The following is a 55969-nucleotide window of genomic DNA, read 5'->3' as shown; positions in this document are numbered from 1 at the left end:
AACGGCCGGCCCGCCAGCCAGGACCCCACCCCGGTCAGGGCCGCAACCACGACGCCAAGACCGATCAGGGTGTGGTATTCGATCCGCTGGCGTTCCTGCGTCCAGGCAAAGCCCGATGCCATGTACTGCATCAGCAGCGCGATCGCGATCACCAGGCCCGCAACAAACCCGCCGCCCGGCTGGTTATGACCGCGCAGGAAGAAGTAGAGCCCCACCATGATGGCGATGGGCATCAGCACGCGGGTGACGACAACCATCATCAGCGGGTGACGGTCGCGCGACCGGTCCTGCGAATAATCCGTGTTCTTCAGACGCCGCCCCGCCGGACCTTCCAGCAAGGCATGCATCATCGCATAGATCACCAGGCCGGCGATCCCCAGAACGATGATCTCGCCAAAGGTATCGTACCCCCGGAAATCCACCAGGATGACGTTGACCACGTTGGTCCCGCCGCCGCCCTCATAGCTGTTGGCAAGGTGGTAGTCGGAAATTGTCTCGATATCGCGCATCATGAAGGCATAGGCCAGCGCGGCCACCCCGCCCCCGGCCCCCAGCGCAATGGCGCCGTCCCGCAGCTTCAGCCCCATGGGGCTTTCGTGCGGGGTGACCTTGGGCATGAAATGCAGCGCCAGCAGCAGCAGCATGATGGTGACCGTCTCGACCGAGATCTGCGTCAGCGCCAGGTCAGGCGCCGACAAAAAGGCAAAGCCGGCGGAAATCGACAGCCCGATGATCCCGATCAGGACCAGCGCGCGGAACCGGTGGTGATGCATGGTCACGACCGACAGGGTGGCAACGATCAACATGATCCAGCCCACCACCACGATCGGCGCCACAGGCAGCAACCCGCGGGTCGGGGCGGACAGCCCGCTGGAGGAATAGGCGATCCAGCCCGCACCCACCGAGGTCACCGTAAAGATGGCCAGGTAGCGGCTGATCGCGCCATTGTGGCTCAGCTCGGTGATGGCACGGGTCGCGGCGACGATGGCCGCGACCAGCCGGTCAAAGATGGCCTTGGCCTCGGGCCTTGGTGCGGCGTTCCACAGCCGCTCGAACAGGCGGTGCTGCGACAGCAGGATTGCCCCGCCGATCACCGCGACGATCGACATCCACAGCGCCGGTGTGACCCCGTGCCAGATTTTCAGATGCGGGTGCAGGTCAGCCCCGGTCACGGCATTGGCCGCCGCCGTCACCACGCCTTCGGCGAGGAAGGGCGCAACCCCGATGACCACCACCAGCACCGCAAGCAAGGCAGGCGCGGCCCACATGCCAAAGGGCGGATCATGCGGCTTGCTCGGGTAATCGTCGCGCACCGGACCAAGGAAGACATGAAAGATGAAGCGCAGCGAATAGGCCACCGACAGCAGCGCGCCGATGGTTGCCAGCACCGGCACCGCATAGGGGCTGTTGATCCAGTTGGTGTGCGACGCTTCCTCAAGCATCATTTCCTTGGACAGGAAACCGTTGAACAGCGGAATACCCGCCATCGACAAGGCCGCGACCGTGCCGATCAGGAAGGTGATCGGCATCAGGTGGCGAAGCCCGCCCAGCCGCTTGATGTCGCGGGTATGGGTTTCGTGATCCACGATCCCGGCGGTCATGAACAGCGCCGCCTTGAAGGTCAGGTGGTTGATGATGTGAAACACCGCCGCCACGGCAGCGGCCTGGGTGCCAAAGCCCAGAAGCATCGTCAAAAGTCCCAGGTGGCTGACCGTCGAAAAGGCCAGCAGCGCCTTGAGGTCATCCTTGAACAGCGCGATGCAGGCGCCCAGCACCATGGTCACCAGCCCGGTGGTCGCGACGATGTAGAACCAGGCGTCGGTGCCGGCCAGCGCCGGCCACATCCGCGCCATCAGGAACACCCCGGCCTTCACCATGGTCGCCGAATGCAGATAGGCCGAAACCGGTGTCGGCGCGGCCATGGCATGCGGCAGCCAGAAATGGAACGGGAACTGCGCCGACTTGGTGAAGGCCCCCAGCAGGATCAGGATCAGCGCCGGCAGATACCATTCGGACGCGCGGATCAGATCACCCGCCTGCAGGATGTCGGTCAGGTTGTAGCTGCCCACGATGTTGCCCAGGATCAGCATGCCGCCAATCATGGCAAGCCCGCCTGCCCCGGTCACCGCCAGCGCCATGCGCGCGCCCTGACGCCCCTCGGGCAGGTGTTTCCAATAGCCGATCAGCAGGAAGGAGGACAGCGAAGTCAGTTCCCAGAAAATCAACAAAAGCAGGATGTTGTCCGACAGGACAATGCCCAGCATCGCGCCCTGGAACAGCAGAAGATAAGTATAGAACTGCCCCATCGGATCGTCGCCCGACAGGTAAAACCGTGCGTAAAGCGTGATCAGCAGGCCAACGCCCAGGATCATCCCTGCGAACAGCAGGCCCAGCCCGTCCAGAAAGAACGAGGCAGACAGCCCAAGCTGCGGCAACCATGCGATTTCGGCCTGCACGATCTCGCCGCGCAGCACGCCCGGCGCCAGGACGACAAGCATCGTGAGCGCAAGAAAGGTCGGCACGGCCGTCGATATGGCACTGACCGTGCGCCCTGCCCGTATCATCAACCCCGGCAACAGCGCTCCGACAAAGGGCAGCACTGCGATCAATAGAAGGAGCGTTCCCTGGTGGCTCATGGTATGGCCTTGTCTTTTTTCGTTGTCCCACGCCTACGTAGCGGCAGAAGCAGGCCAGTTCAACCAAGCGCGTGTCACGCGCCGTTGAAAACATGCCCATGCGACACGGGAAAACCCGGCGAAGAACACCGCTAACGGCCTGCGCGGCGCGAAAATGCGGCGGCAGACGCAGGCCTGACCGCAAAAGTCCTGCCGGCCGTCCTTTGCGCCTGATCCTTGGATGACCTGCGCGCCTCTCGCCCTGCCGTGATGTTTCGACAGTCGGGCATCCTTCCACATTTCAAGGAATGCGCTTGAAGTCGCATACGAACAGCGCGGGGATTGGTCTCTGTTCCGCCTCTGTGAATGTTATTGAGCCCGAAAGAATTGTGGGGGTGTCCGCGTACCGTGTTGGACTATCGTTTCAACCGGATACCCATGCGTTCACCGAAGTTGGCCAGCCGCTTGCGCGATCATGTCCCGCGCATGGCGCGCCCTCGCCGACAAGCGGCGACCGCGGCGCATCACAAGCCACAGCTCGTGCCAACGGCGTTTGGGAAGCGGGAAGACAGAGAGGCTCGCCTTGTCGGCGAAAGCTTCCACACCGCTTCTGGGGAGAAGCGTGTAGCCGATCCCCTTGGCCACGGGGGCAGGAATCTGACCGATCTGGTTGACCGAACCGCGCAGGCTAAGCCGATCGGCACCGGGGTAGTCGTCCGGAAAATTCAGCCTCAGCAAGTCATCGGCATAGCCGTAGCCGTCGGGGTGCGCGATGAAGCCACGAGCCTCGAGATCGGCGAAAGCCATTGGCGTGTCGGCTGTGTCCGCCGGCAGGACAAGACACAGCTCTTCGCGTCCGATGTGTCTGGCCTCCAGCCGCACGTGGTTAGGGTCCGCCGCCAGCACGCCCAGGTCGAAACGACCTTCCAGCAGCCCTGCCAGGATCTCGGCCTGCGGCGCGGCCTGAAGATGAACACTCAGATCGGGCGCGGCGCGCATCCAGGGCAGCAGGATCGGATAAAGCAGCATCGCAAAGCTGCCCGAACATGCGATGTGAACCGGCCCCGCGTCCCGGTCGTCTGCCTCGATGGCGTCGCGCAGGCGTTTCTCCTCGGCGCGGCGCGACAGACCCAGCTCAAAAACCGCTTCGCCCGCCGGGGTCAGGGTGAAACTCTTGCCTTGCCGACTGACCAGCCCCTGCCCGACCTGCTGTTCGAGTTTCCTGAGATGCTGGCTCACACCCGGTTGGGTCATGTTCAGCCGCGCTGCGGCTTGGGTGAAATGCCCGGTTTCGCAAAGCGTGGTAAAGGTTTCGAGCCAGGTGGCGTTGAGCATTGGATGATAACACTGCATTTGGATTCATATGCATATTGATAATTTCACAAAACAGCATGCGCAATCCATATCGGCATCAAAGCAAAGCCATCGGAGATATGAGATGACCCAGACCCCCCGCACCTTTTCCCACATCGGGCTGTCCGTTCCGGACCTTGAAGCCGCTGTGAAATTCTACGCCGACGTGCTCGGATTCTACGTCGTGATGGCGCCGTCCGAGGCCGTCGAGGACGACAGCGCCATTGGCGTGATGTGCACGGATGTCTTTGGTCCGGGATGGGGGTCGCTTCGGATCGCGCACCTGTCAACCGCAGACGGTATCGGCATCGAGATCTTCGAGTTCCCCGGCAACTACGCGCCCGACGACAATCTTGAGCACAAGCGCCACGGCACCTTTCACTTTGCGGTGCAGGACCCGGATGTCGAAGGTCTGGCCCAACGCATCGTCGAAGCCGGCGGGCGGCAGCGGATGCCGGTGCGCGAATACTTCCCGGGGTCCAAGCCCTATCGGATGGTCTACGTCGAAGACCCCTTCGGCATCGTCTTCGAGCTTTACAGCCACAGCTACGAGCTGACCTATTCTGCTGGTGCCTACGAATGATGTCCCGCGCCGGCGCCGTGTGTCACGGGGCCGGCAAAAACTGCGTTGGTGGGCGACCCGGCCTGACTGTCAGGTCTTCCAAAAGCTGATCGGGTGGCTCTCCCTGACGGCCGCAGCGAATAAGATACCCATCGTGCGGGTACCAAGCTGGGTTTGTCGCAAAGTTTCGGGGTGATGAGGTCAGCCCTCACACCGTGAGACCACCCGCTGGGATTTTCGATCCTAGACGGCGCTGATGATGTGACCGCCCACCGACGGCATCAATGTGCCAAGGTGGGTCTTCGATGATCCCCAAAGGAGTCAAATTTTTGCCAGAATAGGGCGTGAAACGGGGTCATGTGGTTTCGAGGTTTGCCTATGCGCGCTTTTGCTTCTGTTTATCTGATGGTCGCAGGCCTGGCATTGGCTATTCTGTTCGTTCTGCAGGTTCCCGGTCTGCTGGCGTTTTTTCTGGCCATCACCATGGGACTTGGCATTTTCCTTGTCCCGCCGGTACTCTTCCTGTCCTTTTGGATCGTCGCATTCGCCCCCGCCGCGCTGGGAGCCTGGTTCAATTGGCGGATTGGGGCCGGCATCGCAGCTGTGACTTTGGCGTTGGCAGTGTCCTTTCCCAGTTGGGTGCCTGATCCTACCCATCAAGGCACGCCATTGCTGAACCCGCCCTTTTCCGCGACAGGCCCGGTTCAGGTGCGCTCAATAGAAGTCGTGTCCCCGCGCAGCACACACGAGGTTCAGGGCATCGTCGGACCCGCGGTAGAGGCGCTCAAGCGCAACACCGATCTTGAATGGCTTCGCATTGACGGCAAGGTGTATGAGCGCAGGCAAGGCGTCCTTCATGAGGCGCGCCCCAATCAGGAAAACGTCGCGCGCGTTGCGGACGTCATCGTCAGGGTCGCGCACAGCCGACATGCCGCGGTCTGGGGGAATTGGTCGCTCTCTCCCTGGCGGGTCGAGAATGTCTCGGGCTATGTGATCCATGACCTACGGACGAACACGCCGCTGGCGCGCAATCTTTCACTCAAGCTCGAGCGCGCAATTCGCCCCCTCATGCTGCAGATTGACGGCGTGCGCATGGACACCACGACTGATGTAAAGATCGAATTTGTCCGCGCGCCTTATGGCGAGGTGGCCCAAGACCCTGAACAGACATTGGAAAACGATCTTGGAACGCTTGGGCTTTGGCGTGACGCTGCGAACACCGGGCTAGAGCCCGACAACCCCACCGACAGCCCAGCCAAATCGGTGGACGCCGTGCTGGAAGAGATGCTGAAAGACCCGGAGCTGGCGCAGCACAAGGGGCACCGCAGTCGCGGTCCTGACGATTTCGAAGGGCAGGTGATTGAGACCTTCAACACGCAATTGGGATCGCGTCTGGAGATTGCAGACCGGATTGATCTGATCGCGCGGCTGGAGCGTTCAAAAATCCGGAGACTGGACCGGACGTTGATCATTGAGATCGCCGAGGAAACCCCGGCGCTGATGCAACGCATGGTCGATCAATACTACACCGATCTGGCCGAAGACGCCTCCGTCTATCCCATCCTTGACCGTGGTGTTCGCGATGAGTTCTATGTTCCGTTGGCCCGTGCGATAGGCGCTGATCGCAGGCGCTTTGTTCTGGCCCTTGACGCTGCTGAAAGGGACCAGCGCGAATTTCTGATCGAGAATATCTTTCATTTCGGGGTCGAAGATCCCTTTACGATCCTGCGCGCGCTCTTTTCGCCAAGCCCGCCCGGCGACCCACTGGAAGAGCGGTTTGCCGAAGGCTACCAATACATCTGGAAAGAGGAGTGGCGGAAGGCGGAAATTCTCGACTACGTGCAGGGCGGCGGGGAAGTCGACAAATCCGCCATGCAGGAAGCAGCGGACCAGAGCCTGCGCCTGCTCTTGCCGCGCGAAGATGTGCCACGCGATGTTTTGATCGGCTTTGTCGAGGATTGGGTGCTCACCCGCCGCGCGCCCATCCTGCATGACTATGAAGTTCTGCTTGAGGTGCTGTCCCGGCTGCAAGAAATCGGCGCGCAGGAGTTGCACGCAAACCTGCTTGTCTATTTCGCCGACCTGATCGCATTCCGGCCACATTGGATGGACCCGCCAACATAGGACACCTGGACGTGTAACGAAGGCCGCGCTTGTGGCCAAAACCGCTCAGCAGCGCTTTTTCCCAACGTGCTTCGGCCCAGCGTTCACCGCAATCAAGGTCCGCGCATGGATCGCGGCCGCTCGGTGCAACAGCGCATACTCCAAGCCGGGCTCCCCTTGGGAAAACGGCTACGTCGTGCGCCGCGCGACGGCGAGGTCTTCTATTCGCTCAGAAAGGCCCAGCTTCTGATTGAACGATGGCGCCGCCATTACATTACCGTGCGGCCCCACAGCGCTCCGGATTATCGACCGCCAGCATCTGAGGCAACTATCCCGATGGGCTACAGGCCAATCATGCACCATCTTTCAAACCGGACCGCCCAAGCGGGGCAGACCACGCGATGCCACGCCGGTAAATTGCAAAGACGCGCGGCGCTTCGCTGCGCATCCACGCCATGTCGCCCGAGATCAGGGACTGCATCACAAGCCCCTGGATCGTGCCGATGAACAACGTGGCTGCGGCTTCGGTGTCCAGTTCTGGATGCAGCTCGCCCCGCGCCTTTCCGGCTTCAATCAGATGGCGCACCCGCGCCGCGTATTGCTGCATCATCTGGCTTGCCAGCCGTTTTGCGGGCGTTGCTTTCGCCCCTTGCAATTCACCGTACAGCATACGCGGTGCGCCGGGATGGTCCGCAACAAAGCAGACATGGGCAAGAAACATCGCCTGTAGTGCCTCCAGCGGCGAACCGATCCCCTCAGCGGCTTTTTCGATCCGCGACATGAGCCGTTCGGCGACCCATGTCATCACGGATTGCCAGATCGCCTCCTTGTTGGGGAAATGACGAAACAGCGCGCCCTGGGTCAGGTTCATGTGCTTTGCAATCGCGGCGGTCGTGATCTCGCTGGGGTTGGTCTGCGCCGCAAGCGCAACCACTGCCTCGACGGTCACGTCGCGCCGTTCATCTGCCGGAAGGTTCTTTTGCCGGACGGCTTTGGTCATGGGTTCAACTCCATATTGGTCTTGCCGGTCAGCAGGCATGGCCTCCTCTTGCCGCCAGTTGGTGAATTTTCACCATGACGCCCAGCATGACTTGAAAAAAGATAGTAAGCAATTACTATCTTGTGAGCTGGTTGAATCCGATGCACTGTGCAGCAGGGCACTTGCCTTTTGCAAAGAACCGCCCCGTTCCAGTTTTGGAAGGCCTACCTGATGGAACAAAAAGCCAAAAATTCGGTGGTGGCGCAAAGCAAGGCCCATGACGCGAATACTGGGGGAAAGATGGCGATACCTCGTGACCCCGGCAAGGCGCCAATCGCCACCAACGACAGCCGGGCTCTTGCTGTGCAAGCAGTGGCATCACCGCATGTCGATACCGCTCCTCAAACTGGCCAACCTGGCGCTGCCGACTCGATTGTCCATGAAACGCTTGATCACGCGATGCATGCGTCCATTGCCCGGTTCACACACGGGCTGTCGCCTGCCGCGCTGATGGGCGCGTGGTTCGACTGGGCCATTCACATTGCCGCCGCACCGGGAAAGCGCATGCAACTTGCGGAAAAGGCCGCTGACAAGGCTCGCCGTCTAAGCCGGTTCGCGATCGAATGCTCGGTTTCGACCGACACGGACCAGCCCTGCATCGAACCGTTGCCGCAGGACAAACGCTTTGCCGACAGCGCATGGCAGATGCAGCCGTTCAATATTCTCTATCAGGGTTTTCTGCTTCAGCAGCAGTGGTGGCACAATGCAGTCACAGGCGTTCCCGGGGTCACGGCCGAGCATGAGCGGCAACTGCAGTTTCTGACCCGTCAGGTGCTTGACACGGTTTCACCCTCGAATTTCCTGCTCACCAATCCCGAGATCTTGCGCAAGACACGTGAAGACGCAGGCATGAACCTGGTGAAGGGCGCGCAGTATTTCCTGAAAGACCTGCAAATGGCGATGACCGACTCGCCCCCCGATGGCACCGAGGATTATCAGCCGGGTCGGGACGTCGCCGTGACCAAGGGCAAGGTGATCTACCGCAACCGCCTGATCGAGCTTATTCAATACGCCCCCCTTACCCGGACGGTTCACCCGCAGCCGATCCTGATCGTCCCGGCCTGGATCATGAAATACTATATCCTGGATCTTTCACCGCAGAACTCGCTGGTGAAATACCTGATGGGTCAGGGTTACACGGTCTTCATGATTTCATGGAAGAACCCTGATGCAGACGACCGCGATCTGACGATGGACGATTACCGCCAGCTGGGCGTGATGGCAGCGCTCAACGCGATCCAGGCGATCGTTCCCGGTCAAAAGATCCATGCCACCGGATATTGTCTTGGCGGCACGTTGCTAAGCATTGCTGCCGCGGCGCTGGCGCGGGGCGAGGACGACCCGTTTGCTTCGCTGACACTTCTGGCAAGCCAGACCGACTTTACCGAACCCGGCGAATTGCAACTGTTCATCAACGAAAGCCAGCTTTCCTTTCTGGACAGCATCATGTGGAAACAGGGTTATCTTGATACCACGCAGATGGCCGGGGCGTTCCAGATGCTGCGGTCCAATGACCTGCTGTGGTCACGGGTGACCGGCAGTTATCTGAAAGGCGAGCAACCTTTCATGAATGACCTGATCGCATGGAATGCCGATGGCACGAGGATGCCCTATGCCATGCATTCGGAATATCTGCGCAAACTTTACCTCAACAATGATCTGGCCGAAGGGCGCTTTGAAGTCGACGGCCGTCCTGTGGCGCTGTCTGATATCCGCGCACCGATCTTTGCCGTCGGCACAGAGAAAGACCACGTCGCGCCCTGGCCCTCGGCGTTCAAGATCAAGGCACTGACCGATACAGAGGTGACCTTTGCGTTGACCAGTGGCGGGCATAACGCCGGCATCGTCAGCGAACCCGGCCACCCGCACAGAACCTATCAAATCGGAACAAAAGGCCCGATGGAGCGGTACGTCGACCCTCAGACCTGGGCAGCAGAGACTGACAAGCAGCAAGGATCATGGTGGGAGGCATGGGTCGCCTGGCTTGACGGGCATTCGAGTGCTCTGACGCCGCCGCCAGCAATGGGCGCGCCCAAAGCGGGCTACACGGCCATAGCCGACGCACCGGGGGCGTATGTGTTCCAAAAGTAGGATACCGGCACTTGCCGGCGCGGCGCATCAAGGAACAAGGAACAAGGAACAAGGAACAAGGAACAAGGAACAAGGAACAAGGAACAAGGAACAAGGAAGATGATCGCCGATAGAAATACCAGCCTTCTGATCGCGGCCTTGGTGGCGCTCGTTTTCGGGGCGCTGACCATCGTTTCGGGTGGCCGCGCCCTGTTTGGGGGCGCCGAGGCCAGTGCGGCAGTGGGCAATGCTGTGTCGTTCGTGCTGTGGTTCAACTTTCTCGCCGGGGGTTTCTATGTCGTGGCCGGCATCGGGCTGTACCTGCGGCATCGCCCGGCGGTCTGGATCTCGATTGCCATTCTGGCAAGCACGGTCTTGGTGTCGCTCGCCTTCGGCCTACACGTCCTGCAAGGCGGCGCTTTTGAAATGCGCACCGTCGGCGCGATGGTCCTGCGAACAGGCGTCTGGGCGGCCATATCCATTGTGGCCTGGAAACACATCGGCGGGCGCGCAAGGCCTGAAGAGGGCAATCCTTAACTTTTCTGCTCACGGCAAGCAAACCCGGGGTTTCGGGTGAGCCGCGGAGGGCCTGTGATGCACAGATTGTGTTACACTCTGTGTCACACCAACATCCCGGCGTGACACAGCCACGATCCGGTACAGGCTAAGCGCCTGAATTCACTTTAATTTCTAGTGAAACTGGCTGGGGTGGTAGGATTCGAACCTACGGTACACGGTACCAAAAACCGCTGCCTTACCACTTGGCTACACCCCAACCGTGGCGCGGTATGTACGATGGTGATTGGCGGGGATCAAGCCCCTAATACAGGAAAAATTGTCATTCTCCGGCGAGGGCCGAATTTGATTTAACATCAAGGGCATGCACGGCCGGATCATAAAAGGTGAATTGCGCGCGCCCCGCCCGCTTGGACGCGTAAAGTGCCTGGTCGGCCTGTTCCAGGACCAGTTCGGGGTCAGCAAGCGCGCCCGGGTTGATCGTGATTCCGATGCTGGCTGACACGCGGCAGGTGCGACCGTCGTGAAACACCGGTTGTTCGATCTTGGCGATCATCCGTGCCGCCAACCCGCCTAGCCGGTCTTGGCTGATCAGATCGGGAAAGATCAGGACGAATTCATCGCCGCCGACCCGGGCGGCCGTGTCGTCCTTGCGGGTTTCCTCCTGCATGATCTCGGCCACCTTGCGTAGCACCAGATCGCCCGCCGCATGGCCATGCGTGTCATTGACCTGCTTGAAAAAATCGAGATCCATGTGGATCAGCGAAAAGGGCTGGCCGCTGCGACACAGCTTTTCCAGCGTTCGGTCCATGGCGCGCCGGTTGCGCAACCCGGTCAGCCCATCGGTATAGGCGCGCTCCTCGGCCTCGGTCTTGGCGCCCTGCAGGCGCGTGTTCAGATGCAACGAGGCATTCAGCGCTGCGGTCTTTGCTTCGACCAGGTACAGCATTTCGATTGCCAGGTCGGTTGTCGCGAAATCCGTGCTGGTCAGCGCATAGTCGCGCACCGCATCGACCACCGAAATGCCAAAAGACATGTTGATGACCGCGCCGCCGCTGCCATCTGCGACCAGCATCCCCTTCAACTGCGTGCGCTTACGGTTGCGCAATCGCAGATGCAACTTGCCGCCCTGCGTGGCCAAAAGCTGTTGCATCGTCGTGACCGACCTTGGGCGATGCACCTCGAACAGGTCGAAGAAGGCCGCGCCATCCAGATCCGGGATATTCAGTTTGTACAGCGTGGCCCCGGCCTGACGGATGGTGCCGCTGGCATCAAGCAGCACGTGCATCGGGCATAGCTGACGCAGAACATCCGCCGAAACGGTCATGCCGTGCCCCCTGCAGTCGTGGCGCGGCCGCCCAGTTCAAAGTCGCGGCCCTTGGCGAATTCCGTTTCGACCACCGTGATTTCGATCTGTTTCAGATCCCCGTCCAATCCCTTGTGATCCAGCAACACCAGCGTGCCATAATCGTCTGCCATTGCGCGCAGAACCCCAATCATCACAAGCCCAAAGGATGGCATGTCGCCGGCAAGTTCGAGCACAAAGTGGTTGGCCCCGATATCCTCCAATTCCATTTCCGGCAGGGACAGGTTCGGCACTGCCAGGCGGGCCCGCCCCGGCAATTCGTCCAGCGAATGCAGAAAATCAATGAAATTGACGCCGCCAAACCGCAAAAGCCGCCGCAACCCTTCGCGATTGGGATGCGAGACAAGGTAAGTGCCGATATCTTCCAGGAACTGACTGCAGGGTTTGCCTAGAATACGCTCGGACGCCTTGACCAGGCCTTTCAGGTCTTTCCGTTCGTAACTCAGCATGGCCTCGAAATCGGCCGAGTCCAGCTTGGCCTCGGCGGCGATTTCCTCCCAGGTGTGTTGCCCGTATGTATCCTGGACAAAAACCTGGAGCGTTTTGAAGATAAGGCCATGCATATGGAAACGACGTCCCTTTACTTAAGGTCGTCTTATCCCAGCAGTCTTAACAGTGGCGTAACATATACAATTGCGACGAATTTCACTGATTGTGCCGCCGCTGCCCCGCGCCGCCTAGTCGGTCATGGGTCTTCCGCGCAACCGCAGGAACAGGCTTTGTTCATCGTCATTGCGGAAAAACGGCACCGAATCCGGTGGCCCGGCCTCGTGCAGGCGGGCGGCTACCTCGGCCAGGACCACCTCGGTGATGAAGGGCAGATCAAAGCTGCGGACCTCGGCCAGCGGAATCCACTGCAGGTGCGACAGCTCGTCGGTGGCGGCGTCGAAATCGTCCGGATCAGAGGCCAGCGCCTCGGCATCGACCAGGAAGAACCGCGCATCAAAGCGGCGCGGCCGGCCCGGGGGCGTCACCGCGCGGAACACGAATTGCAGCGCCTCGGCCGAAGGTCGGTGGCCAGTGCCGGCAAAGCTAAGCCAGTCGTCCGGAACCGCCGTCGGCCAGGGACCGGGGGCGCCAAGGATCTGGCCGGTTTCTTCCCAAAGCTCGCGCACCGCGGCGGCGGCCAGCGCCTGTGCGATGTCCGGCGGGCTTTGTTCGGTCAGGCGCTGCGCGCACAGCTGCGGCAGCGGGCGGACCAGCGGCACCTTGGCATCCGCCGGATCGACGGCACCGCCGGGAAACACGTACTTGTTGGGCATGAAGGCGGCCTTGGCCCCGCGCTGCCCCATCAGCACGCTGGGACGCGCCCCGCGATCACGCACCACGATCACCGTCGAGGCGTTCCGAATGGCGGTCTTGTCAGGCACTTGTGTCGTCGCGGCGCTCATGCCACCCCCATCGTCATCAGGCAGGGGGCGCAAATCCATGCATGCCGCGCGCCCATTGGAAGGCCACGATCACCCCTTTCAGTCGGGGCAATAGATAAAGCGACAACCCGACACATCCAACCGCAAAGATCGTGAAAAGGATCAGCGGTTCGGGGCGGAAGGTTTCGAACACGATCAAAAGCAGCGGCGCCATCAAATGCCCGACCAGCAGGATCGTCAGATAGGCCGGGCCATCGTCGGCGCGGTGATGATGCAGGTCCTCGCGGCAGACCGGGCAGTGATCGCGCACCTTCAGGTATCCCGACAACATCGGACCCGAGCCGCACTTGGGGCAGCGTCTGCGCCAGCCCTTCCAGACGGCAGGCCAGGTTTCGCGTTCAGAGGGGGACTTTTGGTCGGTCATAGGAGCCTCATGGATCGAAGTCCTCAGCATGCGGGCGCCAAGAAATGAAATGAAGTGTCCAAAATGTCCTTGCGTCCGGATGTCGCAAATCACGCAGCCGTGATCCGGTTTGCCGAAAAAATCCGCCAATCAGCGACGGAACCCGCCACCTGCGCCGTGAAAGCCTGCAGAGACGCCCGACACAGGGTGGATCGTCAACCCGCAAAGATGCGAGCAGACAGGAGTTACGACATGACGAAGGCAAGCTATTGGATCACCGGCGCACTGGTTCTGACCATGGGCACCGCAGGGATCGCCCATGCACGGGGTTATGCGTCGGATGGGCAGCAAGGCGCCGGCATGCAGCAGATGTTCGAGAAATTCGACACTGACAGCGATGGCAAGATCACCCAGGCCGAAATCGACGCTGCCAAGGCCGCCCGCTTTGCCGCGGCGGACAGTGACGGCGACGGTTTCCTCTCCGCCGAGGAAATGACCGCCTATGCCGACCAGATGCGCGCCGAGCGCGAAACCCAGCGCCGCGCCGCCCGGACCGAAGCGATGGTCAAATCGCTGGACAAGGACGGCGACGGCAAGCTGAGCGCCGAGGAAGCCACCGCAGGCGGCCCCGGCCAGATGATGCTGCAGCGTCTGGATGCAGACAAGGATGGCGCAGTCAGCCTTGAGGAACTGCTAGAGGCGCGTGGCATGATGGGCAAACGCGGCGACCGCGACGGACGCGGTGGCGGCAAATACGCCCGCGGACACGATCATGGTGCTGAGCGAGGCCATGACCGTGGGGGCAACGGTGATCGCGCGCCCTGGTGGATGCGCTGATCGCGGTTGATCCCGGCCCGGGCCGTCCGGGTCAATGACCCCGCGCCGTTCCGGCCCCAAACGGTCGGAACGGCGCGACAACGGCCCGGGACCAGAACTTGCACCCCGCCGTCAGGCGGGGTAGCGCGGGGAAATGGACACGATGCCCTATGACGCCCTGAGCGATCGCAGCGACGAAGAGCTGCTGGCGGCCTATGCCGAAGGCAATGCCATGGCGGCGCGTGCGCTGACCGAACGTCTGGGCCCGCGCGTCTTTGCCCATGCCTACCGCATGCTCAAAGGCGACCGCGCCGAGGCCGAGGATGTCGCGCAAGAAGTGCTGCTGAAACTGTGGCGCGTGGCGCCCGGCTGGCGCAACGGAGAAGCAAAGGTCACCACCTGGCTGTACCGGGTGACGGCCAACCTGTGCATCGACCGGATGCGCAAGAACCGCAGCGGCCCCGACCTGGACGCGATCCCCGAACCGGTGGATCAGGCGCCCTCGGCCGCTGAGGGGATGCAGGCCCGCGCCCGCGCGCTGGCCCTGCAAGAGGCGCTTGACCAACTGCCCGACCGGCAGCGTCAGGCGGTGATCCTGCGCCACATCGAGGGGCTGGCAAACCCCGAGATCGGGCAGATCATGGACATCGGCCCGCGCGCGGTGGAAAGTCTGACAGCGCGGGGCAAAAAGGCACTGGAGGCGCTTCTGTCGGGGCGTCGGGCCGAACTGGGGTTTGAAGACGATGACTGAGCGCAAGCACGACAAACCGATGACCGGCCCCGACCTTGGGCTGGATGCCTATTTCGATGCGGCACGGGCCGACACGCCCCTGCCCTCGGGCGATTTCATGGCGCGGATCGAGGCCCAGGCGCTGGCCGCCATGCCCGCCCCCGTCCCTGCCGCCCGGACAGCGCGCGGCCCGGGGCTGTTCGCACAACTCAAACAGGCGCTTGGCGGCTGGCCCGCGATGGCGGGACTGGCGGCGGCCTGCGCCGCGGGCCTCTGGCTGGGCATCAGCCCGCCGGCGGGCGTTTCGTCCTTCATCGGCACCGATGCGGCCGAATTGGACACGCTGGGCGTCGATCCCTTGTCGGGGTTCGACCTGGCGATGATGGAAGGCTAGGACATGGCAGACAAAGACAGCCCGACACCCCCCCGCATGCGCCCCTGGCTGCGCGTGCTTCTGTTCGCCTCGCTGGCGCTGAACCTGGCGATTGCCGGGATGGCCGCAGGCGTGGTGCTGCGCGGCGGCTCTCCGCATGATCGCCACGAAAGCCGTGATTTCGTGACGCCCTACACCCGCGCCTTTGACGAACGCCAGCGCGACGACCTGCGCCGCGCCCTGCGCGACGGCTATCTGACCCGCAAGGACAAGGACGGCGCGCGCGACGACCTGACGCTGGACTACCGCGCCGCGCTTGACGTGCTGCGATCGGAACCCTTTGACGCGGCGGCGATGGCGGCGATCCTGGAACGCCAGGGCGCCCGCACCGCGGACCGCCAGGCCATGGGCCAACAGGTCCTGAGCACCTATCTGGCCGCCCTCTCACCGCAAGAGCGCGAGGCCTACGCCCAGCGCCTGGCCCAAGAGATCACCCGCCTCGAAGCCCGCCGCGAGCGCTGGAAACGCGACAGCTCTCGCTGATGCTGGACTGCGGATGGCAAAGGGCAGGCAAGCGCGCGCCGTTCGCGGCGCTTAGCGGCCGTTGGCGGTGCGCCCGGTTTCCTTGATGCTGGGGGCAAGCGCCCTGGGGCGTTCGGCGCGCGGCCGCAGCGGGTGCACGGTATCGCCCATGACCACGGTGTTGCGGCCCTTGTCCTTGGCCGCATACAGCGCCCGGTCCGCCGCTTCGATCAGCGCCGCCGGCTCGTCGCCCTGACCGGCCTTGCCGATGGCGACCCCGATGCTCAGCGTCACCTTGATCGTCTCACCATTGGGCAGGGCCAGCGGGCTTTGCTCCATCAGGCGGCACAGCCGCTCGGCCGTCATGCGGGCGCGTTCCCGGGTGGCGTCAGGCATGGCCACCAGGAACTCTTCTCCGCCAAAGCGCGCCACCAGGTCCGCCGCCCGAAGGTTGTCGATCAGCCGTTTCGACACCGCCTGCAACACCGCGTCCCCGGCCGCATGGCCATGGGTGTCGTTCACCGACTTGAAGTGGTCGAGGTCCAGCAGCAGCAAGGCATAGTCGCGCCCCTGGGTTTCGGCCCGTTCGGCCAGCCGGTTCAGATGCGGCAGGGCATAACGCCGGTTGTAAAGCCCGGTCAGCGGATCGCAGACCGCCGCCCGCAGCCCATCCTGCATGTTGGCGCGCAGCCGGTCATTCGTGCGTTTGCGCGAAATCTGCTTTTTCAGGCGCAGCGCCAGTTCCTCGGGGTCGGGGCCGGCGCCCAGCAGGTCGTTGGCGCCCATGTCCAGCGCGCTGGCGGCCTCTTGCCGCTGATCGGGCTGGGCGACATAGATCAGCGCCGCATGCCGCATCTCGCGGTTTGATCGCAGCTGCGGCAGCAGCGAAAGCCCCGCCCCCTGCGCGCCATCGCCTTCCAGGATCACCACGACATCGGGCGGCACCTTCTTGAAACGCAGCGCCTCGTCCGGGGGGGTCAGCTCGATCTGGTCCGTCATGCGGTGGCGCAATTCGGCCTGCAAGGACCGCGCCACCGGCATCTTGCCTGTCGGCACCAGCCGGATCAGCGCCGGCGTTTCGAATTCACTCACCTGTTCGGCCAGCCCCAGCGCGCGGCGGGTATCGTCGCGCAGTTGCAACTCCGCCTCTGCGTCGCGGGCCCGCAAAAGCGAGCGCAGCCGCGCCAGCATCACCAGATCATCCAGCGGCTTGGACAAAACGTCATCCGCCCCCGCCGCAAGCGAGGCAAGCCGCTCGTCAGCGCTGGCGTCATCGTGCAGCAGGACAACCGGCAGACGCGGATCGCCCGCCGCAAGCCGCAGCTTGGCAATCAACGCGCGGCCCGTGGTGTCGGGCAGATCGGCGGCGACAATGACCATGTCGGGCCGCGACCTGCGGAACATACTGAGTGCAGCACGACCGCTGGCCGCCTGCGACACCTCGTAAAAGGCCGCAGACAGCTTGACGCGTAGAATGATGCGGTTTGTGGGCACCGCATCGACTACCAAAATCCGTCCTGTCATCCTGATCACCCTACGCAAGGCACATGACTGCGCTTGCACTTTATTGCCTTCTCAGATTTGATTGAGATTGGTTAAGAAACCCTTTCGGAAATCCTTTGAAATGACACTATCTCGTGAAACCGCCGAAACCATCGGCCTTCAGGCCGTGGCCTGGCTGGCGTCGAACGACGAAATCCTGCCCGTGTTCCTGGGCGCGACCGGCGCCTCCGAAGGCGACTTTCGCGAGAACCTGCAAGATCCGGCCTTTCAGGGTTCGATCCTGGATTTCCTGTTGATGGACGACAAATGGATCATCGAATTCTGCGACACCGCAGGGCTGGCCTATGACGCACCAATGCGGGCGCGCGCCGCGCTTCCGGGCGGCGGGCAGGTGCATTGGACATGACGACGCCGATCACCGCGCTGCTGTTCGACAAGGACGGCACGCTGTTTCACTTTGGCGAGACATGGAACCTTTGGGCGCTGGCGATGATCGACCGGTTTTCCGCAGGCCAGCCTGACCGCCGCGCCGCCATCGCCGCCAGCGCGGGCTTTGATCTGACCACGAACAGCTTTCACCCCAAAAGCCCGGTAATCGCAGGCACCAGCCGCGACGCGGCGCTGGCCTTTGCCCCCGCCCTGCCCGAATACGACCTGCCCACGATCGAGTCGATCCTGTCCGAGGGCGCCGCCAATGCGCCGCTGGCCCCCACCGTGCCGCTGGCCCCGTTCCTTGGCGATCTCAGGGCGCGCGGCTATGGCCTTGGCGTGATGACCAATGACACGGAATTCGCCGCCCGCAGTCACCTGACATCGGCTGGCGTTCTGGACAGCTTTGATTTCATCGCGGGGTTTGACAGCGGCTTTGGCGCCAAACCCGACCCTCGGCCGCTTTTGGCCTTTGCCGATGCCATCGGCCAGGCCCCCGCCAGCATCGCCATGATCGGTGACAGCACGCATGACCTGTCGGCGGGCCGCGCCGCCGGGATGCGCTGTGTCGGGGTGCTGACCGGCCCGGCCCTGCGCGCCGATCTGGCCCCCTTTGCCGACGTGGTCCTGCCCGACATCGGCCACCTTCCTGGCTGGCTGGCCAGCCTGTCGCCCGAAAACGACTGATCCCGTCGCTATCGGGCAGGCACGCCCCCTGCCCTCGGTGTGTTCATGGGGAAAGCCGCCTTTGGAGGACACCATGAGCGATTCAGACGCAATGACCAAACGCCGCCGCGGCGGCGGCCGCGCCGGACATGCGACGCGCCGTGGCACCGCCGCCATCGAACAAATGCCCTGGCGCCTGCCGGTCAACCACGACCGCCCCACCGAACCGCTGACCCCCGAAGGGGTGGAACGGATGCACAATGCCACCATGCGCATCCTCGAAGAGATCGGCATCGAATTCCTCAACCCCGAAGCGGTCGAGATCCTGCGCAAGGCTGGCTGCACCGTAAACGGCGAAAACGTCCGCATGGGGCGCGACATGGTGATGGAATATGTCGGCATGGCCCCGGCCAGCTTTACCATTACCCCGCGCAACCCCGACCGCACCATCACCATCGGTGACCGCCATATCCTATTCGGCAACGTGTCCTCGCCGCCGAACTACTATGACATGGAGGTCGGCACCAAGGTGTCCGGCACGCGCGAGATGTGCCGCAACCTGCTCAAGCTGACGCAGTATTTCAACTGCATCCACTTTGCCGGCGGCTATCCGGTTGAACCGGTGGACCTGCACGCCAGCACCCGCCACCTTGACGTGCTGTTCGACAAGCTGACCCTGACCGACAAGGTCATGCACGCCTATTCGCTGGGCCCCGAACGGGTCGAGGACGTGATGGAAATGGTGCGCATCGCGGGCGGTCTGACCCACGATGAGTTCGACGCCAAACCGCATATGTACACCAACATCAACTCGACCTCGCCGCTCAAACACGACTGGCCGATGCTGGACGGCTGGATGCGCATGGCGCGGCGCGGTCAGGGGCTTGTCGTCACCCCCTTCACGCTGGCCGGGGCCATGGCCCCCGTGACCATGGCGGGCGCCGTCGCGCAATCGCTGGCCGAAGGACTGTGCGCCATCGTCCTTGCCCAGATCATCAAGCCCGGCGTTCCTTGCGTAATCGGCACCTTTACCTCGAACGTCGACATGAAATCCGGCGCGCCCGCCTTTGGCACCCCCGAATACATGCGCGCCACGCAGATGACCGGCCAGATGGCGCGCTACTACGGATTGCCCATGCGCTCGTCCGGGGTCTGCGCCGCCAACGTCCCCGACGGGCAGGCGATGTGGGAAACCGAACATTCGCTTTGGGCCGCAATCCAGTCGGGCACCCACATGGTCTATCACGCGGCGGGCTGGCTCGAAGGTGGGCTGGTCGCAAGCCCCGAAAAATTCATCATGGATTGCGAGGTGCTCCAGCAACTGCAGCGCTATATGGAGCCCGAGATCTGGGACACCTCCGACGACGCGCTGGCGCTCGACACCATCGCCGAGGTCGGCCCCAACGGCCATTTCTTTGGCACCCAGCACACCCAGGACCGCTATACCAAGGCCTTCTACCAGCCTTTCCTGTCCGACTGGAAAAACTTCGAGGCCTGGGAATCCGCCGGGGCCGTCTGGACGCCCGAGCGCGCGCACATGCTGTACAAACGCATCCTCGACGATTTCGAAGACCCACCCATGGATGCGGCCATTCGCGAGGAACTCAGCGATTTCGTCGAACGCCGCCGATCCGAAGGCGGCGCCCCCACGGATTTTTAGGTCGCGAAAGTCCCAACTTTCGCGACCGGTGGGCAAGGGTGTCTTTTGCAAAGCAAAAGATCACCAGCCCACACAGATGTCATTCCAGGCACCCAGAATCCCAATACGGCAGCCCACACAGATGTCATTCCAGGAACCTAAACCCGAAAGCCCCAACTTTCGCGACCAGCACCCCCGCCGCCGCCTACGCCAAACCGCGCCAGACAACCCAGACCACCACGCCGACCACGATCAAGACCTTGACCGCGATCCCCGCCACCAGCCCGATCGCCCGTGTCTTGCGTGCCTCGCGCAGGGCGTCGCCCTCCAGATACCGCAGCGCGCGGGCACAGGCTCCGTCCACCCGCGCCGCATCGATGGTCGGCGCGATCCGGGGATGCCCCGACAGATGCGCCGCCTGCGCCACCTCTTGCAAATCGCGGCGCACGGCGCGCGGCAAACGCCCCCGCGCCCGGCGTGCGCGCAAGGCCAGACCGCCACGCTTCAACCCCAACTCGCGGGACAAGAGCTGTTCAAGACGGGCCACCTGACGGGCCAAAAGGCGCTGAATTTGCATGGCGTTAACCCTAGCGGCCTTGCCTGCCCGCGCTCAAGCGCGCATCCCGCCCCAGATCGTTGCCATACCGGAAACAATCGCCCCGCGCGGGGGCTGGCCCTGCCGCGATCAAAGGCTTAAATACACCCCATGCTGAACACCCTGATCCACGGCGCACCCACCGCCAACCCGCCCCTGATGATCGTCCACGGCCTCTATGGCTCGGGGCGCAACTGGGGTGTCATCGCCAAACGCCTGTCGGACGAACGGCAGGTGCTGGCCCCGGACATGCGCAACCACGGCGACAGCTTCTGGTCCGACGATCACGGCTATCGCGATATGGCGGGCGATCTGGCGCAGGTGATCGAAGCCCAGGGCGGGCGCGCGGATGTGGTCGGCCACTCGATGGGCGGCAAGGCGTCGATGGTGCTGGCCCTGACCCGGCCCGATCTGGTGTGCCGCCTTGTGGTCGCCGATATCGCCCCCGTCGCCTATACCCACAGCCAGATCCAGTTCATCGAGGCCATGCGCGCCGTCGATCTGTCCTCGGTCGACAAACGCTCGGACGCGACGGACCAACTGGCGCGGCACGTGCCTGACAAGACGTTGCAAAGCTTTTTCACCCAATCGCTGGACCTGAAAGAACGGCGCTGGAAACTGAACCTTGACGGGCTTGCGGCGGAAATGCCGAAAATCCTGTCCTTCCCGGAGATCGACGGTCAGTTCAACGGGCCTGCGCTGTTCCTGTCCGGCGGCACCAGCGACTATGTCCTGCCCGAACACCGCGCCCGCATCCGGGCGCTGTTCCCCAAGGCGCGCTTTGCCAAGCTGCCCGGCGCGGGCCATTGGCTGCATGCCGAAAAGCCCCGCGATTTCGAGGCTTCGGTCCGCGCCTTCCTGAACATGGGCGGCTGAGCCGACGGGCGGTTTGGGGGCTCTGCCCCCTCTGGCCTGCGGCCATTCACCCCCGGGATATTTTTCGCAATTGGAAACAGCAAAGGCCCGGGCTGATTTCAGGTTTTTGAAATCTGCATGCGGGTGTTTTCAAATCGTGGCTCCGGCCCCTTGATCCGGGCGCGCCTCTCGTCAACCTGACAAGGGACGCAAGGGTCGGATACCGGGTTCATGGGGTTGTCACTCTTCCAGCAGGCGCAGGTCGCCCTGAAGCCACGGCAGCAGTTGCAGCGCCGGGGCAAGGACCAGTTCGGCGATCAGCATCCGCGCCGTACGCGCCACATCGCGCGGCACCTGGTCGGCCCAATCGGTCGAGGCCTGAACGGAAATGGTGCGGGCAAAGGGTTTGAAGGGCAGCGGATGCACCTCCATCTGGGGATGAAAGCGGACCGCGCGCATGTAGCCCAGCGGCGTGGTGATCGTCCAGCCGACCCGGCGCGCCACCAGCGTCATCAAGGACAGATGCGCCCCGATTTCAAAGCGTTCCGGGAAGGACAGCTTGTTGCGGGCAAGATGCGTTTCGACCTGGCGGCCGATCAGCTGTTCGCGGTCATGGCGCAGCAGCGGCAGCCCCCGCATGACCGCATCCAGCCCGCCATGGTCGGCCACCGCCCCCTTTGGACAGACAAAGACAAAGGGATCGCGCACGATCGGGTATTCGGCAATGCCTTCGCTGACCTCGCCGGTCGAGGCGGCGATCGCCAGGTGCAGGCGGCGGGCGCGCATTTCCTCGGAGATTTCGTGGCTGGGCGCGGTGATCAGCTTGAACCGACAGCGCGTCATGCTTTCGGCCAGGATGGTCACCAGCCGCGGCGTCAGATCGTTGTCGAAATCGTCGATAACCCCCAGGTTCAGGGTGCTGAGGTGGGTCAGGTCCATCACCGTCAGTTCGTTCTGCGCCAGCCGCAGGTGCGACAGCACCGCGCGGGTGCGTTCCAGGAACGAACGCCCCGCCGGGGTCAGCTGCATCGGGCGGCGCGCATGATCGACCAGGTCGGTGCCCAGCGCGGTTTCAAGGTTGCGCATCTGCTGGCTGACGGCGGGCTGGCTAAGGCCCGTGACCTCGGCCGCCCGGGCGACCGATCCGCTTGCGGCCAGCGCCTCGAACACCTCGAGCCCGCGCAGGGTGACCCCCTTCATCAGCATCTTGCGGCCCCTTCCCACAACTCCACCTTCAGCTTTTCCGAAACTGAGCGTCTTTCGTCAAGGATATCCCCATGCCCCGCTTTCTGAAGACCGCCCCCGGGTTGCCCCCCGCCGCCGAGGCCGACATCCAGGACACCGTCCAGATCATGCTGGCCCGCCTGAAGGCTGGCGGCGATGCGGCCGCGCTGGACTATGCCCAGCGGCTGGACGGCTGGCAGGGCGAGGTCGTGGTCAGCCCGGCGCAGATCGAACAGGCCCGCGCCCAGGTGGCGCAGCCGCTGCGCGCGGCGCTGGAATACGCCCATGACAACATCCGCGCCTTTGCCCTGGCGCAGCGCGCCTCTCTGACCGAGTTCGAGACCGAACTGCGCCCCGGCCTGATCGCCGGGCAAAAGGTGATCCCGGTGTCTTCGGCCGGCTGCTATGTGCCGGGCGGGCGCTATGCGCATATCGCCTCGGCCCTGATGACGATCACCACCGCCAAGGCCGCCGGGGTGCCCCATATCACCGCCGTCGCCCCGCCGCGCGGCGATGGCATCGACGCCGCCACCCTGTACGCCATGCACCTGGCCGGCGCCGACCTGATCCTGAACCTTGGCGGGGTGCAGGGCATCGCCGCCATGGCCTTCGGCCTGTTCGGCGCCCCCGCCGCCGACATCCTGTGCGGCCCCGGCAACGCCTATGTGGCCGAGGCCAAGCGCCAGCTGTTCGGCCCCACCGGCATCGACATGTTCGCAGGCCCCACCGACATCGCCATCCTTGCCGACGCCGGGGCAGACCCGGCGCTGGTCGCGCTTGACCTCGCCGGGCAGGCCGAACACGGCCCCACCTCGCCCTGCTGGCTGATCACCGATGACGAAGCCCTGGGCCGCGAGGTCCTGCGCCTGATGCCCGCCACCCTGGCCAGCCTGCCCAAAGGCAACCGCGACACCGCCCGCGAGGCATGGGACGCCATGGGCGAGGTCATCCTATGCGCCACGCGCGAGGAAATGGCCCGCGAATCCGACCGCCTGGCCCCCGAACACCTGCACGTGCAGGCCGATGACCTGCCCTGGTGGCAAAACCGGCTGACCGCCTATGGCTCGCTGTTTCTGGGCGCCGACACCACCGTCGCCTTCGGAGACAAGGCATCCGGCCCGAACCACGTTCTGCCAACCTCGGGGGCGGCGCGCTATACCGGCGGGCTGTCGGTGCACAAGTTCCTGAAAACCGTCACCTGGCAGCGCGTGACCGATCAGGCCCTGCCTGACCTCGCCCGCGCCACGGCGGTGATTTCCCATGCCGAAGGGATGCACGGCCACGCCATGACCGCCGAGGCCCGCATGACGCCGCCAGCCCCCTTTCCGCGTGCGGTGGGCGACTGACCCTGCGTCACAGCCCGGTGCAAGAGGCCTCGGCCCGGGCGGCAAAGGCCTTGTAGCGCTTCCAGAAGGCTTCGTTTGACGGGTTGTCGGACTGGCGGGTTTCCTGCGCCTGGTGCGGATCGGAAAAGAACTTTGCCGCCTTGCGCTGATCGTTCGACGACAGGTCGCGGTTCGCAACCCCTTGAATACAGCCGCAAAGCCGGGAATTGGCCGCCTTGCGCCCCGAGGTCAGACAGGCCCGCGAAACCGGCCCCGTCGCAAAATTGACCGAGGCCGCGCGCGTCACCGTCCCGCCGCCATAGTTGCGCTTGTTGCGATCCCCGCCGCCACAGGCGGCTACGGCCAGAACGGCCACCAACATCAATCCGGCTGTCTTCATCACACCTGTCTCACTTGCTTGGACCGCGCGGGTTATCCCGTCTGTTCGGCCAACTGCCCTCAGGGGGCATCATGTCCGATTTACGGCGCAGGTTCAATTGAGGATTTCCTGAAAGGGGCCCGTCACCAAAGGTGCAACACCCCAACAAGCGATCAAAACGCCCCGGTTATCAATTCAATCAGGCTCTGCAGCGTCTGCACGATCCGCGTCCCCTTGTACCCGCTGCTGGCGTCGATGCGTTTGATCACGTCAGCCGAACGCACGATGATCCGCATCTGCGCCACGCGGCCAAAGAACCGCCGGATCGCCCCGCCCTGAACCTCGCCCGAACCATGGGCGATGGTCGTGGCATCCAGTTCCAGTTCCCGCCCCAACTTCTTGTCGCTGATGGCGATCAACTCGGTCGCCTTCTCGACGATCATCTGTTTCTGGTCCGCTTCGGCGACCCGCAGCCTGTGCTTGATCCGCGCCTCCCAAGCCTTGGCAACTTCGGGATGGTGGGCGCGCAAATCCGTCACGGCGCGATCCAGCACCTGCACGAGGGCGGTCAGCTTGCCGTCTTCTTGATAGCTGCCGTCCTCGACACCTTGCACAAGATCGCAGCGCGCAATCTCTAGGTTCTGTTCGATGGCGTTCGCGTCTTCGCGGCAGTGTTCCAGGGTGTAGTCTATGTAAAGGCAGGCGGTCGAACTTGCGTTGACCCCACAATTGCTGGTCGTCGCCACTTGAATGGCGAACTCCACCTGTTTCAGCGTCGTTTCCACCAGTTTTTCAGCATTGAACGGTTCGGGCTGCGAAACAAAGACACCCTGCGCCTCGTCAAACTCCAGTCGATCCGCCTGCGGCAACTGATCCGCCAGCCACTCCGCCTCAACCCGCGCAATCTCTCGCGCCACCGCTTCGGCATCACCGCTTTCCCAAACCTTCGGGTCGATCAAGGCAACCCGGCGTTGCAACTCCCAATCCAGCGGCTGGCCCGTGACCATGCCGTCATACCAGCGGCGGAAGAAATCGAAATGCGGGTCGGTGTCGAGAAGGCAGTTTCCAAAGGCATCCGGGGCCATCCCCTTCGGCCATCCCTGATCGTGCCAAAGGGGTTGCCTCACCATTTCAGCAACTTCAAATTCCGAGTCTGAATGCGCCGCGTGCCAAGTAGCATTGGTTTCGTCGGAGATTGAAAGACTCAGTATGGCAGGCGCAGGAACAGCCGTAGCGATAGCTGATGCATCAGAAGCAGTACTGGCACCGGCACCGGCAATTGCTTTTGATGCCGCTTGGACGGCCCGAACGCGCCCGCTTGGGGCGGCCGATGCAACCCTGGCCAACGCTGCGCCGGCGGCTTGGGCAGCAGCCCTGATTTGAGGTTCAGGCTGCACAGCCGCGACACCTGCAACAAGCATTGCCCAGCCCGATATCAGGCCAAATGGAACCGGTGCCGGTTCAGAAATCGAAGAAAGCCCCGAAAATCGCGTACCTATCGACGAGGGCCATTCACGCAAGGCAGTGCGCGTCAGGATGGCGACAACAACTTCTTGGGTTTGATGCGACAACCATTCTCGAAAGCCCTTGTCGAAATGAAACTCCACCCTGCCCCTCACGCCAAAGCTACTCTACCGTACCCTACCCCAGCCGCCCCCCGGCACAAGCAAAACGCGCAAACCCCCAAAAGAACCGCGCCCACAGCCCCCCCTGCCGCACTGCGCCCACTTGACCAAATCCCATTTCCACCGCATATCGCAGTCTATGAGCACACCCCTGTCCCACATCCGCAATTTCTCGATCGTTGCCCATATCGACCACGGGAAATCCACCCTGGCCGACCGGCTGATCCAGTCCACCAACACCGTGTCCGAACGCGACATGAAGGCCCAGCTGCTGGACGCCATGGATATCGAGCGTGAACGCGGCATCACCATCAAGGCCAACACCGTCCGGATCGAGTATATCGCCAAGGATGGCGAGCTTTATGTGCTCAACCTGATCGACACCCCCGGACACGTGGATTTTGCCTACGAAGTCTCCCGCTCCATGCGCGCGGTCGAAGGCTCGCTTCTGGTGGTCGATGCGTCCCAAGGGGTCGAGGCGCAGACCCTCGCCAACGTCTATACCGCCATCGAGGCCGATCACGAGATTGTCCCCGTCCTGAACAAGGTCGACCTGCCCGCCGCCGACCCCGCCCGCGTGGCCGAACAGATCGAGGACGTCATCGGCATCGACGCCTCCAACGCCTGCCTGATCTCGGCCAAGACCGGCCTTGGCATCCCCGACGTGCTCGAGGCGATCGTCACCCGCTTGCCGCCGCCCCGCTCGGGCGACCCCGACGCCCCGCTCAAGGCGATGCTGGTCGACAGCTGGTACGACAGCTATCTTGGCGTGGTCGTGCTGATCCGCGTGATGGACGGCACCATCCGCAAGGGCGACAACATCAAGATGATGCGCACGGGTGGCAAATACGGCGTCGACAAGCTCGGCGTCTTCCGCCCCGCCATGCAGGACGTCAAGGAACTCGGCCCCGGCGAAATCGGCTTTTTCACCGGCTCGATCAAACAGGTCCGCGACACCAAGGTCGGCGACACCATCACGACCGAGAAAAAGGGCTGCGAAACGCCCCTGCCCGGCTTCAAACCCTCGCAGCCCGTGGTTTTCTGCGGCCTCTTCCCGGTCGATTCCAACGAATTCGAAGACCTGCGCGACGCGATAGAAAAGTTGGCCCTCAACGACGCCTCCTTCAGCTTTGAAATGGAAACCTCCGCCGCGCTCGGCTTTGGCTTCCGCTGCGGTTTCCTGGGCCTGCTGCACCTCGAGGTGATCCGCGACCGGATCGAACGCGAATACAACATCGAGTTGATCACCACTGCGCCCTCGGTGATCTATCACGTCTTCATGCGCGACGGGTCCCAGATCGACCTGCACAACCCCGCCGACATGCCCGACCCCTCGACCATCGACCACATCGAGGAACCGCGCATCAAGGCGACGATCATGGTGCCCGACGACTACCTTGGCGACGTGCTCAAGCTTTGCCAGGACCGCCGCGGCATCCAGCTTGACCTGACCTATGTCGGGGGCCGCGCCATGGTGGTCTATGACCTGCCCCTGAACGAGGTGGTCTTTGACTTCTACGACCGGCTGAAATCCATCTCCAAAGGCTACGCCTCCTTCGACTACCAGCTCGAAGGCTACCGCGAAGACAACCTTGTGAAGATGTCGGTGCTGGTGAACGACGAACCGGTCGACGCCCTGTCGATGATGGTTCACCGCGACCGCGCCGAAACCCGTGGCCGCGCCATGTGCGAAAAGCTCAAGGACCTGATCCCGCGCCACATGTTCAAGATCCCGATCCAGGCCGCCATCGGAGGCAAGGTCATCGCCCGCGAAACCCTGTCCGCCCTGCGCAAGGACGTGACCGCCAAATGTTACGGCGGCGACGCGACGCGGAAAAAGAAGCTGCTTGAAAAGCAGAAGGCCGGGAAGAAGAAGATGCGCCAGTTCGGCAAGGTGGACATCCCGCAGGAAGCCTTCATCTCAGCGTTGAAGATGGACAGCTAAGTACGGTTTCAGCTATCGACACACAACGTTCGCACGATTAAACTCAGCGAAGGCACATCGCCAAAACCTGAGATTATTGCATATGCCTAAACCATCTCTAATTAGTCATATCTTAAGAAACAGAATTAAAGCACACGAATTAATCCCCACTCGCCACCTTACAATTCATGACAGCGAGCTACTTGGGAGATTTCCAGACTCACTCAAAAGGGGCTGGGCAGCTCGTAGATTTAATCACCGTGATTTTCCAACCGCCATGGCCCTCGCCGAGTACATGTCACATCTCGGCACGGAAGACACCGAAGGTTTCTCTCAAGCAGTTTCAACCCTTTCGGACGAAGCCTGGAAATTCGCCCTGCAATTCAGCCCATATCAAAAAATTGAAACCATTTTGGATAACTTGGAGGGCCTTTTCGATGCCCTGAGAGAAGAGTTTATAAACCTTTCAAGCTATCACTCAGGCATGTCGGCTGCGTTGGATATCCAGGCCGACTCCAACACTTCATACGAACGCGAGTACAAAAAAACAGCGTCGAGTCTCATTACGTTCTCCGCGCTCTACGCCACATACGTTGATTTGTGTTTCAGAATACGAGACCTATGCAAGCTAAAAAATAGCAAGCCCTATTCCCGCGCAATACAAAAGGCAATTAAAGACTTTTCTGAACCAATGGGATTCATGAAAGACCTTAGAAATTTCTTACTACACTACAGCATTCCAAAATTCTCCCACTCAGTTCAACTTGATGGAGCCAAGCGTGAATATTTGCTTATTAACTCAGCTGATATCGCTTGCTCTGGCTTTAAATGGAAGGCCGACACAAGAAACTATCTGTATAGAAACAAAAAAATAGACGTTATATCCCTTTGCGAGAAAGTAGTTAAAGGAGTACGAAGGTCAATAGACTTTCACAGGAAAGTTTCAGAGAGAGTCTTGAAAAAGGAAAAAAATGCGCATGACTTTTACAAATACCAGCGCAAACGCCACGAATTTTTCTCGCAATCCGTTACAGATTTCGGCGCGTTAATCAAGCGACCGACGCCACTACACCGCCGACTACTAGAGGCGGAGTTTGTTGCCAATGTATTGAATAGCAGCTTAACTGACGAAGAGGCCTCAGACCTACTGAAAAACTATCCAAATCGTTTCAAAATCTTGCCGCAACCCGTTCTCGCCGAATTAAATCTGGAACTCGAGAATTTGATAAAGTCCCGAAAACTCATCCCAGATTCTGGCATGTATTTCTCGGGAAAGTAGTTCGTCAATTAAAAATCAATTGAGGCGCTTCTACCCATCCACAGCTACAGCACCAATCACCTGGCTACCGGGGCGCCTTCCGTCCATGTTTCTTAACGTCCCCCGGACGTATCATCCGACTTCGTCGGAATCGTCGCTCACCCCGAACCGCAGCGCAGGTCTTTGATCCCGCACCGTGATCAGCACCGGGTCGTCCATCCAGGGGTAGCGCCCCTATGCCACCATGCGCGCCTTGCGCTCGGTCGCCAGCGCGCCGCCCACCTGTTTGCCCGCCGCCAGCCGCGCGCGTTCCTCATAGGCCTGCACTGTCTTGGCGGCGCGGAACTTGTGGTACTCTTTCTCGATCTGTTGAACGCGGGCCGTTTCGTTGATGCCCAGCACCGCCTCCAGCACCTTCAATTCGTGGAACGGGATCAGCGCCGCCGCGTGTTTGCCGTGGCGGGTCAGCCAGATGTGGCCGCTTTCGCCCGGCGGCATTGACCCCGGACCTTCGTCCCTCACCCAAAAAAAGGAGCGGCCCCTATTTCTTGGTCGTCGCCGCTTTGCCCAGATCAACCTGGGCCCCTTTTTTCAGACCATTGTCCAAGGTGATCCCCTTGTCGGTGGGTTTGACGGTGCCCTTGCTGGGTGTGCTCTTATCGGTCATTTGAAATCCTCCGGGTTCAATTCCACAACCCTAACGAGATTTCCGGAAGCCAGCAAGGGATTTGGCAAGCGCCAGCTACCCTTCTGCCCCACGCGCCGCCTCTGGATGCTCTGTCAGAAAGTGGTGTAGCACGCCGTACAGCTCTTTTGCGCGGGGCACGTCATCCTTGCGCAGCGCGGCGCGGATGTCTTCGCAGATCATCTGCTGGACCTTCGCGGGGCCGTGGTGTTCGTGCATCATGTAGTCAGCCAGGCAGGCGGCATCGAGATCGGGAATCCCCTCGTGTTCCGCCACCGCTTCGATTTCCTCGCGGCTCAGGCAGGTCATGCCCTGAACGTCTTCCAATGTGATCATGGTTCTTCCTCCTTTTCTCCTCGTCCTGCGGGCAGTCTGCCGCAGAACCGGCGCGCGCGCCTTAATCCGTGTCATGTCGCCCGCATTGATCCGACACGAAAAAACCGCGCCCGGGGGAACCGGGCGCGGTGTGTGATCGTGTCACTCCGGATCGCCGGAGGCTGGATTACTTCAGATCAAAGCGGTCCAGTTCCATGACCTTGACCCAGGCGGCAACGAAATCCTTGACGAATTTCCCGGCCGCGTCGTCCTGGGCATAAACCTCGGCCTGCGCCCGCAGTTGCGAGTTCGAGCCAAAGACCAGATCGCAGCGCGTGCCCGACCACTTGACCTCACCGGACTTGCGGTCACGACCTTCATAGACGCCGTCCCCCTTGGGTTTCCATTCCGTCGCCATGTCGATCATGTTGCGGAAGAAATCGTTGGTCAGCTGGCCCGGACGGTCCGTCAGCACACCATGCTGGCTGCCGCCGTGGTTGGCACCCAGAACCCGCAGGCCGCCGACCAGAACGGTCATTTCCGGCGCGCTCAGCGTCAGCAGTTGCGCGCGGTCCAGCATCATTTCTTCTGCCGCGACCGAGAACTCCTGGCTAAGATAGTTGCGGAACCCGTCGGCCTTGGGCTCCAGCGGCTCAAAGCTTTCGGCGTCGGTCAACTCTTGCGTGGTGTCGTTGCGACCCGGTGTAAAGGGCACCTCGATCGCGTGACCGGCATCTGCCGCTGCCTTTTCGACAGCCGCGCAGCCGCCCAGCACGATCAGATCGGCCATCGACACTTTCTTGCCGCCCGAGGCCGACGCGTTGAAGTCAGCCTGCACGCCTTCCAGCGTCGACAGCACCGATGCCAGCGCGTCGGGTTCGTTGACGGCCCAGCCGCTTTGCGGGGCAAGACGGATGCGCGCACCATTGGCACCGCCGCGACGGTCCGACCCACGGAAGGTCGAGGCCGAGGCCCAGGCGGTTTTCACCAACTCGGACACCGACAGACCCGACGCAAGGATCTTGTCCTTGAGCGCGGCAATGTCGGCCGCGTCGATCAGCGGGTGATCGACGGCGGGGATCGGGTCCTGCCAGATCAGATCCTCGGCGGGGACTTCCTTGCCCAGGTAGCAGACCTTGGGGCCCATGTCGCGGTGGGTCAGCTTGAACCAGGCGCGGGCAAAGGCTTCGGCGAATTCCTCGGGGTTTTCGTGGAACCGCTTGGAGATCGGACCATAAATCGGGTCCATGCGCATCGCCATGTCGGCGGTGGTCATCATCGGCGTGACCTTCTGGCCCGAACCGTCGACCTGCGGGGCCATGTCCTCTTCCTTGAGGTCCTTGGGGTGCCACTGCCAGGCGCCTGCGGGGGATTTGACCAGTTCCCATTCGTACCCGAACAGCAGGTCGAAATAGCCGTTGTCCCACTTGATCGGGTTCGCGGTCCAGGGGCCTTCGATGCCGCTGGTGGTGGTGTGCACACCGCGCCCGGATTCAAAGGCGTTTTTCCAGCCAAAGCCCATGTCTTCCATCGCGCCCGCTTCGGGTTCGGCCCCGACAAGCGACGCATCGCCCGCGCCATGCGCCTTGCCAAAGGTGTGGCCACCGGCGGTCAGCGCGACGGTTTCCTCGTCGTTCATCGCCATGCGGGCAAAGGTTTCGCGGATGTCGCGCGCCGACAGCAGCGGATCGGGGTTGCCGTCCGGGCCTTCGGGGTTGACGTAGATCAGGCCCATCTGCACGGCCGCCAGCGGGTTGGCCAGCTCGCGGTCGCCGGAATAGCGGCTGCCGTCCTTGTCCGAGGTCGCCAGCCATTCGGCTTCGGCGCCCCAATAGATGTCTTCCTCGGGCTCCCAGATGTCGGCACGGCCGCCGCCAAAGCCAAAGGTGCGACCGCCCATGGATTCGATCGCGCAGTTGCCCGCCAGGATGAACAGGTCGGCCCAGGACAGGGAATTGCCGTACTTTTGCTTGACCGGCCACAGCAGGCGGCGGGCCTTGTCAAGGTTGCCGTTGTCCGGCCAGGAGTTCAGCGGCGCAAAGCGCTGGTTCCCGGTCGACGCGCCGCCGCGTCCGTCGGCGGTGCGATAGGTGCCGGCCGCGTGCCAGGCCATGCGGATCATGAAGGGGCCATAGTGGCCATAATCGGCGGGCCACCAGTCCTGGCTGTCGGTCATCAGGGCGTAAAGGTCGGCCTTGACCGCATCCAGATCAAGTTTCTTGAACGCCTCGGCATAGTTGAAATCCGCGCCCAGCGGATTGGTGTCGGGCGTGTTCTGGCTGAGGATCTTCAGGTTCAACTGGTTCGGCCACCAGTCACGGTTCGACCGTACGCCAAAGTTGGTCGCCATTGGTGTGCCGTGCATCACCGGGCATTTGCCGATATCGTTTCCGTCCATGTCTCTCTCCATTGGTCAAGGTGTGACGGCGTCGGTACAAACCAAAGCCGCCTGAATATCCCCGGGGCTTTGCTTCGGCCCATGCAGGCCGGCCATCCCCCTGATGTCGCTCGCAAAAAATGTCAGGCGCCACGATTTTGGCGGCCTGCCCGCATCCCCCGGCGAATCGACTGTTTAGAACCTATCAAAACTGGGTCATTTGGAAAAATTGAATAATGTAATGATTGCGATAACCATTTCCTATCAACTTCGCACACGGTGATCACCCCATCCCATCAGGCCGCCCCGCCCCGGGGGCCGGGCGCAAGGCACCTGGACAGGACGCCAAGAGGCAAAGCGGTTCAGCCCTGCCCCTGTTCCTCCGGGACGAATTCCTTGGCATTGAAGCGCACGACATAGCGGTACAGGCCCGGCGCATGCTCGACCTCGTCCGTGCCGTCCAGCTGGCCGACAAAGGCGCGCATCAACTGGCTGCCCAGCCCGCCGCTTTCGGTGGCATCCTCGTCCACCGGCGTGACCGGTCGGCCCGTGGTGTTTTCGACGGCAAAGCGCACCTGCCCGTCCTCGCCAAGGCTCAGGTCCACCGCGATCCGAGCCGCCCCGCGATCAGGATAGCCGACGTATTTCAGGGCGTTGGTCAGCGCCTCGGCCAAAAGCATCGACAGCGGCACCGCCTGGTCGGGCCACAGCAGGACCTCGTCCAGCCGGGTTTGCACCGTGACCCCCGCCTCGGCGGGCAGGCCCGACAGATCCTTGACCATGGCCTGCACCATTTCGGCCGCGTTGACGGCCGTCATGTCTGGCGTGGTGTAAAGCGTCCGGTGCATCATCGCCAGTCCCCGCACCCGGCGTTGCAGCCCCGCCAGCATGCGCCGCGCCTCGGGGGTTTTGGCGGTGCGCGCCTGCATGTTCATGATCGACGCGATCAGTTGCAGGTTGTTCTTGACTCGGTGGTGCACTTCTTTCAGCAGCACCTCCTTGTCGCGCAGGTCCTGTTCCTGCTGCGCCTCGGCCTGCGCCAGAAACAGGATCATCCGGTTAAAGGCGCGGGCAGTGTCGGCCAGTTCCTCGGGCGGGTTGTCCAGATCCAGCCGCCCGCCGCGCAATTCGCCCAAGGCATACTGGCGCATCGCCGACCGCAGCCGGGAAATGTGCCGGATCACCAGCCGCTGCACGCTGACATAGGCCACCGTCACCCCGGCAATCCACATCAGCCCCGGAAACAGCACCGACAGGAACACGCTGAACTGCGACGCGCTTTCGCGTGCGCTGGCCTCGGGCCAGCTGCCGACCAGCGCGACGCTGCCCGGGATCATGGCGCTGACCGCGAAAACCCGTTCCTCGCCGCCCGGCACCACCGCGTCAAAGGTCTGACCAACCCGGCCCGCAAGGGTTTCCAGCGGGATATCCGCCGGCAGGAACGTGGCCGCCGAGTCGGCCCCGCCGGTGGCCGAAATCACTTCGCCATCGGTGCTGACCGTCGCCAGGCGCAGGCCCTCGTCCTCGGTGCTGTCGGTCATCAGGGCATCGGCCAGACGGTGCGGGATCGAAATGCTGACATAGCCGATCTGCTGGCCCTGCTGCCAGACCGGGTGGCTGGCGATGATCACCGGTTGACCGGTCACCGCGCCCCGGCCGCTGATCTCGACCGTCGCGCTGCCCTTGGACTGGATTTCAAGAAAGACCCGGTTGCGGGAAAAATCCCGCGCCACCCGGGCCGAGCTGCACTCCATGAACCCGGTTTCGTCGATGAACCCGGCAAAGATGAACTGCGGGTGGCTTTTGATGAACTGCGCCATCACGTCCGAACAGATGCTGCGTTCCGTCGCCAGAACCGCCGCGCCCAGACCCTGCGCCGCGCCCAATGCCTCCTGGATCAGCTCGCGTTCGGCCATCGCCGCCTCGACCGTGCGCCCCTTGAGCGAGGCACGGTTGAGCGACCGCGCCTCTTCCAGCACGGCGCGCGTCTGGTACAGCGAAATCACCCCCAGCGGCAAAAGCGCCAGGGACAACATCGCCACCAGCCGCGCAGGCAGGCTGCGCAGCTTTGCCAGTCGGCGCCTCACGGACAGGGGCCCTTGGTCATGCGGCGCTGGGATTGTCGGCAACGATGGCCGAGGTCACGGCATCGGTCGCCCCCAGCCCGTCGTCATCGTCCAGCCCCATCAGTTCGGCCAGGCGGGCCCGCGCCCGGTTGACCCGGCTTTTGATGGTGCCGACCGCCACGCCGCAGGTTTCCGCCGCCTCTTCGTAGGAAAAGCCGCCCGCGCCGACCAGAACCAGCGCTTCTTGCTGTTCCTCGTTCAGCTGGGCAAAGGCGGTGTTGAAATCGCGCATCTGCAACCGGCCGTCATGATCGGGCTTCTGTGCAAGATTGGCCGCCAGCGCGCCATCGCCGTCCTCGACCTCGCGGCGGCGTTTGCGGAAATGCGAATAATAGGTGTTACGCAGGATGGTGAACAACCAGGCCCGCATGTTCGTTCCGGCCTCAAAGCGCTCGATGTTTGTCCAGGCTTTGACCAGGGCGTCCTGCACCATGTCATCGGCCAGCGCGGCGTTGCGTGTCAGGCTCATGGCAAAGGCGCGCATGGCCGGAATATGCTCGACCAGCTCTTCGCGCGGATCAGACGTCATGCTGATCTCCATCCTTTTTTGCGCCATCGGCCTGCTGCAACTGCGCCAACAGCTGCGTGAACCGATCCGGCACGTCCTGTTTCAGCACATCGTCATAGGCGCGTTTCAGGTTCGCCTCGATTTCCTGCTGCAGCCTTGAGTCTCGATTTTCTCGGGTCATGTGATCACTTACAAGGTTCAAGTTTTTTTGCACGTCTCGGGAACCTAACCCGCCGCCCTGCGTTTGGTTCCCAGAAAAATCGAAAAAAAAGGACGAAAGAATGACAGAGGGTATTCGTGGGGATCTCGCGTCCAGGGTGGGCAACAATCTTCCCTATCTGCGGCGCTACGCCCGCGCCTTGACCGGATCGCAAGACCGCGGGGATCAATACGCCATGGCCACGCTCGAGGCGATCCTGAGCGATCCGTCCAGCTATGACAGCGCGCTTTCGTCCAAATGCGCGCTGTTCCGGGTGTTCCATTCGATCTGGATCACCACCGGCGCGCCGCTTGGCGACGACGAAACCGGGCTGGCCGGCAAGGCGCAGGCGCATCTGGCGCGGCTGACCTCGGGCACCCGCGAGGCATTGCTGCTGCACACCATCGAAGAGCTGACCTTTGACGAGGTCGCCGCCGTGATGGACACCACCGCCGCGGATGCGCAGGAACTGGTCAACATCGCCTATTCCGAAATGGCGCAGTCCTTGTCCGGCCGCGTCATGATCATCGAGGACGAGGCGATCATCGCCGTCGATCTCGAAGCGATCACAGCCGAGATGGGCCACAAGGTCACCGGCGTCGCGCGCACCGAAAGCGCCGCGCTTGACCTGGCCCAGCGCGAAACGCCCGACCTGATCCTGTCGGACATCCAGCTGGCCGACAATTCCAGCGGCATCGACGCGGTCAACAAGATCCTTGCCGCGCATCCGGACATTCCAGTGATCTTCATCACCGCCTTCCCCGAACGTCTGCTGACGGGCGAAGGGCCGGAACCGGCCTTCCTGATCTCGAAACCCTATACCGAGGACCAGGTCCGCTCGGCGATCAGCCAGGCGATGTTCTTCTCCTCGACCGAGACGCTCAAGGCCTGATCGCCCCCCCCTACCAATCACGACAGGCCCCCGGCACCGTGCCGGGGGCCTTTTTGCCTTACGACTTGGCCATCGCCCGCAGCATCCAGGCCGCCTGCTCGTGAAAGGCGCTGCGCTCGGTCGCGAGGTCCTCGGTCACCGGATCGCGGCGCCCTTCGACCAGTTGCACCAGCGCATGCAGTCGGTGCGCCACGCGTTCGTGGTCGCTCACCAGATCGGCGATCATCTCGCCGGCGCTGGGAACCCCCGGCAGGTCGGAAATCTGCGACCGCGCGACGATGTCGGCCATGCTCAGCGGCGCCAGATGGCCCAGCGCGCGGATCCGTTCGGCCAGCTGGTCGGCGGCGGCGAACATGTTTTCGTATTGCGCCTCGGTCAGCTTGTGCAGCGAATAGAACAGCGGGCCTTCGACGTTCCAGTGATAGGCATGCGTCTTGAAGGTCAGCCGGTAGGTGTCGGCCAGAATGTCCGCCAGCCCAGCGGCAATGCCCTGGGTGTCACGCACCCCGGTGGACAGCTCGGCTTCGCTCGGAACGACGGTTGTTGCATCTTTCATTGGTGCCTCCTGTGGCTTGGGTTTGTCTTGGGAAATCAACGCACAAAACGCCGCTGCGTTCCCGTTTGCGGCAAAAAGAAACGGGGCCGCGCGGGCCCCGTCCTTTCGTCATTTGCGATCAGTGCCGCCCCTGTCAGGGCGTCCGGCCGCGCAGCGCGCGCGCCACCATGGCCACCACGAAAAGGATCAGGAACAGGAAGAAAAGCACCTGCGCCACCCCCGCCGAAGCCGAAGCGATGCCGCCAAAGCCAAAGATACCGGCGATGATGGCGACGACGAAAAAGATTACAGCCCAATACAGCATTGTCTTGTCCTTTCGGTTGGTTCCCCTTGGTCGGGTCATACCGAAACAACCCTTGGCAACGCAAAAGGTTCCCGCGCAGGGTTTCCCTCAGCCCAGCGGTGTCCAGACCCCATCGCCGCGCGACGAGGCGATGCAGGCCGCGATGAACCGCATCCCCTGCAACCCGTCCTCGATCCCCAGCACGTGATGGCCCTCGGGCAGCGCCTGGCCCTGGTCCACATGACGGATCAGCGCCGCCGCCTCGCTGTAAAGCGTCGCGAACCCCTCAAGATAGCCCTCGGGATGGCCCGGCGGAATGCGCGTCACGCGGGTGCCCGCCGCGCTCGATCCGGCCCCGCCGCGCGTCAAAATCTGCTTGGGCTCGCCGAACCGCGTAAACGTCATCACGTTGGGGTTTTCCTGCGCCCAGTCGATGCCGCCCTTGGTGCCATGCACCCGCAGCCGCAGCGCGTTTTCATTGCCAACCGCCACCTGTGACGCCCAAAGCATCCCGCGCGCCCCGCCCGCAAAGCGCAGCATGACATGCACGTTGTCATCCACCTGCCGCCCCGGCACAAAAGCCTGCAAATCCGCCGCCAGCTGCTGGGCCCGCAACCCCGTCACAAACGACGCAAGGTTAAAGGCATGGGTGCCAATGTCGCCCACACAGCCCCCCGCGCCGGATCGCGCCGGATCGACCCGCCAATCGGCCTGCTTGCCGCTGGTTTCCTCGGCCAGCCAGTCCTGCGCATATTCCACCTGCACCACGCGGATTTCCCCCAGATCACCGCGCGCGACCATCTCGCGCGCTTGGCGGATCAGCGGATAGCCGGTGTAGTTATGCGTCAGGATGAACTGCTTGCCGCTGTCCTTTTGCGCCTGCGCAATCTGGTCGGCCTGCTCTGGCGTCGCTGCCAGCGGCTTGTCGCAGATTACGTGGATACCGGCCTTCAGAAAGGCCACCGCAGGCCCCGCGTGCATATGGTTCGGCGTGACAATCGCCACCGCGTCGATGCCATCGGCGCGCGCGGCCTCGGCCTGCGCCATCTCCGCGAAATCGGTATAGGCCCGGTCCTCCGCGATCCCCAGATCAGCGGCCGAGGCGCGCGCCCGGTCTGCATCCGACGACAGCGCCCCAGCCACCAGATCCCACTGCCCGTCGATCCGCGCGGCGATCCGGTGCACCCCGCCAATGAATGCGCCCTGCCCGCCGCCGACCATGCCCAGCCGCAACCGTCTCATCACGCGGTCCCCAGCATCTTGCGGATGGCATCCATATCCGTCTGCCCCCCGGCGAAATCGTCAAAGGCCTTGTCCGTCACCTCGATGATATGCTGCTCGATGAACGGCGCGCCCTCGGCCGCCCCTTGCTGCGGCGATTTCAGGCAGCATTCCCACTCCAGCACCGCCCAGCTGTCATAGCCATGCGTCGCGAGGCGCGAGAATATGCCGCCGAAATCCACCTGCCCATCGCCAAGGCTGCGGAACCGCCCGGCGCGCCCCAGCCACGGCTGATAGCCGGAATAAACCCCCTGACGGCCATCGGGGTTGAACTCGGCATCCTTGACGTGAAAGGCGCAGATCCGTTCGTGATAGATGTCGATGAATTGCAGGTAGTCCATGCATTGCAGCAGGAAATGGCTCGGATCATAGTTGATGCGGCAGCGATTGTGCCCCTTGCAGGCGTCCAGGAACATCTCCCAACTCGCGCCGTCGAATACGTCTTCTCCGGGGTGGATTTCAAACCCGATGTCGACGCCGTTTTCCTCGTAATGGTCAAAGATCGGCACCCAGCGCCGCGCCAGTTCGGCAAAGGCCTCGTCGATCAGCCCCTCGGGGCGCTGCGGCCAGGGGTAAAGGAACGGAAAGGCAAGCGATCCAGTGAAACTGACCGTGGTGTCCAGCCCCAGCCTGCGCGAGGCAACCGCCGCCTTCTTGACCTGATCCACCGCCCAGGCCTGCCGCGCCTTGGGGTTGCCATGCACCGATGCCGGGGCAAAGGCGTCAAAGGCCGCGTCATAGGCCGGGTTCACCGCGACCAGCTGGCCTTGAAGGTGCGTCGAAAGCTCGGTGATCTGCACGCCCGCATCGGCGCAAATGCCCTTGACCTCGTCGCAATAGGTCTGGCTGTCGGCGGCCTTGTCCAGATCGAACAGGCGCGCGTCAAAGCTGGGGATCTGCACGCCCTTATAGCCCAGGCCCGCCGCCCATTTCGTGATGTTTTCCAACGAATTGAAGGGCGCGTCGTCGCCCGCGAACTGGGCAAGGAAAAGCGCAGGTCCTTTGATCATTCCGGGCATGTGGGTCTCCTGTTCTCAGGTGGTCTGGTGATAGCGGACATAGGCAAAGCGGCGGCTGTCTGGCGCCCAGCAGGGCACGTTCAGCGTGCCTTGCCCGCCGAAAAGATGGGTCAGGGTCTGCGGCGGCCCGCCCGCCGCGGGCATCAGGCGCAACTCCACGTCGCGGCCAAAGGGGTGGCCCTCGGTGCCCGGCGGATAGGCCAGGTAAAGCACGTTCTGGCCATCGGGGGATGGATGCGGGAACCAGTCGACGCTGTCGCCGTGGGTCATCTGCTGGACGTCGCTGCCATCGCTGCGCATCCGCCACAGCGCCATGTCGCCGCCGCGATCCGAGTTGAACCAGATCCATTCCCCATCAGGGCTGTAATCCGGCCCGTCATAGTGGTGCGCGCTGGTGATCAGCAGGCGTTCATCGCTGCCGTCCAGCGCGCAGGTTGCAATGCCGAAATCGCCGTTCCGCACGCAGGTATAAGTGTGGCGCTGCCCATCCGGCGACCAGCCGTGCCACCAACTGGGCACCTTGTCCGTCACCCGCGTCGGCACGCCGCCCTGCACCGTGTAGATGCAGGATTTCCCGGTCTCGGTCTTGTCACTGATCGCCAATGTCAGGCCATCGGGCGAAATCCCGTGATCGTTGTTAAGCTGGTCAAAGCCGGTCTCGATCGGGATCAGGCCCGGCGCGTCCAGCGGCAGCCGGTACAGCCGCCCCTTCGCATTGACGATCAAGGCCGCGCCATCGCGCGTCCAGTTCGGCGCCTCGACATGCCAATCGGTGTCCAGAACCACCTGGGCCTGCCCGCTGTCCAGATCAAAGATTTCAACCAAAGCGAACATTCAAAGCGCCCCCGGCTGGTAATCGAACCGCGTGAAATCCGCCGCGCGCCCCTGCCCGGTCAGATCAAAACCCGCCATGCCGACGAAATTCCCGGTGAACGATCCATGCGCCCCGCGCCCGCCTTCGTCCGACAGAACGGCGGCGTTCAGTTCCGGCCCAAAGGCCTGCCAATCACCGCCCTGCCGCCAGTAAAACTGCTGGCGCGCGTGGTCGGTCTGCACCGCCAGATCAATCGGGCCATCCCCGATGGCGATGGGCTGGGCGGGGAATTGCAGGCGCCCGTCCGGGAAATCGCCGGGACAGGACAGGATCGACAGGGCACGCCCCAGCCCCGGTTCCCGCGTGACGGTCAGAAAGTGGAACTTGAAGCGGTTGTAATAGGTCACAAGGCCCGCATTCTGCTGATAGGTCGTGGGGGAAAACTCGGCCAGCGTCGTCTCGGCGCGATAGGCCAGATGTTCCTGCCGCCGCGCGACAAGCGCCTGCTCGAACCAGGACCCGATGCTTTCGCGGCCAAACAGGCGCAGGGCGCTGCCGGTCAGCTGGAAAATCCGATCCGGTTCCGGCGTGCGCAGCCACTGGAATTCGGGCGGCAAGGAAGCGTCCGTGAAAACTCTGGAAACCCCCGGCGCGGGCAGCGTTTCCCCCGCGCAAGGCACCTCCACACGCGGCACCTGCCCGCCGGCCTCAAGATACAGCCAGTCGTCGCGCCAGACACAACGCTCGATCCCCGTCTCGCGGCCCAGCGGCGAATAGCCCCGCCCCACCCGCGCGCCCATCTCGTCAATCGGGCGCGAACACAGGAAAGTGTGATAGGTCTCGCCCTCCGGTGTCTCGACGATCTGACCATGCCCGACCCGTTGCAGGGCGCTGTCCGGGGCATCCTTGGCAGTCATCAGATGGGTGTCGGGGTGCAGCGCGTAGGGCCCCCAGACGTCGCGCGACCGCGCCATGGTGACCGCGTGATCATAGCTTGTCCCGCCCTCGGCGGTGGTCAGGTAATACCAGCCATTGCGCTTGTACAAATGCGGCGCCTCGACCAGCCCCAGCGCGGTGCCCGGAAAGATGTTGCGCACCGGGCCAATCAAACCCTGCTGCGGGTCCCATTCCTGACACAGGATACCGTCAAAAGCCGGGGTCTTGGGACTGCCCCCAATCGACTGCGACCGGTGGTTCCACTGCATGTTGATGAAATACTTGCGCCCGTCGTCATCGTGAAACAGCGACGGGTCAAAGCCGCTGGAATTGACATAGACCGGATCGCTCCACGGCCCTTCGATCGCATCGGCCCAGACGATGTAGTTGTGCGCGTCCTTGAAGTTGCCGTCATAGCGTTTGACGTCCGTGTAGACCAACCAGAACCGCCCGTCCGCATGGGACAGACAAGGCGCCCAGATCCCGCAACTGTCGGGATTTCCGCGCATATCCAGCTGACTGGCGCGCGTCAGCGGCCGGCAGGCCAGCGTCCAGTCCGCCAGATCGCGGGAGCGGTGGATCTGCACGCCGGGATACCATTCAAAGGTCGAGGTCGCGATGAAATACTCATCGCCCGCCCGGCAGATCGAAGGATCGGGGTTGAACCCCGGTAGGATCGGGTTGCGGATCATCGTTCCTCCTGACCCTCCAGGACTGTGCCCGGTGCTGCCCAAGGGAGCCTCCGGCGGGAGTATTTTTGCCAAGAAGAAGCAGCGTGGCAGGTCTTCATCGGCTGGGACCTTCGCGTTCCGAGGAGGCCGCCCAGAGGTTTACGTTGGCATCCACCGCATATTGGTCGATCTCGTCCAGTTCGGCCTGTGTGAATTCAAGGTTCTGCACTGCGCCGACGCAATCGGTGATCTGAGAAGGTTTCGATGCGCCGATCAGCGCCGTCGTCACCCGTTCCCCGCGCAGCACCCAGGCCAGCGCCATCTGCGCCAGCGTCTGACCGCGCCGTTCGGCAATGGCGTTCAGCGCGTGGATACGCGCCAGAACGTCCTCGTTCAGGAAGCCGTCGAGCAGCGATTTGCCCTGCGTCGCGCGGCTGCCTTCGGGCACGCCGCCAAGGTATTTCTTGGTCAGCATCCCCTGCGCCAGCGGCGTAAAGGCGATCGACCCGATGCCCAGATCGTCCAGCGCATCCAGCAGCCCGTCTTCTTCGACCCAGCGGTTGATCATCGAATAGGACGGCTGGTGGATCAGGCAGGGCGTGCCCAAATCCTTCAAAATCGCAGCCGCCTCGCGGGTTCTGGCCGCGTTGTAGGAGGAAATTCCGACATAGAGCGCGCGCCCCGAGCGCACGATATGATCCAGCGCCATCATGGTTTCTTCCAGCGGCGTGTCGGGATCGAAGCGGTGCGAATAGAAGATGTCGACGTAGTCCAGCCCCATGCGTTTGAGCGACTGGTCACACGACGCGATCAGGTATTTGCGCGATCCCCATTCGCCATAAGGCCCCGGCCACATGCCATAGCCTGCCTTGGACGAAATGATCAGCTCGTCCCGGTAAGGCGCAAAATCGGTGCGCAGGATTTCCCCGAAGGCCAGTTCCGCCGCGCCCGGTTTCGGGCCATAGTTGTTGGCCAGATCGAAATGGGTGATCCCCGCATCAAAGGCCGTGCGGCAAATGTCGCGCTTCAATTGATGCGGGGTGTCGTCGCCAAAGTTGTGCCACAGGCCCAACGAGATGGCCGGCAGTTTCAGGCCCGACCGCCCGCAGCGGCGGTATTGCATGGTGTCGTATCGGGTGTCCGATGCTTGCCAGACCATCTGTCTTTCTCCTTATGCCAGCAGGGCCTGAGCGTCCTTCGGGCTTAGCGCCTGAGGCCGGTCGCAGGTGGTGGTCATCGTGACCCAGGCACGGTCTTCGCCCGCCTTCAGGATCGCCGTCATGACCTCGACCACATGGGTCGCCAACTCTTGCGAGCAGCGATGCGGACGATCCGCAAGGATGGCCTGCGCCATATCCGCCAGCCCCGCACAGCGATAGTTGGCGCGCGGCGTGCCGCGTCCGTCCTCGATGTTGGGCACGCCAAAAGGATGGCCGCGCTCTTCAAGCGCCGTGGCGCCTTCGGGGGTTGCCACCTTGACTTCGCCGCCGAAGAAGTTCGGGTCAGGCACGTAAAGCGAGGCGTCCAACCCGTAAAGCTCCATGTTTTCATGGCGGTGCGCCTTGACGTCCCAGCTGGCGCCAAAGCTGACGATGGCGCCGTTCTCGAACTCCAGCAGGGCATGGATACTGGTCGGCGTGTCCACCGGGATCGTCTCGCCATTGCGCGGCCCGTTGGAAATGGTGCGCCGTTCCGACCCTTTGCCTGTCATCGCTGCCACGGCCCGTACCGGTCCGATCAACTGCACAAGGTTGGTGATGTAGTAAGGCCCAAGATCAAGGATCGGCCCGCCGCCGGGCTGAAAGAAGAAGTCCGGGTTTGGGTGCCAATGCTCCATCCCGAAGGACATGACATGGCATGTGCCGCCGATGACGCGGCCGACCTTGCCCTCGTCCAAAGCCGCACGCGCCAGTTGGTGCGCCCCGCCCAGATAGGTGTCGGGGGCAGACCCCACGCGCAGGCCCTTTTCCGCCGCCAGCTTGCGCAGCGCCTCGCCCTCTTCCAGCGACAGAACAAAAGGCTTTTCCGAATAGGAATGCTTGCCCGCCTCAAGGATGCGTTTAGACACCTCGAAATGCGCGGCGGGCACCGTCAGGTTGACGATGATGTCGATGTCGTCCGAGGCCAAAAGCCCCTCGACCGTTTCGGCGCGCAACCCGAATTCCTCGGCCCGCGCCCTGGCCGCCGCCTCGCTGATATCGGCGCAGGCCCGCATTTCGATGCCTTTGAACAAAGGCGCCAGTTTCATGTAAGCGGCCGAGATATTGCCGCAGCCGATCACGCCTACTCCCAAAGTTTTCATGGCTCAGTACCCCCGAAAGGCGTCGATGGACCGGCGCGCGAAACGCGTGGCATCCGACGGTTTGTCATGTTCCATCACGAACAGGTCGACGCCCGCGCCGCGCAGCGCCGACATGATCCCGGCCCAGTCCATGGTGCCCTGCCCCACGTCGGCCCAGCCGTCTTCGTCCGCGCAATCCCCGGCAGGCGCGATATCCTTGACATGGGCTGTGGTGATCCGGTCCTTGTACTTTTCGATCCAGTCCAAGGGATTGCCGCCGCCACGCACCACCCAGGCCACGTCCATTTCCCAGTCGATGCTGGGCGCCTCTTGCAAGATCACCTCCATCGCCGGGCTGTTGCCCATGAACTCCCAGTGGTGGTTGTGCCAGCCAAAGGCCAGGCCTGCATCGCGCACCTTTTTCGCCGCTTCCTCAAGCCGATGCGCCAGCGCCTTCCACGCCGCCAGATCGGGCGTGTCGCCGCGCAGATCGTCCTCGGGGGCGGGGCAGAATACGCGGTTCATCCCCAGCGCCTTGGCCGTGGTCAGGGTCTTGTCCAAGCCGCCTTCGAAATTGCCCACCGGAAAGAAATGCCCCGACGGCATGGTCAGCCCATTGGCATCCAGCAGCGCGCGGAACGCCGCCGGGTCATCATAGACCCCGCCAAACCCCTCGACCTGGGTATACCCCAGCCCCGAAAGCATCGTCAGCGTCTCCGCCCAGGGGCCCGCATCACGCGCCGAATACAGTTGGAATGAAACGTTCATGTCATTGGTCCTCTTGCGTCGTCACAGACGCGCTTCGCTAGTTTTGTCGAAAAGATGGGCACGCTCGGCGCTGAACCCGATTTGCAGCGCCTGCTTCGGGCGCACATCGGCCTGCCCGTCCAGACGCACCCACATCGGCACATCGCCAACCCGCACCCGCACCAAAGTGTCCGAGCCCAAGGGCTCGACCAGCTCCACCACGCTGTCCAGCCGGATCGGCATGCCCGCCGCCTCCGCGCCCGACGCGATATGCTCCGGCCGGATGCCCAGCAGCGCGGGCGCTTGCCCCGCCACCCCGGCAAAACCATACCCCTCCAGCGACAACGCCCCGATATCGCTGCCGAACGTCCCGCCGCTGACCACCCCGTCGATGAAATTCATCGAAGGCGAGCCAATGAACTGCGCCACATACAGGCACGACGGATGGTTATAAATCTCGTGAGGCGAGGCGAACTGCAGCACATGCCCGCCCTTCATGATCGCAATCCGGTCGGCCAGCGTCATCGCCTCGACCTGATCGTGGGTCACGTAGATCATCGTATTGCCCAGCGTCGCGTGCAGCTGCTTGATCTCGACCCGCAGATCGGCGCGCAGCTTGGCGTCCAGGTTCGACAGCGGTTCGTCGAACAGGAAAACATCGACATCGCGCACCAGCGCCCGGCCAATCGCCACGCGCTGCCGCTGCCCGCCCGACAGCGCCCCGGGCTTGCGCTTCAACAGCGGCTCGATCTGCAACACCTTGGCCGCCCGCGCGATCTTTTCCTTGATTTCGGCCTTGGGCACCTTGGCGTTCTTCAACCCAAAGGCCAGGTTCCCCTCGACCGTCATCTGCGGGTACAGCGCATAGCTCTGGAACACCATGCCGATTCCGCGCTTGCTGGGTTCTTCCCAGGTCACATTGCGCCCGCCGATATGGATCTGCCCGTCAGTCACATCCAACAGCCCCGCGATACAGTTCAGCAAGGTCGACTTGCCGCACCCGGACGAGCCAAGCAAAACGACAAACTCGCCCTGCCCCACGTCGATATTGAGATCCTTCAGAACTTCCACCGCGCCAAAGCTCAGCTTCAGGTTCCTGATCGAAATACTGGGTTCTGTGGCGCTCATGCCTGCCCCCTCCACATGTCCGTGTTTCTTCTTGGCAAAAATACTCCGGGGGGTGGCGCCCGGTCCGCGCAGCGGCGATCTGTCCCGCGGACAGATCGAGGGCGCCACGGGGCAGAGCCCCATTCCCGCGGGGCAAAGCCCCCGCCAAAGGTATCGGGTGCGGCCTGTCTCATCCTTTGACCGCCCCCGCAGCGATGCCGCGCACGAATAGCTTGCCCGAGACAAAGTAGATGACCAGCGGTACCAGCCCGGTCAGCAGGGTTGCCGCCATGTTGACGTTGTATTCCTTGACCCCCTGGACCGAGTTGACGATGTTATTCAACTGCACCGTCATCGGATAAAGATCGGGCTTGGTATAGACCACGCCAAACAGGAAATCGTTCCAGATCCCGGTGACTTGCAGGATCATCGCCACCACGAAGATCGGCAGCGACATGGGCAGCATGATCTGGAAATAGATCTGCCAGAACCCGGCCCCGTCGACGCGCGCCGCCTTGAACAACTCTTCGGGCAGGGACGAAAAATAGTTGCGGAACAGCAGCGTCAGGATCGGCATGCCGAATATCGAATGCACCATGACCAGCCCCGACAGCGACCCGTACAGCCCCATTTCGCGCAGCAGGATCACGATGGGGTACAGCATCACCTGATAGGGGATGAAGGCGCCAAAGATCAGGATGGTAAAGAACATGTCGGCGCCCTTGAACCGCCAGTTCGCCAGCGCATAGCCGTTCACCGAGGCTATCGCGATCGACACGATGACCGAAGGCACCGTGATCTGCACCGAATTCCAGAAACCGCGCGAAAGCCCGTCACAGTTCAGGCCCGTGCAGGCCTCGGCCCAGGCCTTGACCCATGGCTCGAACGTGATCTCGACCGGCGGGGCAAAGATGTTGCCCATCCGGATTTCCGGCATCCCCTTCAACGATGTGACGATCATCACGTACAGCGGCAAAAGGTAATAGACCGAGACGACCGCCAGCGTGCCGTAGATCATGATGTTGCGCCCCGACAGCGCCTTTTTCGGGCGCGGGCCCCTGGGGCCGCTCAGCTGGCGTGCGACAGCATCGGCCCCGGCAACCGTGGCGGACAGGCTTGCAGGATCAGCCATGTTTCTTGCCTCCGAATTCGAGATAGGCCCATGGGATCACCACAACCAGAACCGCCAGCAGCATCATGGTCGAGGCGGCAAAGCCCTGGCCCAGGTTCTGGCCCTGGAACATGTAGTCATAGACGTATTTTGCCGGCACTTCCGACGCGATGCCCGGCCCGCCTCCAGTCTGCGCGACGATCAGGTCGTACAGCTTGACGATGCCGCTGGCGATGATCACCAGCGTGGTGATGAACACCGGGCGCATCATCGGAATGACGATGAAGATATAGGTTTTCCACGCCGGAATGCCGTCGACGCGCGACGCCTTCCAGATGTCGGGATCAATGCCGCGCAGCCCCGCCAGCATCAGGCACATGATCAACCCGGTGCCCTGCCACAGCCCCGCGATCAGCACGCCGAAAATCACGATGTCCGAGTTATAAAGCGGATCAAAGGTAAAGCTTTCCCAGCCCAGCCCGCGCACCACGTTCTGCACCCCGAAATCGGGGTTCAGCAGCCATTGCCAGACCAGCCCCGTCACGATGAAGCTAAGCGCGAAGGGATACAGCAGGATGGTGCGAAAGGCGTTTTCATAGCGGATCTTCTGATCCAGCAGCGCCGCCAGCAAGAACCCGATGATCAGGCTCAGCACCATGGAACAGACCCCATAGATCAACAGGTTCTCGATCGAGACCAGCCAGCGGCTGGTGCCCCAGAGACGCTCGTACTGGTCCAGCCCGACGAACTTGGCCTTGGGCAGCAGCTTCGACGAGGTAAAGGAATAGGTCACCGTCCAGGCGGTGCCCCCGACAAAGACGACCAGCGCCGTCAGTATCATCGGGATGGCGGCGATCTTGGCCGAGATGTTCCGGAATAACCGGACCGGGCGGGCCGCTGACATGGCGCTCCCCCTTCTCAAGGTGTTGGGCGGATGGATGAACAGGCCTGGCCGGACCGCAGGCCATCTCTGGCACCGGTCCGGCCCTGTTCAGACGATCACAAGGTCAGTCCTTGGACGCCACGATATCGACGAAACGCTTCTGCGCGTCCTCGGCGGAAATCGAGGTGTCCTGGAAGAACTGCACGAACAGGTCGTTCAACTGGTTGTTCGTGTCCTCGGTGTTCAGCATGTTGACGTCGGGCATGATGTTGCCCGCCTGCAGGATCTCCAGACCCTTTTTCATGCAGTCGTTGGCCGCCGCCAGATCGACATCCGCCCGCACCGGCAGGGACCCCTTTTTCAGGTTGAAGGCCACCTGCGTCTTGGGGTTCAGCAGCGTCGCGGCCAGCGCGTCCTGCGCCGCCGAGATTTCCGGATCGTCGTTCACCGGGAAATAGAAGGCATCGCCGCCGGTCGAAATGACCTCGTGCACGCCCAGCCCCGGCAGACAGGTGTAATCCTGGCCCGCGACCTCTCCGGCGACGGCGAATTCGCCCTGCGCCCAGTCCCCCATGATCTGGCCACCGGCCTTGTCGGTGATCACCAGGTTGGTCGCCTGGTTCCAGTCCTGCACGTTCGACCCTTGCACCATCTCGCGCATGTCGGCCGCGGCCTTGAACACGCGGGTCATCTCTTCGCCCGCCGCCAGCGCATCGTCACCCTCGCCGTAAATCTTCTGCAGCACCTCGGGGCCTGCCAGCGTCGCCATCAGCACGTTGAACGCGCCCGAGCTTTGCCAGGACTGACCGCCCAAAGCCATCGGCTGAATGCCCATCTCGCGCAGCTTGGGACCGGCGGCGACGAATTCATCCCAGTTGGTCGGAACCGCAAGGCCCGCGTCCTCGAACACCTTGTTCGACAGCCACAGCCACTGCCACGAATGGATGTTCACCGGCGCGCAATAGATCTTGCCGTCCACCGTGCAGGCATCCAGCAGGCTGGGCGGGTTCACGATATCCTTCCAGCCCTCGGCCTCGGCCACGGCGGTCATGTCGCGCAGCAGCCCCGCCTCGATCAGCTCTTCGGCCTGACGGCCATGGTTGAACTGGAACGCGCCCATGGGATCGCCGCCGATGATCCGGCTGACCATGACCGGGCGCGCCGTGCCGCCGCCCCCCGCGATGGCGCCGTCGACCCATTTGTTGCCGGTCTGGGCCTCGAATTCGCGGGCGAATTCAGCCACCGCCGCGGCCTCGCCGCCCGATGTCCACCAATGCGTGACCTCAAGGTCCGCCGCAAACACAGCCCCGCCCGCACAAATCGCGGTGGATGCTGCCAAAACAGTGCGCAATGTCGTCATTTTAATCCTCCCTTGGACCCGCCTCCCTGCGGACCCTGTTCGCCAGAGCGCTTCTGATTCTCCGACCAAAACCGCCGTTGTAATCGTTTACATAAGCGGGCAAACTGACCCTGTAAACGATTACACGCATGCTCTACCCGGAAGCCCCCTCTTGTCAAGGCTTCGCTTTCCCACCAAACCACGCACCAGGGCAAAAGGCAGGCACAAGATGGTTCAGAAACCGGTTCGGATTCAGGATGTTGCACAGGCGGCGGGGGTATCGACCGCCACCGTCAGCCGCGCCCTGTCCAATCCCGACATCCTGTCCGAAGCCACCCGCAAACTGGTGCAGGACGCGATTCGCCAGACCGGCTACCGCGTCAATCAGGCCGCCCGCAACCTGCGCAAACAGCGCGCCGGGGCGGTGCTGATCCTTGTGCCGAACCTGTCCAACCCGTTCTTTTCGCAGATCCTTGCCGGCATCACCGAAGGCTTTGCCAGCAGCGATTATTCCGTCCTGATCAAGGACACCGCCGGGATGGCCGGCACCGACACCGGGTTGACCAACTATTTCCTCGACAGCCGCGTCGATGGCATGATCTCGCTCGATGGCGGGTTGACCGCACATCAGCTCGACAGCCTTCAGGCCAATGGCGTCGCGGACAAGATCGTCTTTGCCTGCGAATGGGTGCAGGATTGCCCGCTGCCTTCGGTGCGCAGCGACAACATCAAGGGCGCGCGCCTTGCCATCGGCCACCTGCACGAACTGGGCCATCGCCGCATCGCCCATGTCACCGGCCCGCGCGGCAACGTGCTGACCACCGCGCGCCGTCAGGGCATGCTGGCCGAACGCGACCGCCTTGGCCTGCCCGCGCGCCCCGAATGGATCATAAGGGGCGATTTTTCCATGCAATCCGGCCATGACGCCGCGCAAAAGATCATCGCCATGCAGCACCGGCCCACGGCGGTGTTCTGCGCCTCGGACATGGTCGCCTTTGGCCTGATCGCCGGGTTGACCGAGGCAGGCATTCGCGTCCCGCAGGACATTTCCGTCATCGGCTTTGACGATATCGAGATGTCGCAATTCTACATTCCGGCCCTGACCACGATCCGCCAGAACCGCCGCGCGTTGGGTCTGCGGTCGTCGCAACTGCTGCTCGACCGGCTTGACGGCGCCTCGCCCGCCGCTGGCGGCGTGGTCGATCTGGTCGATGTCTCGCTGATCCCCCGCGCCAGCACCGCCCCGCCCCCGGGCTAAGCCTTTGACGCGCCGCCCGCGCGGTGCCACAAAGCCCCGGCACCCCAACATCCCGAGGTATCCCATGGGCATCCCCCTTCCCCGCAAAGACCTGTTTCACCTGCCTGATGGCGTCATCTATCTTGATGGCAATTCGCTGGGCGCATTGCCGCGTGCCGCGCAGGCCCGCACCGCGCAGGTGTTGCAGGATGAATGGGGCGATCTGCTGATCAAGGCCTGGAACGATGCCGGGTGGATGGCCCTGCCGCAAAAGATCGGCGACCGCATCGCGCCGCTGATCGGCGCGCCTGCCGGGTCGGTGGCCATGGGCGACACCCTGTCGATCAAGGTCTATCAGGCGCTTGGCGCGGCGGTGAAAATGCGCCCGGGGCGCCGCGTGATCCTGTCCGACAGCGGCAATTTCCCCTCGGATCTCTACATGGCGCAGGGGCTGATCGACCTTTTGGGTCAGGGCTATGAATTGCGCACCCCCGCGCCCGAAGACGCGGCGCAGGCCATCACCGACGAGGTGGCCGTGGTGATGCTGACGCAGGTCGATTACCGCACCGGCCGGATGCACGACATGGCCGCGATCACCAAGCGCGCCCATGACGCGGGCGCGGTCATGCTGTGGGATCTGGCGCATAGCGCCGGGGCCGTGCCGGTTGACCTGACGGCCTGCGGCGCCGAATTCGCTGTCGGCTGCACCTATAAATACCTCAATGGCGGCCCCGGTGCGCCCGCCTTCATCTATGCCCGCCCCGACCTGATCGAAAGCGTCGATCCGGTGTTGTCCGGCTGGCTTGGCCACGCCGCCCCCTTCGCGATGGAGCCGGGCTATCGCCCCGCCATGTCCACCGAACGGCTGCGCGTCGGCACGCCGTCCATCGTGCAATTCGCCATTCTCGACAGCGCTCTGGACGCATGGGACGGCGTCGACATGGCCGATCTGCGCGCCGCCTCGCTGACCCTGTCCGAGCTGTTCATCCAGCAGGTCGAGGCCCGCTGCCCGATGCTGCGCCTTGCCTCGCCGCGCGACCCCGATCTGCGCGGCTCTCAGGTGTCCTTTGCCTTCGAGCATGGCTATCCCGCGATGCGCGCCCTGATCGACCGCGGCGTGATCGGCGATTTCCGTGCGCCCGACATCATGCGCTTTGGCTTCACGCCGCTTTACCTGGATGAGGCCGACATTCTGGCCGCCGCCGACATCATCGCCGATGTGATGACCACGCAGGCATGGCGCGCCCCGAAATATCAGGTCCGCTCGGCCGTGACGTAACGTGACGATCGGAAATTAACCCATTGTTAATAAACGAGGTTTCGCCGCGAAACTCCCTGCGCAAAATCTGCACGGCTTTTGCGGCCAATCTGCCCAACCGATTGCGATTCCTGTCCCCGGAAAAGGGTCAAAAGGAGATCGGCCAATGCAGGGACAATTCATCATGCGCGGACTGCCCCGCGCCTTGGCAAGGGACGGCTGGTGGCTGACCCCCGATGCCCCGATCCCGCCCCGGGATGGGGCAAACCGGCCCGGCACCCTGCGCGCCCCGCAACGCCTGCCGCTGATCCTGATCGCCCTGATCGCCGCCGGGGATCTGCTGTTCTGGCAGCACGCGCCCGGCCTGTCGCTTGCGCTGTTTTCCGGGCTGATCCTGGCCGCGGCCCTGGCCCTTGGCGCCGAACGGCGCAGCCCCAAAGGCCCCGCGCTTTTGCTGGCCGCATCGGCCCTGCCTGTCATCGAACACGTGCAGGCCCTGTCCCTTGCCTTCCTGATCGCCGGAACGCTTTTGTCGCTGGCCTGGCTGCGCCTGCCGCCCGGAGCCCAAAGCCCGGCCATCGCCGCCGCGGCGCTTGGCCTGGCCCGTACCGTCCTGCAGGCCCCCGCCCGGCTGTTTCGCCCGGTCAAGGCCCTGCGCGCCCTGCCGGGGCTTGCAGGCCCCGACCGTGCCCCGGCGCTGCGGGCGCTGGCGCGCAACTGGGCCTTTCCGTTGGGCGGCGCGCTGGTGCTGGGCGGGCTGCTGATCCGCGCCAACCCGGTGCTGTCCCGCGCCCTGTCCGAACTTCTGCGGCTTGACCTGAGCCTGCTTGACGCCATTGCACGCGCCGCGCTCTGGCTGGGCCTTGGACTGCTGTGCACCGCCCTGCTGAGCGCCGAGAGCAAGCCCGCACAACTGCCCCGCCTGCCACAAATGCGTTGGACCCTTGGCCTGAACGCCGGGTCCGTGCTGCGCGGGCTTTGGGTCTTTAACGGGCTGCTGGGCGTGCAGACCGTCATGGACCTGTCGATCTTTCTGGGCGGCGCGGCCCTGCCCCAAGGCATGAGCCACGCCGAATACGCCCACCGCGGCGCCTATCCCCTGCTGGCCACCGCCATGCTGGCTGGCGGTTTCGCCCTGGCGGCCCGCCCCTTTCTGGGCGAATCCCGTTTGCTCAAACCCCTGCTGCTGCTCTGGCTGGGGCAGAACGTCCTTTTGTGCCTGTCATCGGTCCTGCGGCTTGACCTTTATGTCGATGCCTTCGGACTGACCTACCTGCGGATACATGCGATGATCTGGATGGCCCTTGTTGCGACAAGCCTTGCCCTGACCCTGTGGCAGGTTATGCGCGGGCATTCCAACATATGGTTAACCCTGCGGGCGGCGCTGCTGGGGTTGGCCACGCTCTACGCCTGCTGCTTTGTCAACTTTGCCGCGATCATCGCCGCCCAGCAACTGGACCAGGAGACCAGGACAAGCCAGCTGGACCGCGCCTATCTCTGCGCCCTGGGGCCGATGGCCTATGGCGCGGTGCGCGGCACCAGCCTGAGCCAATGCATCGCGCCGCCGCGTGTATCGGACTGGCGCGATTGGACTTTGCGCGCGGCGCGGGTTGGGCGATAAGCAGAGAAATGAGGAAAATCCGATGAAGATCCTGCTGGTTGACGACGACCCCCGCCTGCGCGACCTGGTGCGCCTTGCCCTGGAACGGGCCGATCATGCGGTGATCACCGCCGCCGATGGCCAAAGCGCGCTGATCCACGCCGGCCGCGAAGCCCCCGACCTGATCGTGCTGGACATCGGCCTGCCGGAAATGGACGGCTTCGAGGTCTGCCGCCGCATCCGTGCCACCTCGGACGTGCCGATCCTGTTCCTGACCGCCCGCGACGATGAAATCGACCGTATCCTGGGGCTGGAACTGGGGGCCGACGACTATGTCACCAAACCCTTCAGCCCGCGCGAACTGGTGGCGCGGGTGCGCGCGATCCTCAAGCGCACCCATGGCGCAGCGCAGCGCAACGAAGCCAGCTTTGGCGCGCTGCGCCTTGACCGCGCGGCACATCGCGCCTGGGTCGGCGAAACCGAGGTCGCGCTGACCTCGACCGAATTTGCGCTGCTCGATCACCTGATCACCCATCCCGGCCAGGTCCGCACCCGGCGGCAAATGGTCGATGCGCAATGGGGTGCGGCCAGTGCCGTGTCGGACCGCACCCTGGACAGCCACCTGCGCAACCTGCGCCGCAAACTGGCCGAGGCAGGCGCCCCCGACGCCATCGACACCGTGCACGGGGTCGGCATGCGCATGGGCAGCGCATGACGCGGCGCTGGCGGCCCTCGCTGGGGTTTGTCCTGGGCGGCGGCCTGCTGGGCACGCTGGTGATCTCGCTCGCCGGGCTTGTGGTGTTCCGCTACCTTGGCCCGGCCATCGGCTACAAGCAGGCCGCCGTGGCCCTGGGCGCCTGCATTGCCGCCGCGACCGGGGTGCTTGGCTGGCTGCTGTGGCGGCTGCTGCTGCGCCCGATCCTGGCCTTGCAGGCCTATGCCGCGCAGGTCCAAAGCGCCCCGCAGGACGCGGCGCGCGCCCCGGCCACCTTCGGCACAAGGGAACTGCACGCCATGGCGCAAAGCGTCATGGAGATGGCCCAGACCCTGCGCGACCGCGAAACCAGCATGCGCAGCTACAGCAACCACGTCACCCATGAAATCAAGACACCGGTCGCGGCGATCCGCGCGGCGGTGGAACTGCTGGAGGACGGACAGGCCCTGAGCGGCGAAGACCGCGCCCTGGTTGCCCAGATCGGCGGCGCAGGCCGGCAGATCGAAACCCAGCTGGAGGCGCTGCGCCAGATCGCCCGCGCCCGCGAGCCGCGCCACATCGGCAGGACCACGCTGCGCCAGGCGATCGAAACGCTCGACGCCCCGGCCCTGATCCTGGCGCCCGAGGCGACAAGCATCGACACCGCGCTGCCGATCTCGGCAGAGGGGCTTGGCCTGATCCTGGGGCACCTGGCGGGCAATGCCGCGGCGCATGGCGCGCGGCGCCTGGACCTGGCCGTCGCCGATCAGGGCGACGCCCTGATCCTAACCCTACAGGACGATGGCCCCGGCATTTCACCCGGCAACCGTGACCGGATCTTCGAGCCCTTCTTCACCACCAGGCGCGATCAGAACGGCACGGGCATGGGGCTGGCCATCGTGCGCGCCATGCTGCAGGCGCACCGGGCCGAAATCGCCCTTGCGCCCAGCCAGCAAGGCGCGCGCTTTGACATCCGTTTTCGCCGCCCGGGCCCGTCCTAGACGCACTGCCGCGTACAACCGGCAACCCCCGCGTGAGGATCAGGCGCAGGATGCCTCCGGCGGGGATATTTTTGGCAATTGGAAACCGAAAGGGCCCAAATCGGCCGCGGCCCTGCCCCGACGGGCTGTTTCCATTTGCTTCAAATATCCCGGGGGAGCCGCCAGGGGCGGCGGGGGCAGCGCCCCCGTTGGCGCTCAGTTCAGGCGCACAGCCGCGCCCGAGTTGCGCTCGGCGGCGGAAAAACCAATTTCCTGAAGCGCGAAATAGGCTCCGATGCCGATTACCGCCATGGCGGCGAAGCCTGCGAACATCGCTTTCATCCATGTTTCTCCTTGGTGTTCGGCCGCGACGGGCGGCGCTATTGGGTTGCAGCCTTGAGAAAGGCGATCAGGTCGGCGCGGTCCTCGGCTCCCGAAATCACCTGCATCGGCATTTTGGATCCGGGAATGTAGTGATCGGGGCCCTGATCGAACAGGGCGTCGATGGTCTGTTCTGACCACCGTATGCGCATCGTCGTCAGGGTTTCGGAATAGGTGTACTCCGGCAGGCTGCCGGCGTCCCTGCCAAAGATGCCGTGCAGGGTGGGCCCGGCCTTGCGCGATGGGCCCGGCTCGAGCGCGTGGCAGATCGAGCATTTGCGCATGAACTGGCGTTCGCCGTTGCTCATGCCCTCGGCGGCGCGCAGAAAGCTGCGGGGCTGGCCCATGGCCGGGTCGAAATCGTCCAGCAGCGCCACGGGCCAGGAATAGCCGATATCGTCGATGCCTCCGGCGTGGATCACATCGCCC

General features: G+C 63.3%; 55 protein-coding genes, 1 tRNA gene and 1 pseudogene (2 of these 57 running past the window's edge). 22 read left to right on the top strand and 35 right to left on the bottom strand.

What is annotated here, in order from left to right:
• Together QF118_RS08705 and QF118_RS08700 are read right to left on the bottom strand one after the other, a co-directional pair.
• Positions 1-2636 carry the 5' portion of a monovalent cation/H+ antiporter subunit A gene (locus QF118_RS08705; protein ID WP_282302233.1) on the bottom strand. The gene continues 229 nt to the left of window position 1, outside the view, so 2636 of the gene's 2865 nt are visible here — the first part of the coding sequence; its start codon is at positions 2634-2636; its stop codon lies off the left edge, out of view.
• A 423-nt stretch (positions 2637-3059) separates the two neighbouring features.
• Positions 3060-3950, bottom strand: coding sequence for a LysR family transcriptional regulator (locus tag QF118_RS08700; RefSeq protein WP_282302232.1), 891 nt, complete (start codon positions 3948-3950; stop codon positions 3060-3062).
• Positions 3951-4053: 103 nt separating this feature from the next.
• Here QF118_RS08700 and QF118_RS08695 point away from each other — a divergent pair, with 103 nt between their 5' ends.
• From QF118_RS08695 to QF118_RS19825, 3 genes and pseudogenes are all read left to right on the top strand, one after another.
• A complete protein-coding gene (locus QF118_RS08695; RefSeq protein WP_282302231.1) occupies positions 4054-4551 on the top strand; it encodes a lactoylglutathione lyase family protein in 498 nt (165 codons plus the stop codon).
• Between the two features lie 336 nt (positions 4552-4887).
• A complete protein-coding gene (locus QF118_RS08690; protein ID WP_282302230.1) occupies positions 4888-6654 on the top strand; it encodes a hypothetical protein in 1767 nt (588 codons plus the stop codon).
• Between the two features lie 73 nt (positions 6655-6727).
• A pseudogene (locus QF118_RS19825) lies at positions 6728-6993 on the top strand (integrase core domain-containing protein); the annotation flags it as partial.
• Here QF118_RS19825 and QF118_RS08680 read toward each other — a convergent pair.
• On the bottom strand, positions 6986-7633 hold the full coding sequence (locus QF118_RS08680; RefSeq protein WP_282302229.1) for a TetR/AcrR family transcriptional regulator: 648 nt from the start codon (positions 7631-7633) through the stop codon (positions 6986-6988). The pseudogene QF118_RS19825 and the gene QF118_RS08680 sit on opposite strands and share 8 nt — an antisense overlap.
• 210 nt (positions 7634-7843) lie before the next feature.
• On the opposite strand from QF118_RS08680, the gene QF118_RS08675 reads away from it, so the two are divergent.
• Positions 7844-9763, top strand: coding sequence for a PHA/PHB synthase family protein (locus QF118_RS08675; RefSeq protein WP_282302228.1), 1920 nt, complete (start codon positions 7844-7846; stop codon positions 9761-9763).
• A gap of 99 nt (positions 9764-9862) precedes the next feature.
• Positions 9863-10279, top strand: a complete 417-nt coding sequence (locus tag QF118_RS08670; RefSeq protein WP_282302227.1) for a hypothetical protein — start codon at positions 9863-9865, stop codon at positions 10277-10279.
• Between the two features lie 163 nt (positions 10280-10442).
• Here QF118_RS08670 and QF118_RS08665 read toward each other — a convergent pair.
• The 5 genes from QF118_RS08665 to QF118_RS08645 all read right to left on the bottom strand — a co-directional run bounded on the left by QF118_RS08665 (position 10443) and on the right by QF118_RS08645 (position 13418).
• Positions 10443-10517 (bottom strand) — tRNA-Gln (locus QF118_RS08665).
• Between the two features lie 63 nt (positions 10518-10580).
• Entirely contained in the window at positions 10581-11585 is a 1005-nt protein-coding gene (locus tag QF118_RS08660; RefSeq protein WP_282302226.1) for a diguanylate cyclase domain-containing protein, read from the bottom strand.
• Positions 11582-12187: a heme NO-binding domain-containing protein gene (locus QF118_RS08655; protein WP_282302225.1), complete on the bottom strand. Its 606-nt coding sequence runs from the start codon at positions 12185-12187 to the stop codon at positions 11582-11584. Before QF118_RS08655 ends, QF118_RS08660 begins: the two co-directional genes overlap by 4 nt.
• Before the next feature lie 114 nt (positions 12188-12301).
• The gene (locus QF118_RS08650; protein WP_282302437.1) at positions 12302-13015 is read right to left on the bottom strand and encodes an NUDIX hydrolase; all 714 of its coding nucleotides are present in this window, start codon (positions 13013-13015) and stop codon (positions 12302-12304) included.
• A gap of 16 nt (positions 13016-13031) precedes the next feature.
• Positions 13032-13418 carry a DUF983 domain-containing protein gene (locus QF118_RS08645; RefSeq protein WP_282302224.1) on the bottom strand — a complete coding sequence of 129 codons (387 nt, stop codon included), beginning with the start codon at positions 13416-13418 and terminating at the stop codon, positions 13032-13034.
• 231 nt (positions 13419-13649) lie between these two features.
• On the opposite strand from QF118_RS08645, the gene QF118_RS08640 reads away from it, so the two are divergent.
• The 4 genes from QF118_RS08640 to QF118_RS08625 all read left to right on the top strand — a co-directional run bounded on the left by QF118_RS08640 (position 13650) and on the right by QF118_RS08625 (position 15859).
• Positions 13650-14234: an EF-hand domain-containing protein gene (locus QF118_RS08640; protein ID WP_282302223.1), complete on the top strand. Its 585-nt coding sequence runs from the start codon at positions 13650-13652 to the stop codon at positions 14232-14234.
• A 142-nt stretch (positions 14235-14376) separates the two neighbouring features.
• A complete protein-coding gene (locus QF118_RS08635) occupies positions 14377-14964 on the top strand; it encodes an RNA polymerase sigma factor (RefSeq protein WP_282302436.1) in 588 nt (195 codons plus the stop codon).
• Entirely contained in the window at positions 14957-15337 is a 381-nt protein-coding gene (locus QF118_RS08630; RefSeq protein ID WP_282302222.1) for a hypothetical protein, read from the top strand. The genes QF118_RS08635 and QF118_RS08630 overlap by 8 nt, the downstream gene beginning before the upstream one ends.
• Positions 15338-15340: 3 nt before the next feature.
• Positions 15341-15859 carry a periplasmic heavy metal sensor gene (locus QF118_RS08625; RefSeq protein WP_282302221.1) on the top strand — a complete coding sequence of 173 codons (519 nt, stop codon included), beginning with the start codon at positions 15341-15343 and terminating at the stop codon, positions 15857-15859.
• 51 nt (positions 15860-15910) lie between these two features.
• Here the strand turns inward: QF118_RS08625 and QF118_RS08620 are convergent, their stop codons facing one another.
• Positions 15911-17362 carry a diguanylate cyclase gene (locus tag QF118_RS08620; protein ID WP_282302220.1) on the bottom strand — a complete coding sequence of 484 codons (1452 nt, stop codon included), beginning with the start codon at positions 17360-17362 and terminating at the stop codon, positions 15911-15913.
• 100 nt (positions 17363-17462) lie between these two features.
• Between QF118_RS08620 and QF118_RS08615 the strand changes: the two genes are divergently transcribed.
• From QF118_RS08615 to QF118_RS08605, 3 genes are all read left to right on the top strand, one after another.
• A complete protein-coding gene (locus QF118_RS08615) occupies positions 17463-17747 on the top strand; it encodes a DUF3572 domain-containing protein (RefSeq protein WP_282302219.1) in 285 nt (94 codons plus the stop codon).
• Positions 17744-18457: an HAD family hydrolase gene (locus QF118_RS08610; RefSeq protein ID WP_282302218.1), complete on the top strand. Its 714-nt coding sequence runs from the start codon at positions 17744-17746 to the stop codon at positions 18455-18457. The genes QF118_RS08615 and QF118_RS08610 overlap by 4 nt, the downstream gene beginning before the upstream one ends.
• Positions 18458-18530: 73 nt before the next feature.
• Complete coding sequence (locus tag QF118_RS08605; RefSeq protein WP_282302217.1) at positions 18531-20096, top strand: trimethylamine methyltransferase family protein; 1566 nt, start codon at positions 18531-18533, stop codon at positions 20094-20096.
• A gap of 184 nt (positions 20097-20280) precedes the next feature.
• Here QF118_RS08605 and QF118_RS08600 read toward each other — a convergent pair whose 3' ends face one another.
• Entirely contained in the window at positions 20281-20652 is a 372-nt protein-coding gene (locus QF118_RS08600) for a hypothetical protein (RefSeq protein ID WP_282302216.1), read from the bottom strand.
• 129 nt (positions 20653-20781) lie between these two features.
• On the opposite strand from QF118_RS08600, the gene QF118_RS08595 reads away from it, so the two are divergent.
• On the top strand, positions 20782-21546 hold the full coding sequence (locus QF118_RS08595) for an alpha/beta fold hydrolase (protein ID WP_282302215.1): 765 nt from the start codon (positions 20782-20784) through the stop codon (positions 21544-21546).
• A gap of 219 nt (positions 21547-21765) precedes the next feature.
• Here the strand turns inward: QF118_RS08595 and QF118_RS08590 are convergent, their stop codons facing one another.
• On the bottom strand, positions 21766-22731 hold the full coding sequence (locus QF118_RS08590; protein ID WP_282302214.1) for a LysR family transcriptional regulator: 966 nt from the start codon (positions 22729-22731) through the stop codon (positions 21766-21768).
• Positions 22732-22802: 71 nt separating this feature from the next.
• Between QF118_RS08590 and hisD the strand changes: the two genes are divergently transcribed.
• Positions 22803-24095 carry a histidinol dehydrogenase gene (gene hisD, locus QF118_RS08585; RefSeq protein WP_282302213.1) on the top strand — a complete coding sequence of 431 codons (1293 nt, stop codon included), beginning with the start codon at positions 22803-22805 and terminating at the stop codon, positions 24093-24095.
• A 7-nt stretch (positions 24096-24102) separates the two neighbouring features.
• Here hisD and QF118_RS08580 read toward each other — a convergent pair whose 3' ends face one another.
• Both QF118_RS08580 and QF118_RS08575 read right to left on the bottom strand, forming a co-directional pair.
• Positions 24103-24474 carry an arginine transporter gene (locus QF118_RS08580; RefSeq protein ID WP_282302212.1) on the bottom strand — a complete coding sequence of 124 codons (372 nt, stop codon included), beginning with the start codon at positions 24472-24474 and terminating at the stop codon, positions 24103-24105.
• Positions 24475-24626: 152 nt separating this feature from the next.
• Complete coding sequence (locus QF118_RS08575; protein WP_282302211.1) at positions 24627-26060, bottom strand: hypothetical protein; 1434 nt, start codon at positions 26058-26060, stop codon at positions 24627-24629.
• Positions 26061-26217: 157 nt separating this feature from the next.
• Here QF118_RS08575 and lepA point away from each other — a divergent pair, with 157 nt between their 5' ends.
• Together lepA and QF118_RS08565 are read left to right on the top strand one after the other, a co-directional pair.
• Positions 26218-28023, top strand: a complete 1806-nt coding sequence (gene lepA, locus QF118_RS08570) for a translation elongation factor 4 (protein ID WP_282302210.1) — start codon at positions 26218-26220, stop codon at positions 28021-28023.
• A gap of 256 nt (positions 28024-28279) precedes the next feature.
• The gene (locus QF118_RS08565) at positions 28280-29281 is read left to right on the top strand and encodes a hypothetical protein (protein ID WP_282302209.1); all 1002 of its coding nucleotides are present in this window, start codon (positions 28280-28282) and stop codon (positions 29279-29281) included.
• A 213-nt stretch (positions 29282-29494) separates the two neighbouring features.
• Here QF118_RS08565 and QF118_RS08560 read toward each other — a convergent pair whose 3' ends face one another.
• The 7 genes from QF118_RS08560 to QF118_RS08530 form a co-directional block, all read right to left on the bottom strand.
• Complete coding sequence (locus QF118_RS08560) at positions 29495-29758, bottom strand: hypothetical protein (RefSeq protein WP_282302208.1); 264 nt, start codon at positions 29756-29758, stop codon at positions 29495-29497.
• Between the two features lie 43 nt (positions 29759-29801).
• The gene (locus QF118_RS08555; protein WP_282302207.1) at positions 29802-29927 is read right to left on the bottom strand and encodes a hypothetical protein; all 126 of its coding nucleotides are present in this window, start codon (positions 29925-29927) and stop codon (positions 29802-29804) included.
• A 75-nt stretch (positions 29928-30002) separates the two neighbouring features.
• Entirely contained in the window at positions 30003-30281 is a 279-nt protein-coding gene (locus QF118_RS08550) for a hypothetical protein (protein ID WP_282302206.1), read from the bottom strand.
• A gap of 166 nt (positions 30282-30447) precedes the next feature.
• On the bottom strand, positions 30448-32658 hold the full coding sequence (gene katG / locus QF118_RS08545) for a catalase/peroxidase HPI (protein ID WP_282302205.1): 2211 nt from the start codon (positions 32656-32658) through the stop codon (positions 30448-30450).
• A gap of 341 nt (positions 32659-32999) precedes the next feature.
• A complete protein-coding gene (locus QF118_RS08540) occupies positions 33000-34724 on the bottom strand; it encodes a sensor histidine kinase (RefSeq protein ID WP_282302204.1) in 1725 nt (574 codons plus the stop codon).
• A gap of 16 nt (positions 34725-34740) precedes the next feature.
• Positions 34741-35292: an RNA polymerase sigma factor gene (locus QF118_RS08535; RefSeq protein WP_282302203.1), complete on the bottom strand. Its 552-nt coding sequence runs from the start codon at positions 35290-35292 to the stop codon at positions 34741-34743.
• A complete protein-coding gene (locus QF118_RS08530) occupies positions 35282-35452 on the bottom strand; it encodes a NepR family anti-sigma factor (protein WP_282302202.1) in 171 nt (56 codons plus the stop codon). The genes QF118_RS08535 and QF118_RS08530 overlap by 11 nt, the downstream gene beginning before the upstream one ends.
• Positions 35453-35552: 100 nt before the next feature.
• Between QF118_RS08530 and QF118_RS08525 the strand changes: the two genes are divergently transcribed.
• Positions 35553-36362: a response regulator gene (locus QF118_RS08525; RefSeq protein ID WP_282302201.1), complete on the top strand. Its 810-nt coding sequence runs from the start codon at positions 35553-35555 to the stop codon at positions 36360-36362.
• A gap of 58 nt (positions 36363-36420) precedes the next feature.
• Here the strand turns inward: QF118_RS08525 and QF118_RS08520 are convergent, their stop codons facing one another.
• From QF118_RS08520 to QF118_RS08460, 13 genes are all read right to left on the bottom strand, one after another.
• Complete coding sequence (locus tag QF118_RS08520; protein WP_282302200.1) at positions 36421-36918, bottom strand: Dps family protein; 498 nt, start codon at positions 36916-36918, stop codon at positions 36421-36423.
• Positions 36919-37051: 133 nt separating this feature from the next.
• Positions 37052-37222, bottom strand: a complete 171-nt coding sequence (locus QF118_RS08515; protein ID WP_282302199.1) for a DUF1328 domain-containing protein — start codon at positions 37220-37222, stop codon at positions 37052-37054.
• Positions 37223-37309: 87 nt separating this feature from the next.
• Positions 37310-38443, bottom strand: a complete 1134-nt coding sequence (locus QF118_RS08510) for a Gfo/Idh/MocA family protein (RefSeq protein ID WP_282302198.1) — start codon at positions 38441-38443, stop codon at positions 37310-37312.
• The gene (locus QF118_RS08505) at positions 38443-39501 is read right to left on the bottom strand and encodes a sugar phosphate isomerase/epimerase family protein (RefSeq protein WP_282302197.1); all 1059 of its coding nucleotides are present in this window, start codon (positions 39499-39501) and stop codon (positions 38443-38445) included. Before QF118_RS08505 ends, QF118_RS08510 begins: the two co-directional genes overlap by 1 nt.
• A 15-nt stretch (positions 39502-39516) precedes the next feature.
• The gene (locus QF118_RS08500; RefSeq protein ID WP_282302196.1) at positions 39517-40335 is read right to left on the bottom strand and encodes a TolB family protein; all 819 of its coding nucleotides are present in this window, start codon (positions 40333-40335) and stop codon (positions 39517-39519) included.
• Entirely contained in the window at positions 40336-41943 is a 1608-nt protein-coding gene (locus tag QF118_RS08495) for a glycoside hydrolase family 43 protein (RefSeq protein WP_282302195.1), read from the bottom strand. It abuts the gene before it with no gap.
• A gap of 94 nt (positions 41944-42037) precedes the next feature.
• Positions 42038-43081, bottom strand: coding sequence for an L-glyceraldehyde 3-phosphate reductase (gene mgrA / locus QF118_RS08490; RefSeq protein WP_282302194.1), 1044 nt, complete (start codon positions 43079-43081; stop codon positions 42038-42040).
• A gap of 12 nt (positions 43082-43093) precedes the next feature.
• Positions 43094-44224: a Gfo/Idh/MocA family protein gene (locus tag QF118_RS08485; protein ID WP_282302193.1), complete on the bottom strand. Its 1131-nt coding sequence runs from the start codon at positions 44222-44224 to the stop codon at positions 43094-43096.
• A gap of 3 nt (positions 44225-44227) precedes the next feature.
• Positions 44228-44971, bottom strand: coding sequence for a sugar phosphate isomerase/epimerase family protein (locus tag QF118_RS08480; RefSeq protein WP_282302192.1), 744 nt, complete (start codon positions 44969-44971; stop codon positions 44228-44230).
• A 21-nt stretch (positions 44972-44992) separates the two neighbouring features.
• Entirely contained in the window at positions 44993-46078 is a 1086-nt protein-coding gene (locus QF118_RS08475; RefSeq protein WP_282302191.1) for an ABC transporter ATP-binding protein, read from the bottom strand.
• Positions 46079-46247: 169 nt separating this feature from the next.
• Positions 46248-47189, bottom strand: coding sequence for a carbohydrate ABC transporter permease (locus tag QF118_RS08470; protein WP_282302190.1), 942 nt, complete (start codon positions 47187-47189; stop codon positions 46248-46250).
• Positions 47182-48072, bottom strand: coding sequence for a carbohydrate ABC transporter permease (locus QF118_RS08465; RefSeq protein WP_282302189.1), 891 nt, complete (start codon positions 48070-48072; stop codon positions 47182-47184). The genes QF118_RS08470 and QF118_RS08465 overlap by 8 nt, the downstream gene beginning before the upstream one ends.
• Before the next feature lie 103 nt (positions 48073-48175).
• On the bottom strand, positions 48176-49411 hold the full coding sequence (locus QF118_RS08460; protein ID WP_282302188.1) for an ABC transporter substrate-binding protein: 1236 nt from the start codon (positions 49409-49411) through the stop codon (positions 48176-48178).
• Positions 49412-49619: 208 nt separating this feature from the next.
• Between QF118_RS08460 and QF118_RS08455 the strand changes: the two genes are divergently transcribed.
• From QF118_RS08455 to QF118_RS08435, 5 genes are all read left to right on the top strand, one after another.
• Entirely contained in the window at positions 49620-50648 is a 1029-nt protein-coding gene (locus QF118_RS08455) for a LacI family DNA-binding transcriptional regulator (RefSeq protein WP_282302187.1), read from the top strand.
• 64 nt (positions 50649-50712) lie between these two features.
• Positions 50713-51906 (top strand): kynureninase, encoded by a 1194-nt coding sequence (kynU, locus tag QF118_RS08450; RefSeq protein WP_282302186.1) that lies wholly within the window; start codon positions 50713-50715, stop codon positions 51904-51906.
• 145 nt (positions 51907-52051) lie between these two features.
• Positions 52052-53506 carry a DUF4153 domain-containing protein gene (locus QF118_RS08445; protein ID WP_282302185.1) on the top strand — a complete coding sequence of 485 codons (1455 nt, stop codon included), beginning with the start codon at positions 52052-52054 and terminating at the stop codon, positions 53504-53506.
• Positions 53507-53528: 22 nt separating this feature from the next.
• A complete protein-coding gene (locus QF118_RS08440) occupies positions 53529-54200 on the top strand; it encodes a response regulator transcription factor (protein ID WP_282302184.1) in 672 nt (223 codons plus the stop codon).
• On the top strand, positions 54197-55180 hold the full coding sequence (locus tag QF118_RS08435; RefSeq protein ID WP_282302183.1) for a sensor histidine kinase: 984 nt from the start codon (positions 54197-54199) through the stop codon (positions 55178-55180). The genes QF118_RS08440 and QF118_RS08435 overlap by 4 nt, the downstream gene beginning before the upstream one ends.
• A 195-nt stretch (positions 55181-55375) precedes the next feature.
• Here QF118_RS08435 and QF118_RS08430 read toward each other — a convergent pair whose 3' ends face one another.
• Together QF118_RS08430 and QF118_RS08425 are read right to left on the bottom strand one after the other, a co-directional pair.
• Positions 55376-55501 (bottom strand): hypothetical protein, encoded by a 126-nt coding sequence (locus tag QF118_RS08430; RefSeq protein WP_282302182.1) that lies wholly within the window; start codon positions 55499-55501, stop codon positions 55376-55378.
• Between the two features lie 38 nt (positions 55502-55539).
• Positions 55540-55969: the final stretch of a c-type cytochrome gene (locus tag QF118_RS08425; RefSeq protein ID WP_282302181.1), read on the bottom strand. The gene runs 833 nt beyond the window's last position; 430 of the gene's 1263 nt are visible here — the last part of the coding sequence; the start codon falls outside the window, past its right edge; the stop codon is at positions 55540-55542.

It is taken from the genome of Tropicibacter oceani, from assembly GCF_029958925.1.
GTDB lineage: Bacteria > Pseudomonadota > Alphaproteobacteria > Rhodobacterales > Rhodobacteraceae > Pacificoceanicola > Pacificoceanicola oceani.
This window is presented reverse-complemented; position numbering and strand designations above follow the sequence as displayed.

Excerpts from the sequence above, each read along its gene's own strand:
- QF118_RS08640 (WP_282302223.1), top strand. The coding sequence starts at position 13,650 with ATGACGAAGGCAAGCTATTGGATCACCGGCGCACTGGTTCTGACCATG.
- QF118_RS08520 (WP_282302200.1), bottom strand. The coding sequence starts at position 36,918 with ATGAAAGATGCAACAACCGTCGTTCCGAGCGAAGCCGAGCTGTCCACC.
- QF118_RS08630 (WP_282302222.1), top strand. The coding sequence starts at position 14,957 with ATGACTGAGCGCAAGCACGACAAACCGATGACCGGCCCCGACCTTGGG.
- QF118_RS08680 (WP_282302229.1), bottom strand. The coding sequence starts at position 7,633 with ATGACCAAAGCCGTCCGGCAAAAGAACCTTCCGGCAGATGAACGGCGC.
- QF118_RS08650 (WP_282302437.1), bottom strand. The coding sequence starts at position 13,015 with ATGAGCGCCGCGACGACACAAGTGCCTGACAAGACCGCCATTCGGAAC.
- QF118_RS08530 (WP_282302202.1), bottom strand. The coding sequence starts at position 35,452 with ATGACCCGAGAAAATCGAGACTCAAGGCTGCAGCAGGAAATCGAGGCG.
- QF118_RS08615 (WP_282302219.1), top strand. The coding sequence starts at position 17,463 with ATGACACTATCTCGTGAAACCGCCGAAACCATCGGCCTTCAGGCCGTG.
- QF118_RS08625 (WP_282302221.1), top strand. The coding sequence starts at position 15,341 with ATGGCAGACAAAGACAGCCCGACACCCCCCCGCATGCGCCCCTGGCTG.
- QF118_RS08695 (WP_282302231.1), top strand. The coding sequence starts at position 4,054 with ATGACCCAGACCCCCCGCACCTTTTCCCACATCGGGCTGTCCGTTCCG.
- QF118_RS08470 (WP_282302190.1), bottom strand. The coding sequence starts at position 47,189 with ATGGCTGATCCTGCAAGCCTGTCCGCCACGGTTGCCGGGGCCGATGCT.
- QF118_RS08430 (WP_282302182.1), bottom strand. The coding sequence starts at position 55,501 with ATGAAAGCGATGTTCGCAGGCTTCGCCGCCATGGCGGTAATCGGCATC.
- QF118_RS08505 (WP_282302197.1), bottom strand. The coding sequence starts at position 39,501 with ATGCCCGGAATGATCAAAGGACCTGCGCTTTTCCTTGCCCAGTTCGCG.
- QF118_RS08460 (WP_282302188.1), bottom strand. The coding sequence starts at position 49,411 with ATGACGACATTGCGCACTGTTTTGGCAGCATCCACCGCGATTTGTGCG.
- QF118_RS08500 (WP_282302196.1), bottom strand. The coding sequence starts at position 40,335 with ATGTTCGCTTTGGTTGAAATCTTTGATCTGGACAGCGGGCAGGCCCAG.
- hisD (WP_282302213.1), top strand. The coding sequence starts at position 22,803 with ATGCCCCGCTTTCTGAAGACCGCCCCCGGGTTGCCCCCCGCCGCCGAG.
- QF118_RS08510 (WP_282302198.1), bottom strand. The coding sequence starts at position 38,443 with ATGAGACGGTTGCGGCTGGGCATGGTCGGCGGCGGGCAGGGCGCATTC.
- QF118_RS08635 (WP_282302436.1), top strand. The coding sequence starts at position 14,377 with ATGCCCTATGACGCCCTGAGCGATCGCAGCGACGAAGAGCTGCTGGCG.
- QF118_RS08485 (WP_282302193.1), bottom strand. The coding sequence starts at position 44,224 with ATGAAAACTTTGGGAGTAGGCGTGATCGGCTGCGGCAATATCTCGGCC.
- QF118_RS08675 (WP_282302228.1), top strand. The coding sequence starts at position 7,844 with ATGGAACAAAAAGCCAAAAATTCGGTGGTGGCGCAAAGCAAGGCCCAT.
- QF118_RS08440 (WP_282302184.1), top strand. The coding sequence starts at position 53,529 with ATGAAGATCCTGCTGGTTGACGACGACCCCCGCCTGCGCGACCTGGTG.
- QF118_RS08550 (WP_282302206.1), bottom strand. The coding sequence starts at position 30,281 with ATGATCACATTGGAAGACGTTCAGGGCATGACCTGCCTGAGCCGCGAG.
- QF118_RS08555 (WP_282302207.1), bottom strand. The coding sequence starts at position 29,927 with ATGACCGATAAGAGCACACCCAGCAAGGGCACCGTCAAACCCACCGAC.
- QF118_RS08660 (WP_282302226.1), bottom strand. The coding sequence starts at position 11,585 with ATGACCGTTTCGGCGGATGTTCTGCGTCAGCTATGCCCGATGCACGTG.
- QF118_RS08595 (WP_282302215.1), top strand. The coding sequence starts at position 20,782 with ATGCTGAACACCCTGATCCACGGCGCACCCACCGCCAACCCGCCCCTG.
- QF118_RS08620 (WP_282302220.1), bottom strand. The coding sequence starts at position 17,362 with ATGACAGGACGGATTTTGGTAGTCGATGCGGTGCCCACAAACCGCATC.
- lepA (WP_282302210.1), top strand. The coding sequence starts at position 26,218 with ATGAGCACACCCCTGTCCCACATCCGCAATTTCTCGATCGTTGCCCAT.
- QF118_RS08655 (WP_282302225.1), bottom strand. The coding sequence starts at position 12,187 with ATGCATGGCCTTATCTTCAAAACGCTCCAGGTTTTTGTCCAGGATACA.
- QF118_RS08475 (WP_282302191.1), bottom strand. The coding sequence starts at position 46,078 with ATGAGCGCCACAGAACCCAGTATTTCGATCAGGAACCTGAAGCTGAGC.
- QF118_RS08590 (WP_282302214.1), bottom strand. The coding sequence starts at position 22,731 with ATGCTGATGAAGGGGGTCACCCTGCGCGGGCTCGAGGTGTTCGAGGCG.
- QF118_RS08445 (WP_282302185.1), top strand. The coding sequence starts at position 52,052 with ATGCAGGGACAATTCATCATGCGCGGACTGCCCCGCGCCTTGGCAAGG.
- QF118_RS08480 (WP_282302192.1), bottom strand. The coding sequence starts at position 44,971 with ATGAACGTTTCATTCCAACTGTATTCGGCGCGTGATGCGGGCCCCTGG.
- QF118_RS08670 (WP_282302227.1), top strand. The coding sequence starts at position 9,863 with ATGATCGCCGATAGAAATACCAGCCTTCTGATCGCGGCCTTGGTGGCG.
- QF118_RS08605 (WP_282302217.1), top strand. The coding sequence starts at position 18,531 with ATGAGCGATTCAGACGCAATGACCAAACGCCGCCGCGGCGGCGGCCGC.
- QF118_RS08455 (WP_282302187.1), top strand. The coding sequence starts at position 49,620 with ATGGTTCAGAAACCGGTTCGGATTCAGGATGTTGCACAGGCGGCGGGG.
- kynU (WP_282302186.1), top strand. The coding sequence starts at position 50,713 with ATGGGCATCCCCCTTCCCCGCAAAGACCTGTTTCACCTGCCTGATGGC.
- QF118_RS08525 (WP_282302201.1), top strand. The coding sequence starts at position 35,553 with ATGACAGAGGGTATTCGTGGGGATCTCGCGTCCAGGGTGGGCAACAAT.
- QF118_RS08535 (WP_282302203.1), bottom strand. The coding sequence starts at position 35,292 with ATGACGTCTGATCCGCGCGAAGAGCTGGTCGAGCATATTCCGGCCATG.
- QF118_RS08495 (WP_282302195.1), bottom strand. The coding sequence starts at position 41,943 with ATGATCCGCAACCCGATCCTACCGGGGTTCAACCCCGATCCTTCGATC.
- QF118_RS08690 (WP_282302230.1), top strand. The coding sequence starts at position 4,888 with ATGTGGTTTCGAGGTTTGCCTATGCGCGCTTTTGCTTCTGTTTATCTG.
- QF118_RS08565 (WP_282302209.1), top strand. The coding sequence starts at position 28,280 with ATGGCCCTCGCCGAGTACATGTCACATCTCGGCACGGAAGACACCGAA.
- QF118_RS08515 (WP_282302199.1), bottom strand. The coding sequence starts at position 37,222 with ATGCTGTATTGGGCTGTAATCTTTTTCGTCGTCGCCATCATCGCCGGT.
- QF118_RS08465 (WP_282302189.1), bottom strand. The coding sequence starts at position 48,072 with ATGTCAGCGGCCCGCCCGGTCCGGTTATTCCGGAACATCTCGGCCAAG.
- QF118_RS08435 (WP_282302183.1), top strand. The coding sequence starts at position 54,197 with ATGACGCGGCGCTGGCGGCCCTCGCTGGGGTTTGTCCTGGGCGGCGGC.
- QF118_RS08610 (WP_282302218.1), top strand. The coding sequence starts at position 17,744 with ATGACGACGCCGATCACCGCGCTGCTGTTCGACAAGGACGGCACGCTG.
- QF118_RS08645 (WP_282302224.1), bottom strand. The coding sequence starts at position 13,418 with ATGACCGACCAAAAGTCCCCCTCTGAACGCGAAACCTGGCCTGCCGTC.
- QF118_RS08560 (WP_282302208.1), bottom strand. The coding sequence starts at position 29,758 with ATGCCGCCGGGCGAAAGCGGCCACATCTGGCTGACCCGCCACGGCAAA.
- katG (WP_282302205.1), bottom strand. The coding sequence starts at position 32,658 with ATGGACGGAAACGATATCGGCAAATGCCCGGTGATGCACGGCACACCA.
- QF118_RS08600 (WP_282302216.1), bottom strand. The coding sequence starts at position 20,652 with ATGCAAATTCAGCGCCTTTTGGCCCGTCAGGTGGCCCGTCTTGAACAG.
- QF118_RS08700 (WP_282302232.1), bottom strand. The coding sequence starts at position 3,950 with ATGCTCAACGCCACCTGGCTCGAAACCTTTACCACGCTTTGCGAAACC.
- QF118_RS08580 (WP_282302212.1), bottom strand. The coding sequence starts at position 24,474 with ATGAAGACAGCCGGATTGATGTTGGTGGCCGTTCTGGCCGTAGCCGCC.
- mgrA (WP_282302194.1), bottom strand. The coding sequence starts at position 43,081 with ATGGTCTGGCAAGCATCGGACACCCGATACGACACCATGCAATACCGC.